This window comes from Burkholderia pyrrocinia, assembly GCF_001028665.1.
GTDB lineage: Bacteria > Pseudomonadota > Gammaproteobacteria > Burkholderiales > Burkholderiaceae > Burkholderia > Burkholderia pyrrocinia.
In genome coordinates this window covers 1494983-1551607 of record NZ_CP011504.1, presented here as the reverse complement: position 1 = coordinate 1551607, position 56625 = coordinate 1494983, and the positions used below count along the sequence as shown (strand labels likewise).

General features: G+C 65.4%; 46 protein-coding genes, 2 tRNA genes, 3 rRNA genes, 1 pseudogene and 1 riboswitch (2 of these 53 only partly in view). Of the genes and pseudogenes, 18 read left to right on the top strand and 34 right to left on the bottom strand.

What is annotated here, in order from left to right; all coding sequences use genetic code 11:
* The 3 genes from ABD05_RS23195 to ABD05_RS23185 form a co-directional block, all read right to left on the bottom strand.
* Positions 1 to 1060: the 5' portion of a S10 family peptidase gene (locus ABD05_RS23195; RefSeq protein WP_047902395.1), read on the bottom strand. The gene continues 617 nt to the left of window position 1, outside the view; only the first 1060 of its 1677 coding nucleotides appear in the window; the start codon lies at positions 1058 to 1060; its stop codon lies beyond the left edge, outside the window.
* Between the two features lie 74 nt (positions 1061 to 1134).
* Entirely contained in the window at positions 1135 to 2727 is a 1593-nt protein-coding gene (locus ABD05_RS23190) for a S53 family peptidase (RefSeq protein WP_047902394.1), read from the bottom strand.
* 259 nt (positions 2728 to 2986) lie between these two features.
* The gene (locus ABD05_RS23185) at positions 2987 to 3613 is read right to left on the bottom strand and encodes a LysE family translocator (RefSeq protein ID WP_047902393.1); all 627 of its coding nucleotides are present in this window, start codon (positions 3611 to 3613) and stop codon (positions 2987 to 2989) included.
* A gap of 134 nt (positions 3614 to 3747) precedes the next feature.
* On the opposite strand from ABD05_RS23185, the gene ABD05_RS23180 reads away from it, so the two are divergent.
* Positions 3748 to 4212, top strand: coding sequence for an Lrp/AsnC family transcriptional regulator (locus tag ABD05_RS23180; protein WP_047902392.1), 465 nt, complete (start codon positions 3748 to 3750; stop codon positions 4210 to 4212).
* Positions 4213 to 4269: 57 nt separating this feature from the next.
* Here ABD05_RS23180 and ABD05_RS23175 read toward each other — a convergent pair whose 3' ends face one another.
* Positions 4270 to 5181, bottom strand: a complete 912-nt coding sequence (locus ABD05_RS23175; RefSeq protein ID WP_047902391.1) for a LysR family transcriptional regulator — start codon at positions 5179 to 5181, stop codon at positions 4270 to 4272.
* Between the two features lie 139 nt (positions 5182 to 5320).
* On the opposite strand from ABD05_RS23175, the gene speB reads away from it, so the two are divergent.
* Together speB and ABD05_RS23165 are read left to right on the top strand one after the other, a co-directional pair.
* Positions 5321 to 6277 carry an agmatinase gene (gene speB, locus ABD05_RS23170; protein WP_034180920.1) on the top strand — a complete coding sequence of 319 codons (957 nt, stop codon included), beginning with the start codon at positions 5321 to 5323 and terminating at the stop codon, positions 6275 to 6277.
* Between the two features lie 54 nt (positions 6278 to 6331).
* The gene (locus ABD05_RS23165; RefSeq protein ID WP_047902390.1) at positions 6332 to 7657 is read left to right on the top strand and encodes an MFS transporter; all 1326 of its coding nucleotides are present in this window, start codon (positions 6332 to 6334) and stop codon (positions 7655 to 7657) included.
* Between the two features lie 281 nt (positions 7658 to 7938).
* On the opposite strand, the gene metE is transcribed toward ABD05_RS23165, so the two are convergent.
* Positions 7939 to 10233 (bottom strand): 5-methyltetrahydropteroyltriglutamate--homocysteine S-methyltransferase, encoded by a 2295-nt coding sequence (gene metE, locus ABD05_RS23160; RefSeq protein ID WP_047902389.1) that lies wholly within the window; start codon positions 10231 to 10233, stop codon positions 7939 to 7941.
* 126 nt (positions 10234 to 10359) lie between these two features.
* Between metE and ABD05_RS23155 the strand changes: the two genes are divergently transcribed.
* Positions 10360 to 11268, top strand: coding sequence for a LysR family transcriptional regulator (locus ABD05_RS23155; RefSeq protein ID WP_047902388.1), 909 nt, complete (start codon positions 10360 to 10362; stop codon positions 11266 to 11268).
* Positions 11269 to 11317: 49 nt separating this feature from the next.
* On the opposite strand, the gene ABD05_RS23150 is transcribed toward ABD05_RS23155, so the two are convergent.
* Together ABD05_RS23150 and ABD05_RS23145 are read right to left on the bottom strand one after the other, a co-directional pair.
* The gene (locus ABD05_RS23150) at positions 11318 to 12040 is read right to left on the bottom strand and encodes a CbtA family protein (RefSeq protein ID WP_047902387.1); all 723 of its coding nucleotides are present in this window, start codon (positions 12038 to 12040) and stop codon (positions 11318 to 11320) included.
* 13 nt (positions 12041 to 12053) lie between these two features.
* On the bottom strand, positions 12054 to 12263 hold the full coding sequence (locus tag ABD05_RS23145; RefSeq protein WP_047902386.1) for a CbtB domain-containing protein: 210 nt from the start codon (positions 12261 to 12263) through the stop codon (positions 12054 to 12056).
* Between the two features lie 33 nt (positions 12264 to 12296).
* Positions 12297 to 12434, bottom strand: a riboswitch (cobalamin riboswitch).
* 51 nt (positions 12435 to 12485) lie between these two features.
* Here ABD05_RS23145 and ABD05_RS23140 point away from each other — a divergent pair.
* The 3 genes from ABD05_RS23140 (at position 12486) to ABD05_RS23130 (ending at position 16125) form a co-directional block, all read left to right on the top strand.
* Positions 12486 to 13073: a histidine phosphatase family protein gene (locus tag ABD05_RS23140; RefSeq protein WP_047902385.1), complete on the top strand. Its 588-nt coding sequence runs from the start codon at positions 12486 to 12488 to the stop codon at positions 13071 to 13073.
* A 180-nt stretch (positions 13074 to 13253) separates the two neighbouring features.
* Positions 13254 to 14846, top strand: a complete 1593-nt coding sequence (locus ABD05_RS23135) for an inorganic phosphate transporter (protein WP_047902384.1) — start codon at positions 13254 to 13256, stop codon at positions 14844 to 14846.
* Between the two features lie 535 nt (positions 14847 to 15381).
* The gene (locus ABD05_RS23130; protein ID WP_047902383.1) at positions 15382 to 16125 is read left to right on the top strand and encodes a 2OG-Fe(II) oxygenase; all 744 of its coding nucleotides are present in this window, start codon (positions 15382 to 15384) and stop codon (positions 16123 to 16125) included.
* 278 nt (positions 16126 to 16403) lie between these two features.
* On the opposite strand, the gene ABD05_RS23125 is transcribed toward ABD05_RS23130, so the two are convergent.
* The 14 genes from ABD05_RS23125 to phnS form a co-directional block, all read right to left on the bottom strand.
* Positions 16404 to 17828, bottom strand: coding sequence for a DHA2 family efflux MFS transporter permease subunit (locus ABD05_RS23125; RefSeq protein WP_047902382.1), 1425 nt, complete (start codon positions 17826 to 17828; stop codon positions 16404 to 16406).
* Positions 17829 to 18086: 258 nt separating this feature from the next.
* Positions 18087 to 18305, bottom strand: a complete 219-nt coding sequence (locus ABD05_RS37855) for a hypothetical protein (RefSeq protein ID WP_148669130.1) — start codon at positions 18303 to 18305, stop codon at positions 18087 to 18089.
* 209 nt (positions 18306 to 18514) lie between these two features.
* Positions 18515 to 18627, bottom strand: a 5S ribosomal RNA gene (rrf, locus tag ABD05_RS23120).
* Positions 18628 to 18854: 227 nt separating this feature from the next.
* A 23S ribosomal RNA gene (locus tag ABD05_RS23115) occupies positions 18855 to 21736 on the bottom strand.
* Positions 21737 to 22026: 290 nt separating this feature from the next.
* Positions 22027 to 22102, bottom strand: a tRNA-Ala gene (locus ABD05_RS23110).
* A 42-nt stretch (positions 22103 to 22144) separates the two neighbouring features.
* Positions 22145 to 22221: transfer RNA gene (locus tag ABD05_RS23105), tRNA-Ile, on the bottom strand.
* Positions 22222 to 22283: 62 nt separating this feature from the next.
* Positions 22284 to 23816, bottom strand: a 16S ribosomal RNA gene (locus tag ABD05_RS23100).
* Together the 16S, 23S and 5S rRNA genes with 2 tRNA genes alongside form the textbook arrangement of a ribosomal RNA operon.
* Positions 23817 to 24323: 507 nt before the next feature.
* Entirely contained in the window at positions 24324 to 24875 is a 552-nt protein-coding gene (locus tag ABD05_RS23095) for a phosphonate degradation HD-domain oxygenase (protein ID WP_047902381.1), read from the bottom strand.
* A gap of 4 nt (positions 24876 to 24879) precedes the next feature.
* Positions 24880 to 26334: a phosphonoacetaldehyde dehydrogenase gene (gene phnY / locus ABD05_RS23090; RefSeq protein WP_047902380.1), complete on the bottom strand. Its 1455-nt coding sequence runs from the start codon at positions 26332 to 26334 to the stop codon at positions 24880 to 24882.
* Complete coding sequence (gene phnA / locus ABD05_RS23085; protein WP_047902379.1) at positions 26331 to 27638, bottom strand: phosphonoacetate hydrolase; 1308 nt, start codon at positions 27636 to 27638, stop codon at positions 26331 to 26333. Before phnA ends, phnY begins: the two co-directional genes overlap by 4 nt.
* Positions 27635 to 28495 (bottom strand): 2-aminoethylphosphonate ABC transport system, membrane component PhnV, encoded by an 861-nt coding sequence (gene phnV, locus ABD05_RS23080; RefSeq protein ID WP_047902378.1) that lies wholly within the window; start codon positions 28493 to 28495, stop codon positions 27635 to 27637. Before phnV ends, phnA begins: the two co-directional genes overlap by 4 nt.
* Positions 28485 to 29405: a 2-aminoethylphosphonate ABC transporter permease subunit gene (gene phnU / locus ABD05_RS23075; protein ID WP_047902377.1), complete on the bottom strand. Its 921-nt coding sequence runs from the start codon at positions 29403 to 29405 to the stop codon at positions 28485 to 28487. The genes phnV and phnU overlap by 11 nt, the downstream gene beginning before the upstream one ends.
* Positions 29383 to 30486: a 2-aminoethylphosphonate ABC transport system ATP-binding subunit PhnT gene (gene phnT / locus ABD05_RS23070; RefSeq protein ID WP_047902376.1), complete on the bottom strand. Its 1104-nt coding sequence runs from the start codon at positions 30484 to 30486 to the stop codon at positions 29383 to 29385. The genes phnU and phnT overlap by 23 nt, the downstream gene beginning before the upstream one ends.
* Before the next feature lie 34 nt (positions 30487 to 30520).
* Complete coding sequence (gene phnS, locus ABD05_RS23065) at positions 30521 to 31612, bottom strand: 2-aminoethylphosphonate ABC transporter substrate-binding protein (RefSeq protein ID WP_047902375.1); 1092 nt, start codon at positions 31610 to 31612, stop codon at positions 30521 to 30523.
* A 360-nt stretch (positions 31613 to 31972) separates the two neighbouring features.
* Here phnS and ABD05_RS23060 point away from each other — a divergent pair, with 360 nt between their 5' ends.
* On the top strand, positions 31973 to 33082 hold the full coding sequence (locus tag ABD05_RS23060) for a 2-aminoethylphosphonate--pyruvate transaminase (protein ID WP_047902374.1): 1110 nt from the start codon (positions 31973 to 31975) through the stop codon (positions 33080 to 33082).
* 112 nt (positions 33083 to 33194) lie between these two features.
* Here ABD05_RS23060 and ABD05_RS23055 read toward each other — a convergent pair whose 3' ends face one another.
* The 3 genes from ABD05_RS23055 to aroQ are packed head-to-tail and all read right to left on the bottom strand — an operon-like array spanning position 33195 to position 35889.
* The gene (locus ABD05_RS23055) at positions 33195 to 34535 is read right to left on the bottom strand and encodes an MFS transporter (RefSeq protein ID WP_047902373.1); all 1341 of its coding nucleotides are present in this window, start codon (positions 34533 to 34535) and stop codon (positions 33195 to 33197) included.
* A gap of 32 nt (positions 34536 to 34567) precedes the next feature.
* Positions 34568 to 35437: a shikimate dehydrogenase gene (locus ABD05_RS23050; protein WP_047902372.1), complete on the bottom strand. Its 870-nt coding sequence runs from the start codon at positions 35435 to 35437 to the stop codon at positions 34568 to 34570.
* Positions 35434 to 35889 carry a type II 3-dehydroquinate dehydratase gene (aroQ, locus tag ABD05_RS23045; RefSeq protein WP_047902371.1) on the bottom strand — a complete coding sequence of 152 codons (456 nt, stop codon included), beginning with the start codon at positions 35887 to 35889 and terminating at the stop codon, positions 35434 to 35436. The genes ABD05_RS23050 and aroQ overlap by 4 nt, the downstream gene beginning before the upstream one ends.
* Positions 35890 to 36146: 257 nt before the next feature.
* Between aroQ and ABD05_RS23040 the strand changes: the two genes are divergently transcribed.
* Positions 36147 to 38039 carry a bifunctional sugar phosphate isomerase/epimerase/4-hydroxyphenylpyruvate dioxygenase family protein gene (locus ABD05_RS23040; protein ID WP_047902370.1) on the top strand — a complete coding sequence of 631 codons (1893 nt, stop codon included), beginning with the start codon at positions 36147 to 36149 and terminating at the stop codon, positions 38037 to 38039.
* Between the two features lie 289 nt (positions 38040 to 38328).
* Positions 38329 to 38592, top strand: a complete 264-nt coding sequence (locus ABD05_RS23035; RefSeq protein ID WP_034181781.1) for a hypothetical protein — start codon at positions 38329 to 38331, stop codon at positions 38590 to 38592.
* Positions 38593 to 38662: 70 nt separating this feature from the next.
* Here the strand turns inward: ABD05_RS23035 and ABD05_RS23030 are convergent, their stop codons facing one another.
* Complete coding sequence (locus ABD05_RS23030) at positions 38663 to 39457, bottom strand: AraC family transcriptional regulator (RefSeq protein ID WP_047902369.1); 795 nt, start codon at positions 39455 to 39457, stop codon at positions 38663 to 38665.
* A 646-nt stretch (positions 39458 to 40103) separates the two neighbouring features.
* Between ABD05_RS23030 and ABD05_RS23020 the strand changes: the two genes are divergently transcribed.
* Together ABD05_RS23020 and ABD05_RS23015 are read left to right on the top strand one after the other, a co-directional pair.
* Positions 40104 to 41240, top strand: a complete 1137-nt coding sequence (locus ABD05_RS23020) for a branched-chain amino acid ABC transporter substrate-binding protein (RefSeq protein WP_082146199.1) — start codon at positions 40104 to 40106, stop codon at positions 41238 to 41240.
* A 315-nt stretch (positions 41241 to 41555) separates the two neighbouring features.
* Entirely contained in the window at positions 41556 to 42866 is a 1311-nt protein-coding gene (locus tag ABD05_RS23015; RefSeq protein ID WP_047902368.1) for an MFS transporter, read from the top strand.
* A 93-nt stretch (positions 42867 to 42959) separates the two neighbouring features.
* Here the strand turns inward: ABD05_RS23015 and ABD05_RS23010 are convergent, their stop codons facing one another.
* The 4 genes from ABD05_RS23010 to garD all read right to left on the bottom strand — a co-directional run bounded on the left by ABD05_RS23010 (position 42960) and on the right by garD (position 46290).
* On the bottom strand, positions 42960 to 43397 hold the full coding sequence (locus ABD05_RS23010; RefSeq protein ID WP_047902367.1) for a DoxX family protein: 438 nt from the start codon (positions 43395 to 43397) through the stop codon (positions 42960 to 42962).
* Positions 43398 to 43591: 194 nt separating this feature from the next.
* Entirely contained in the window at positions 43592 to 44047 is a 456-nt protein-coding gene (locus ABD05_RS23005; RefSeq protein ID WP_047902366.1) for an RbsD/FucU family protein, read from the bottom strand.
* Between the two features lie 78 nt (positions 44048 to 44125).
* Positions 44126 to 44518, bottom strand: a complete 393-nt coding sequence (locus ABD05_RS23000; RefSeq protein ID WP_047902365.1) for a nuclear transport factor 2 family protein — start codon at positions 44516 to 44518, stop codon at positions 44126 to 44128.
* Positions 44519 to 44736: 218 nt separating this feature from the next.
* Positions 44737 to 46290: a galactarate dehydratase gene (gene garD / locus ABD05_RS22995; RefSeq protein WP_047902364.1), complete on the bottom strand. Its 1554-nt coding sequence runs from the start codon at positions 46288 to 46290 to the stop codon at positions 44737 to 44739.
* A gap of 230 nt (positions 46291 to 46520) precedes the next feature.
* Here garD and kdgD point away from each other — a divergent pair, with 230 nt between their 5' ends.
* On the top strand, positions 46521 to 47435 hold the full coding sequence (gene kdgD / locus ABD05_RS22990) for a 5-dehydro-4-deoxyglucarate dehydratase (RefSeq protein ID WP_047902363.1): 915 nt from the start codon (positions 46521 to 46523) through the stop codon (positions 47433 to 47435).
* A 194-nt stretch (positions 47436 to 47629) separates the two neighbouring features.
* Here the strand turns inward: kdgD and ABD05_RS22985 are convergent, their stop codons facing one another.
* Positions 47630 to 48181, bottom strand: a complete 552-nt coding sequence (locus ABD05_RS22985; protein ID WP_047902362.1) for a hypothetical protein — start codon at positions 48179 to 48181, stop codon at positions 47630 to 47632.
* Between the two features lie 293 nt (positions 48182 to 48474).
* Complete coding sequence (locus ABD05_RS22980) at positions 48475 to 50052, bottom strand: aldehyde dehydrogenase (NADP(+)) (RefSeq protein ID WP_047902361.1); 1578 nt, start codon at positions 50050 to 50052, stop codon at positions 48475 to 48477.
* A 247-nt stretch (positions 50053 to 50299) separates the two neighbouring features.
* Here ABD05_RS22980 and ABD05_RS22975 point away from each other — a divergent pair, with 247 nt between their 5' ends.
* Positions 50300 to 51676 carry an MFS transporter gene (locus tag ABD05_RS22975; RefSeq protein WP_047902360.1) on the top strand — a complete coding sequence of 459 codons (1377 nt, stop codon included), beginning with the start codon at positions 50300 to 50302 and terminating at the stop codon, positions 51674 to 51676.
* 61 nt (positions 51677 to 51737) lie between these two features.
* On the opposite strand, the gene ABD05_RS22970 is transcribed toward ABD05_RS22975, so the two are convergent.
* Together ABD05_RS22970 and ABD05_RS22965 are read right to left on the bottom strand one after the other, a co-directional pair.
* On the bottom strand, positions 51738 to 52463 hold the full coding sequence (locus tag ABD05_RS22970; RefSeq protein WP_047902359.1) for a site-2 protease family protein: 726 nt from the start codon (positions 52461 to 52463) through the stop codon (positions 51738 to 51740).
* Positions 52460 to 53413, bottom strand: coding sequence for a DUF2167 domain-containing protein (locus ABD05_RS22965; RefSeq protein ID WP_047903743.1), 954 nt, complete (start codon positions 53411 to 53413; stop codon positions 52460 to 52462). The genes ABD05_RS22970 and ABD05_RS22965 overlap by 4 nt, the downstream gene beginning before the upstream one ends.
* A gap of 200 nt (positions 53414 to 53613) precedes the next feature.
* Between ABD05_RS22965 and ABD05_RS22960 the strand changes: the two genes are divergently transcribed.
* A complete protein-coding gene (locus ABD05_RS22960; RefSeq protein WP_047902358.1) occupies positions 53614 to 54462 on the top strand; it encodes a helix-turn-helix domain-containing protein in 849 nt (282 codons plus the stop codon).
* Positions 54463 to 54468: 6 nt separating this feature from the next.
* On the opposite strand, the gene ABD05_RS22955 is transcribed toward ABD05_RS22960, so the two are convergent.
* Positions 54469 to 55095: a LysE family translocator gene (locus ABD05_RS22955; protein WP_047902357.1), complete on the bottom strand. Its 627-nt coding sequence runs from the start codon at positions 55093 to 55095 to the stop codon at positions 54469 to 54471.
* Between the two features lie 190 nt (positions 55096 to 55285).
* On the opposite strand from ABD05_RS22955, the gene ABD05_RS22950 reads away from it, so the two are divergent.
* The 3 genes and pseudogenes from ABD05_RS22950 to ABD05_RS22945 form a co-directional block, all read left to right on the top strand.
* Positions 55286 to 55750 (top strand): Lrp/AsnC family transcriptional regulator, encoded by a 465-nt coding sequence (locus ABD05_RS22950; protein ID WP_047902356.1) that lies wholly within the window; start codon positions 55286 to 55288, stop codon positions 55748 to 55750.
* Between the two features lie 58 nt (positions 55751 to 55808).
* Positions 55809 to 55913: pseudogene (locus ABD05_RS39020) on the top strand (transcriptional regulator); the annotation flags it as partial.
* A 421-nt stretch (positions 55914 to 56334) separates the two neighbouring features.
* A protein-coding gene (locus ABD05_RS22945) for a YadA family autotransporter adhesin (protein WP_047902355.1) crosses the window boundary here: on the top strand, positions 56335 to 56625 show its 5' end (the start). Its footprint extends 1437 nt past the window's final position; 291 of the gene's 1728 nt are visible here — the first part of the coding sequence; it begins with the start codon at positions 56335 to 56337; the stop codon falls past the right edge of the window.

The following is a 56625-nucleotide window of genomic DNA, read 5'->3' as shown; positions in this document are numbered from 1 at the left end:
TCGTCAGGAACAGCGAATTGCCGCGCGCGTCGTAGCCCGCGATATCGAGGCTCCACGATTGCAGCGTCGCCGTGTCGATGCCCGTGTATTGCGACAGTTTCTGCACGGCGGCCGGGTCCGCATGCGGGACCGTGCGCAACGCGTTCAGGTAGTCGGTGCGCGAGAACTGCGCGACTTCCTCGACGAACGCGCCGAGATCGGTCGGCGCCGGCGTGACGCCGAGTTTCTTGTGATACCACGCGTCGGCCGCGGCGGTCGGCAGCGCGCCGACCGGGTTGCCGGCCTGCCGGTAGTCGAGGATCGACGACTGCAGCGTGACGCCGTTCAGGTCGATGCCGTCCTCGTGCAGCTTGTACGCGAGCACGCAGCTGCGCGCGGTGCCGTACGATTCGCCGAACAGGTATTTCGGCGAATTCCAGCGGTTGTTCTTCGTCAGGTAGCGCTTGATGAACTGCTTCAGCGAATCCGCATCCTGGTCGACGCCCCAGAAGTTGCGGTTCTTGTTCGGCGCGACGGCCGCCGAATAGCCGGTGCCGACCGGGTTGATGAACACCAGGTCGCTGTGGTCGATCATGCTGTCCGGGTTGTCTTCCATCTGGTACGGCGCGGGCGGCGTGAAACCCGGCATCGACGTCTTGATGCGCTTCGGCGCGAACGAGCCGAGCAGCACGAACACCGACGACGAACCGGGCCCGCCGTTATAGAAGAACGTCACGGGCCGCGTTTCCTCCGTCGCGCCGTCGGCCGTGAATGCAACGTAGAAGATCTTCGCGGCAGGCTGCGAACTGCTCGGGTCGACCGTCACGAGGTGGCCGGCCGTCGCCGTGTACGCGATGCGCTTCCCGCCGATCAGGATCGTGTGATGCGTGATCGCGGCCGCTTCGGTCGTGTCGGTCACCGAATCGTCGGGGCCGTTGCCGTACGCAACCGGATCGAAGAACGGCTGGTCGCGGCCGTGGCTCAGCGCGACCGGATTGACGGTCGGCGGCATGCTCTGCGAATTGTGGTCGCCGTGATGCAGCGGATAAACGCCGCCGGAAGATGCGGAATCGATGCCCATCGTGCTGCTCCTGGAGGTGAAAAAAGACGCGGGCAGGAAACCCGCGTCGAACGAAAAAGGCGTGTGGCGATGCGTCAGCTCGACGGCTTGCGCGCGAGGATCGCGGCGAGCTGCGCGCCGTCCGGGCTGCCGAGGCCCGTGCAGGCGTCCCAGCCCGACGCGGCCGCGTACGTGCCGTTCGATCCTTTCGTGATATCGCGCAGCGCGCCCGGATTCTTGTACAGCACCGGATTGACCCAGCCGGCCGATGCGCCGGCCGCCGCATTGATCCGCGCGATCAGCGCGGCCCACAGCGGCGCGACCGCGCTCGTGCCGCCCATCACGGCGGCCGTGCCGGCGACCGACACCTCGTAGCCCGTCTGCGGCGATGCATCACCGGCGACGTCCGGCACGCCGCGCTTCGCGAGCGGCGTGCTGCTGCCGTCGGCACGCGTGACGGCGAGCCCCTGCTGCCACGCCGGCAGGTCGAACAGCGTACTGACGCCGCCGCCGCCCGCGCCGCCGCCCGACGCCTCGTCGTTCCACGTGACCTCGCTGCGGATGCCCTGCCCCGGCAGCGCGTCGAGCTGCGTGCCGCCGCAGCCGAGCACGTACGGGCTCGATGCGGGGAAGTCGACGTGATCGGCGCCGTCCTGCAACCCGTCGCCCGAGCCGCTGTCGCCCGACGCCGCACACACGGTGATGCCCTGCGCGGCCGCCGCCTGCAGCACGCGGTTGAATGCCTGCGCCGACTGCGCCTGCCAGACCGCTTCCGGGCCGCCCCAGCTGATCGAGATCACCGAAGGTTTGTTGGTCGTGTCGTTGACGGCCGCGTTGACGGCCTGGATGAAGCCCGCGTCGCTGTTCGGTGCGAAGTAGACCGCGATCTTCGCGGCCGGCGCGATCGCGCCGGCGATCTCGATGTCGAGCGCGACTTCGCCGTCCGGGCCGTTCGGGTCGCCGGACGGCGCGTTGCGTCCGGTGCCGACGTTCACGTCGACGAGCGTCGGCGGCGTCTTGATGCCGAGCCCGCTGAAATACTGCCGGATGTCGGCCGCACGATAGCCGCCGCCGAGTTCGACGATCGCGATGCACTGCCCGGCGCCGTCGCCGGCCGGAAAGCCGTACAGCGACGCAAGCTGGATCGGCGTGAACGTGACGCCCGCCGTACCGCCGCGCGCGGGCTTGAACGGTGGACGCAGTCGGAAGTGCGGCCGCGCCTGCGGGCGGCTGTCGAGGCCGAGCACGGCCGTGACCGCGTCGCCAAGATCGTCGGGTAGCGCGATCGGGCCCGAGCGGCCGCGATACTGGCCGATCGAACGATGCTCGAAACGCTCGAGCTTCACGCCGAACGCCGCTTCGAACTGCTGGATCATGCCGGACAGCACGACGACGCTTTCAACGGGATCGACGCGATCGACCGTCAACTGGTGACGACGCGCGAAGTCCTCGGTCTTGCGGATGTCGTCGGGATTGGCGGAGAAACGCTGCGCGAACGCGTCGCGCGTCAGCGGTTTCGCCTGTGCGTCGCCGGTGGCGAGCTGGTGGACCAACGAATCGAGTTGCCCTTCTTCCTGCCGCCGCAACATGATCGTGACGTGGATGCGTTCTGCCGGATCGCACGGGCCGAGACACTTGGACTCGGCGACGATTCGGGGTTCACGGTCGGCGTGAAGATGCCTTGCCATGTTCAGACCCTCCTTGGTACCGCGTTGCACGGAACAGCCAGGAAATCGGACATAGCCGGCGGAAGTCGGTTCCGTTCGGTCAGTCGGTTCGCAGCAGCGCGAAGTTAAAGGGAGTTTAGAACAGTCAGATGATTTGCGCGCACGCCCTTCTGCGGCGGGGCATGCGCGCGAAGGCCGGCATTGCGCGCGGCCTGCATCGATCGGCGCATCGTCGCCACGCGGCCTGTCGACCTGCGTGGCGGCGATGCAGCGGCGCCGCTCAGTCCATCGACAGGCGCAGCGCGAAACCGATCAGCGCCGCGGAAAACGTCCAGCGCTGCACGGTCTGCGCGAGCGGATGCGCGCGCATCCACGCCGCGATGCGCGACGCGCCGAACACGCACGCGAGGTCGAAGCACACGCCGGTCACAACCAGCAGCGCGCCGAGTTCGAACATCTGCACGACGACCGGCCCGGCCTCGGGCCGCACGAACTGCGGCAGCAGCACCGAGCAGAACAGCAGCGCCTTCGGGTTCAGCAGGTTCGTCAGCAGCCCCTTCACGAACGACTGCCGCAGCTCGTCGGCGGTCGCCGCCGCATCGCTGTCGCCGAGCGCGAACACGGGCGAGCGGAACACCTGGATCGCGACATACGCGAGATAGAGCGCGCCGCCGTAGCGGATCACCTCGTACAGCCACGGCGCGCTGCGGATCAGTGCCGCGACGCCGCATGCGGACAGCGTCACGTGCGCGGTGCGCGCGAGCGACAGGCCGGCCGCCGCCGCCATCCCCGGCCGCACGCCGCGACCGATGCTGGTCTGCAGCACGAGCGCCATGTCGGGCCCCGGCACCGCATAAATGGCCGCCAGCGCGGCGAGATAGATCAACAGCAAATGCGTGGAAATCATGTTCTGCCCCCGTCCTTCAATGACGATATGTTGCCGCTGAAGGTAGAGGGATTATTGGCCATCTTCGACTCAGGATTGGCGATCCATAGCGGAATCCGCCACAATCTAGAAACCAGAACAAGGATTCCACCAATATGACCGAACTCGACAAAACCGATCGCGCGATCCTCGCTGCGGTGCAGCGCGACGGCCGCCTGCCGATCGCGCGTCTCGCCGAATCCGTCGGCCTGTCCGAGACGCCTTGCGCGCGGCGCCTCAAACGTCTCGAAACCGACGGCTACATCGAGCGCTACCGCGCGCAACTGTCGCGCCAGGCGCTCGGCTTCGGCGTCGTCGCGTTCGTGCTCGTGCGGTTCGCGACGCACGACCGCAGGGTCGCCGACCGGTTCGAGCGGGAAGTGCTGGGCATCGAGCGGATCCTGGCGTGCCACAACGTCGCGGGCACGGCCGACTACCTGCTGCAGGTGGTCGCGCGCGACCTCGACGACTACGGCACGTTCGTGCGCGACTCGCTGCGGATGCTGCCGGGCGTGACGTCGATCGAATCGGCGCTGTCGCTGCGCGAGGTGAAGCACGACGCGGGGTTGCCGGTGCCGTGATGTGCGCGGCGGGACGCGCCGATGTAACGCTCGTTCACATTGTCGGCAGCGCCGGCGTCACGCGATGTCCGGTGCCTGGTGCGCGCGCTCGAGATCCTCGAGAAACGCCTCCACGAGCGGATTACCGCGCCCGTTGCGCGCGACGACCATGTGAAACGTCACGTCGTAGCGCAGTTGCTCCGGATTGAGCGGCGCGAGCAGCCCCTGCGCGACGTACGGCGCCGCGAAGTGCTGCGGCAGGTAGCCGAGGTGGTGGCCGGACAGGATCAGCAGCGCGACGGCCTCCATGTTGTCGGCGGTCGCGGTCACGCGGTCGGGCGTCGTCGACATCTGCGCTTCCGGCAGCGGATACGAGCGCCACGCCCATTCGAAGCCCGCGACGTCGGCCGGCGTCAGCGTACCGGCGCCGTCGAACAGCGGATGGCCGCGGCCGCAGTACGCGATCTGGCGCTCGATGAACAACGGCGTGTAGTCCAGCGTCGGCACGCGGTGCCAGAAATAGCCGACCGCGATCTGGATCTCGTCGCTCAGCAGCTTCTCCTCGAGATCGCCCGGCGCGCGCACGGAGATCGAGAAGCGCACGGCCTCGTCGCGCGTGCGGAACGCGGCGATCGCCTCGGCGATCCGCGCGTTCTGGCTGACCGGCGTATGGCCGATCAGGCCGATGTTCAGCGTGCCGACCAGCTGGCGGTCCATGTGCCGCGCGGCCATCCCGAATTCGTCGAGCGCCGCGAGCAGCTTGCGGCTCATCGCATGAAACCGTTCGCCCTTCGGCGTGAGCCGGAAACCGCTGCGGCCGCGCTCGCAGAGCCGGTAGCCGAGCCGCGTCTCGAGCGACGACAACTGCGCGCTGATCGTCGACTGACCGACGTTCAGCACGGCCTGCGCGGCCGATACGCCGCCCGCGTCCGTGACCGCGAGAAACACGCGGATCAACCGCAGATCGAGGGTCGACAGATTCCCCAGCACGCTCTTCCCCTTCCATACATCGATGAAAATCGATGTTAACGTCGATATCTTCGCATTCTTCTTTCCCGGCGGAGCGCGTAAAACTGTGCGCCAAGCCGCGTCGAATGATACGGCAACCCCACATCGGAAGAGGCGCCCCATGAACGACCACACCCATTTCCAGCCGCTCGGCGGCAATGAAATGCCGCGCTGCGGCGGCATCGCGACGATGATGCGCCTGCCGCACGTGGCGAGCGCCGAAGGACTCGACGCATGCTTCGTCGGCGTGCCGTTCGATCTCGGCACGTCCAACCGCACGGGCGCGCGCTTCGGCCCGCGCCAGATCCGCACCGAATCCGTGCTGCTGCGCCCGTACAACATGGCCACGCGCGCCGCGCCGTTCGATTCATTGCAGGTCGCCGACATCGGCGACGTCGCGATCAATCCGTACAACCTGCACGATTCCATCGCGCGCATCGAAGCCGCATACGACGCGATCCTCGAGCACGACTGCAAGCCGATCACGCTCGGCGGCGACCATACGATCGCGCTGCCGATCCTGCGCGCGATCCACCGCAAGCACGGCAAGGTTGCATTGATCCACGTCGATGCACACGCCGACGTGAACGACACGATGATGGGCGAAAAGATCGCGCACGGCACGCCGTTCCGCCGCGCGGTCGAGGAAGGCCTGCTGCACGGCGACAAGGTCACGCAGATCGGCCTGCGCGGCACGGGCTACGCGGCCGAGGATTTCGACTGGTGCCGCGAGCAGGGCTTCCGCGTCGTCCAGGCCGAGGAATGCTGGAACAAGTCGCTTGCGCCGCTGATGGAAGAAGTGCGCGCGCGCGTCGGCGACACGCCCGTCTACATCAGCTTCGACATCGACGGAATCGATCCGGCCTACGCACCGGGCACGGGCACGCCGGAAATCGCCGGCCTCACGGTGCCGCAGGCGCTCGAGATCATCCGCGGCGCGAAGGGGCTGAACATCGTCGGCTGCGATCTCGTCGAAGTCGCGCCGCCGTACGACCCGTTCGGCACCACGGCGCTGCTCGGCGCGAACCTCGCGTACGAGCTGCTGTGCGTGCTGCCCGGCGTCAAGTACCGCGACTGATCCCGCGCCGCCACCTATTCCAAATCAGAAGATTCCAGAGGAGCACACACAAAGATGGGGACTTCCGTCAAGCAACCGAAGCGGGCGGCGCTCGCTTCGTTCGTCGGCACCACGATCGAGTGGTACGACTTCTATAGCTACGCGACCGCCGCCGCCATCGTGTTCGGGCCGCTGTTCTTTCCCGGCGAAAACCGTTTCATCAGCCTGCTCGCATCGTTCGGCTCGTTCGCGGTCGGCTTCTTCGCGCGGCCGCTCGGCGGCGTGATGTTCGGCTATCTCGGCGACCGCTTCGGCCGCAAGCGTTCGCTGCTCGCGACGCTGATGCTGATGGCCGTGTCGACGGTCGCGATCGGCCTGCTGCCGACCCACGCACAAGCCGGTGTGATCGCGCCGATCCTGCTCGTGCTGATGCGCGTGCTGCAAGGCATCGCGGTCGGCGGCGAATGGGGCGGCGCGGTGCTGCTCGCCGGCGAGCATGCGCCGGAAGGCAAGCGCACGTTCTTCGCATCGTTCGCGCAGCTCGGCAGCGCGAGCGGCCTGATCCTGTCGATGCTCGCGTTCGGCGCGATCAGCACGCTGTCGAAGGACGACATGATGAGCTGGGGCTGGCGCGTGCCGTTCCTCGCGAGTTCCGTACTGCTGGTGGTCGGCTTCGTGATCCGCGCAAGCGTGTCCGAGTCGCCCGAGTTCGAGGAAGTCAGGAAGAGCGGCAACACCGCGCAGAACCCGGTGCGCGAAGCGCTCAAGTACTGGCCGCTGCTGCTGCTCGCGATCGGTGCGAACGTGTACGGCATCGCCGGCGTGTATTTCAGCAACATCTTCATGATCAGCTACGCGACGCAATTCCTGTCGCTCGACCGGTCGATGGTGCTGCATTGCATGACGATCGTCGCGGTGCTGCAGTTCGTCGTGCAGCTTGCGGCCGCGTTCCTCGCGCAGCGCCTCGGCACCACGCGCGTGCTGCTGATCACCGGCGCATGGGCCGCGATCGTCCCGTTCGTGATGCTGCCGCTCGTGCACATGGGCACGCCGCTGTCGATCACGGTCGGCGTCGGCCTCGCGACGCTTGCTGAATCGGGCTACTACTCGGTGGTCGCGGGTTTCGTCAGCGGCATCTTCGTCGCGCGGATCCGCTATACGGCAATCTCGATCGCATACCAGGTGTGCGGCGCGCTCGCCGGCGGCCTCACGCCGCTCGTCGCGACCGTCATCGCGCAGAACGTCGCGCCGCAATGGTGGCCGCTCGCGATTCAGTACACGAGTGCCGCGATCCTCTCGTCGCTGTGCGTGTGGCTGATCTCGCGCCGCGTCAGCATCGACGATGCCGGTGCGCCCGGCAAGGTGAACGAGTCGCTGCCGCGCGGGGCGCGCACCGCATAATTTACGCACGACGGGCAGGCGGCTTCCCCTGCCCGGTTCTCGCGCATACGGGGCGGCCGACAGGTCGCCCGCTCTTCTTCCGGGAATCCACTCCCCGCCTGTTTCGCGACGACGTCGCCGTCCGTCTTCCCGGCTGCCTTCGTCAGGCGTTTTCACACGGTAGTACTTCACGCCGATCCGGATAACGACGCGTCCCGGGGCCTGCCCGGGACGGTCTGAACCGGTGCGGCGCCTGTCGCCGGATCGTCGATCGCGGCGAGCAGGCGCACAGCGTTCGCGCGTTATTGCATCGGGTTGCGCAGCGTCTTCGCGGCGGCGACCATGTTCGTCAGCGCCGGAATCACTTCCGCCCACTGGCGCGTCTTCAGGCCGCAGTCCGGGTTCACCCACAGGCGCTCCGCCGGAATCCGCTCGGCCGCCTTCTTCATCAGGCCGACGATGTGCTCCTGCGTCGGGATGTTCGGCGAATGGATGTCGTACACGCCCGGCCCGATCTCGTTCGGATACCTGAAGTTGTCGAATGCATCGAGCAGCTCCATGTCCGAGCGCGACGTCTCGATCGTGATCACGTCCGCATCCATGTCGGCGATCGACGCGATGATGTCGTTGAACTCCGAATAGCACATGTGCGTGTGGATCTGCGTATCGTCCTGCACGCCGTTCGCGGTGATGCGGAACGATTCGACCGCCCACTTCAGGTACTCGCTCCATTGCGCGCGGCGCAGCGGCAGCCCTTCGCGCAGCGCGGCCTCGTCGATCTGGATCACGCGCACGCCGGCCTTCTCGAGATCGAGCACTTCCTCGCGGATCGCGAGCGCGAGCTGGTAGCACGACACCGAGCGCGGCTGGTCGTCGCGCACGAACGACCAGTTCAGGATCGTCACGGGGCCGGTCAGCATGCCCTTCATCGGCTTGTTCGTCAGCGACTGCGCGTACGTGATCCACTCGACCGTCATCGCCTTCGGGCGGCCGATGTCGCCGAACAGGATCGGCGGCTTCACGCAGCGCGAACCGTACGACTGCACCCAGCCGAACTGGCTGAACGCGTAGCCGTCGAGCTGCTCGCCGAAGTATTCGACCATGTCGTTGCGCTCGGCTTCGCCATGTACGAGCACGTCGAGTTCGAGCGACTCCTGTTCGCGGACGCTGCGTTCGATCTCGGCCTTCATCGCCGTGCGGTAGCCGGCTTCATCCAGCGCGCCGGCCTTGAACTGGCTGCGCGCCTGGCGGATTTCGGTGGTCTGCGGGAACGAGCCGATCGTCGTCGTCGGGAAGGCCGGCAGGTTCAATCGCGCCGACTGCTTCGGCGCACGCTGCGTATACGGGCTCACGCGGTTGCCGAGCTGCGCGTCGATACGCGCGATCGCGGCCTTCACCGCCGGGTTGTTCACGCGCGGCGAGCGGCGGCGCGAGTCGATCGCGGCGGCGTTCGCGGCAAGCACGTCGGCTACCTTGTCGCGGCCTTCGTTCAGCGCGGTCGCGAGCACCTTCAGCTCGTCGAGCTTCTGCAGCGCGAACGCGAGCCACGAACGGATCTCCGCGTCGAGCTTCTCCTCGCTCGCGAGATCGACCGGCACGTGCAGCAGCGAGCACGACGGCGCAAGCCACAGGCGATCGCCGAGCTGCTTCGCGAGCGGTTCGAGCCAGTCGAGCGTCGCGTTCAGGTCCGTCTTCCAGATGTTGCGGCCGTTGATCGCGCCAACCGACAGCACGCGCTCGGCCGGCAGCTCGCGCACCAGTGCATCAACCTCGTCGCGTGCATTGATCGCGTCGACATGCAGGCCGTCGACGGGCAGCGAATTCGCGAGCGTCAGGTTGTCCTGGAGCTGGCCGAAGTAGGTGGCCAGCAGCAGCTGAATGCGGCGCGTTTCCAGTGCCGCATAGGCAGTACGGAATGCCTGCCGCCATTCGGCGTCGAGCTCGGTGACGAGAATCGGTTCGTCGACCTGCACCCATTCGACACCCTGCGCGGTCAGCGTGTCGAGCAGCGCGCCGTACACGGGCAGCAGCTTCGGCAGCAGCGCGAGGCGATCGGAATCGTCCTTCGCCTTGCCGAGCCACAGGTACGTAACGGGGCCGACGATCACCGGCTTGGCATTCACGCCCTGCGCCTTCGCCTCGGCCAGTTGCTGGAGCAGGCGCGACGGGTCGAGCGAGAAGTTCGTGTCCGCGTGGAATTCCGGCACGATGTAGTGATAGTTCGTGTCGAACCACTTCGTCATTTCGCCGGCCGAGACACCACCGCAGCACGCTGCGTGCTCTTCCGCCGACTGCGCCGAACGGCCGCGCGCGACGCGGAAATAGTTGTCGAGCACGTCGCCGTGGAAACCCTGCACGCGCTTCGGCAGGTTGCCGAGCGTGAAGCTCATGTCGAGCACCTGGTCGTAGAACGCGAAATCGCCGATCGGCGCGAGATCGAGATCGCGCTGGTCGTTCCAGTGACGCTGGCGCAGTTCGGCGCCGAGCGCCTTCAGCTCGTCGCGCGACGATTCGCCCTTCCAGTAGCGTTCGAGACCGAACTTGAGTTCGCGCTTCGCGCCGATGCGCGGAAAACCGAGGTTGTGTGTCCTGACCATGATGCTGCCGTCCAGATGTAGTGAATGTCCGGCAGCCATGATAGGGATTTCAATACATGAAATAAAATGGCATTATTTCATTCATCCATTAAATCTGTTCATGTATCTGCCAGGTGAGCGATATCCATGCTGGAACGATTCCATCTCGTCGTCATTCGTGAAGTCGAGCGCCAGGGCTCGCTGACCGCGGCCGCCAATGCGCTGCATCTCACGCAATCGGCGCTCAGCCATACCGTCCGGAAAATCGAGCAGCAGCTCGGCACGCCGATCTGGGATCGGGAAGGCCGCGGCCTGCGGCTCACACAGGGCGGGCAATATCTGCTGAAGCTGGCGAACCGGCTGCTGCCGCAGTTCGAACTCGCCGAGGAGCGGATGAAGCAGTATGCGAAGGGCGAGCGCGGCACGCTGCGCATCGGGATGGAATGCCACCCGTGCTACCAGTGGCTGCTGAAGGTCGTGTCGCCATACCTGTCGCGCTGGCCCGACGTCGACGTGGACGTGAAGCAGCGCTTCCAGTTCGGCGGCATCGGCGCGCTGTTCGGCTATGACATCGACGTGCTCGTCACGCCCGATCCGCTGAACAAGCCGGGCCTGCGCTTCGATCCCGTGTTCGACTACGAGCAGGTGCTGGTGGTCGCCGACTCGCACCGGTTCGCGAACACCGACTACGTGACGCCCGAGCAACTGACCGACGAGATCCTGATCACCTACCCGGTCGAAACCGACCGGCTCGACATCTACAACCAGTTCCTGACGCCGGCCGGCATCATACCGAGGCGGCACAAGTCGATCGAGACGACCGACATCATGCTGCAAATGGTCGCAAGCGGGCGCGGCGTGGCCGCGCTGCCGAGATGGCTCGCCGACGAATATGCGGACCGGATGCCGGTCGTACCGGTCAAGCTCGGCAAGAAGGGCATCGCGAAGCAGATCTTCCTAGGCATCCGTGAAGCGGACGCATCGATCGACTATCTGGCCGCGTTCGTCGCGCTTGCGCGCGAATCGACATGGAGCGCGCCACGCATGCTGCGCTAGGCGCGCTAGGTGCGCTAGGTGCGCTAGGTGCGCTCGCTTGCGATACGCGTCAGGCGGCGCGCATGCCGCTGCGTTCGCTGCGCTCGACCCACGCGCCGAACAGCAAGCCGATCGTCGTCCACATGATCGCCTGCATGCCGATGGCCGCGACGCGGAACTTCCACAGCACGGCGGCCGGGAAGGCGGCCGGCACTTCGTTGATCGACGGCAGCCCGAACTGCACGGCCGCGATAATCGCAATGAACACGAGCCCCGCGACGATCGACGCGTTCCATTGGCCGAGCTTCGCCAGCAGATGGCGGCGCACGCTGACCGAGAACACCATCGTCGCGATCGAGATCGCGATCATCAGGAAGAACAGGCCCGTGCGATAGCCGATCGTGTCGGGATCGCCGACCGACGGCGGATTGGCCGGGTACTTGAGGTTCGGCACGATCACGAGCGCGACGAACGCCGCGAGCGCGAGCCACGCGGCCAGCGGCCGTGCCGGGAGGCGGCCGCCTCGCCCGTATACATACGCAAAGACCAGCGCAAACAGCCCGCCGAATGCCGCGCCGTAGGTCACGACGCCCGTCAGCAGGCCGAGGCCGGCCTGTGTATGGCGGCTGACCAGTTCGGGCTCCGGTGCCTCGCTTTTGGCGCCATCGAGCTTTTCTTCAAAGGATATCGCCTGATCGACTTGCGGTTCGCCGACAATTTTCGCGAAACCGAACGTGAGGAGGCCCGCGGCGATGCCTGCGAGCATCCCGCGCATGAGCAGCTTTCCGACCATCGTATGCTCCGCGTCAGTGGCAGGGAAAGCCGAGCAGATGGCGGCCGTCGTGGACGAATTCGTGCACATACATGCCCGGCACGAGCGACGTCGCGCCTTGTTCCGCGCCGACGAAATAGAGTGCGAGCAGCAGGATCAGGCCGACGAACACGGCCCACGGCAACAGTTCACGGACGGGGATGGGTGCCGGCACGACAACCGGCTTCAGCACTGCTTCGCTCATGGATGCACCTCAGGGGAATCGCGCCCCGACGAAAGTTGAATGGGTACGAAGGCAGGTCTGGCTTCCGGGATCGGAATTCCCCGGTTACAGTGGCGCGACCGCGCCGGGATTGCACCGGCTTCCGCGTTTCGTATCGGGCGAATTGTACGTGCGAACGTCCGCGTATTGAAGTGATGGCCCGCGAGCGACCGCGCACCCGCCCCGCCCCCGCCAAAAACCGACATGAACATGCATGCCTCGCTGCGCCTGATCGCACACGGATCGACCCGGGCGATGCGCACCGGCACGTTTCCCGACAACGATCCGCTCGATGCACGCGGGCTCGCCGACGCCGCCGCGCTGCGCAACCGTTGGGCGGGTGTCGCCGGCGCGCTCGTGCTGTGCAGCCCCGCATGCTGCGCGCGGCAAACCGCCGATGCGCTCGGGCTGCGTGCCGACATTGATGACGCGCTGCGCGACATCGACTACGGAAACTGGCGCGGCAAGCGGCTGCACGACCTCGCACGCGACCTGCCGGACGAACTGGACGCATGGATCGGCGATCCGTCCGCGTCGCCGCACGGCGGCGAATCGTTCGATGCAGCCATGCACCGCGTCGCCGCATGGTTGAACGCGCTGCGGCACGGCCGCGACATCGTCGCGATCACGCACGCGGCGATCGTTCGCGCGGCCGTCGCGCATGTGCTGCGGATGGATTCCAACGCTGCGCCCCGCATCGACGTCGCGCCGCTGTCATGCACGACGTTCGTTGCATCGCCGCACGGCTGGACGTTGATCGCAGACGACGATCGGCACGACACCGACACGTAAGCCCCTGCCTTATCGCGTTCACTATGTGGGCCGCGATGCGAGCCGACGTGTCTCGTCGCGATCGCATATCGATGCGTGTCTTACATCACTGTAAGACATACCGTTCGTCATCCCGACTGTCATCAAACTGACTGCTGGCCGAAGCTAGGATCGGACACGGTTCCCTTACGAGATACCGTCATGAATCAACCTGCTTCGTCCGCCTCGAACAATCCGGGCTCCGTCGAGCGCACCCGGCAAGTCGGTTATGCCGTCTTCCTGCTGGTGCTCGCGATCGGCGCCGTCTATATCGCCACGCACCTGATCGACGATCTGTCGCCGTTCCGCGAAGGGTCGCTGTTCCCGTACCTGATGCTCGGCGCGGCACTGCTGATCGCGCTCGGCTTCGAATTCGTCAACGGTTTCCACGACACGGCCAACGCGGTCGCCACGGTGATCTATACGCACTCGCTGACGCCGAACGTCGCAGTGATCTGGTCCGGCATGTGGAACTTCCTCGGCGTGATGGTCTCGAGCGGCGCTGTCGCGTTCGGCATCCTGCAGCTGCTGCCGGTCGAGCTGATCCTGCAGGTCGGCAGCGGCGCGGGCTTCGCGATGGTGTTCGCGCTGCTGATCGCCGCGATCGTGTGGAACCTCGCGACCTGGTATTTCGGGTTGCCGTCGTCGAGCTCGCATACGCTGATCGGATCGATCATCGGCGTCGGGCTGATGAACCAGTTGATGCACGGGCCATCGGGCACGAGCGGCGTCGACTGGGGCCAGGCGCTCGGCGTCGGCAAGTCGCTGCTGTTGTCGCCGATCGTCGGCTTCCTGTGCGCGTCGCTGCTGCTGCTCGTGCTGAAGGCCGTCGTGCGGATTCCCGAGCTGTACAAGGAGCCGCCGAAGGATCAGCCGCCGCCGTTCTGGATTCGCTGCCTGCTGATCCTGACCTGCACGGGCGTGTCGTTCGCGCACGGTTCGAACGACGGGCAGAAGGGGATGGGCCTCATCATGCTGATCCTGATCGGCACGGTGCCGACCGCGTATGCGCTGAACAAGGCCGTCACGCCGGCCGAATCGCAGACCTTCGTTGCGGTCGCGAACCAGGCGGCCGCGACGTTCGGGAAATACACGAACGGCGTTGCGCCGTCCGCGAACCCGCGCGCCGACGTCGAACACTACGTGCAGCGCCGCGAACTGACGCCCGCCGTGCTGCCGGCCGTGCAGCAGCTGTCGACGTCGCTCGCAACCGCGGTCGGCGCGTCGGGCTCGATGGCAGCGGTGCCGCAACGCGACGTCGACAACGTGCGCAACACGATGTATCTGGTGTCCGAAGCAATTCGCCTGATCGAGAAGTCGGGTCAGCCCGCGTTTGCCGCCGACGACAAGCTCGCGATCGACAACTATCGCAAGCAGCTCGATCACGCGACCAAGTTCATTCCGACGTGGGTGAAGGTTGCCGTTGCGATCGCGCTGGGCTTGGGCACGATGGTCGGCTGGAAGCGGATCGTCGTGACCGTCGGCGAGAAAATCGGCAAGCAGCATTTGACGTACGGACAGGGCGCATCGGCCGAACTCGTCGCGATGCTGACGATCGGCGCCGCCGACGTGTACGGGCTGCCCGTATCGACGACACACGTGCTGTCGTCGGGCGTCGCGGGCACGATGGCGGCGAACGGGTCCGGGTTGCAATGGAGCACGGTGCGCAGCCTCGTACTCGCATGGGTGCTGACGTTGCCGGCGTCGATCGCGCTTGCGGGCGGGCTCTACTGGCTGTTCCGGTCGCTGGCCTGATCGGGGGCACGGCGGGCGGCCGGCGGAAGCCGGCCGCCTGCCGTAGCAGATTCGGCCCTCGCTTCTCCGCTTCTCCGCTTCTCCGCCTCTCCGCCTCTCCGCCTCTCCGCCTCTCCGCCTCTCCGCCTCTCCGCCTCTCCGCCTCTCCGCCTCTCCGCCTCTCCGCCTCTCCGCCTCTCCGCCTCTCCGCCTCTCCGCTTCTCCGCTTCTCCGCTTCGCCGCTTCTCCGCTTCTCCGCTTCTCCGCTTCTCCGCTTCTCCGCTTCTCCGCTTCTCCGCTTCTCCGCTTCTCCGCTTCTCCGCTTCTCCGCCCCGACACTTCGACACTTCGACGCATTCGCGTGTGTCCATGCCACGTCGCGAGCTTTCTCCTCTTCCTTTCCGAATTGAAGCGCAAGATCTGGAGCGCGCCGGCGCACGGACGTCGCTAGACTGGGTTCATCAACTCTCATCGTGGATTCACCCGTGCGCGCGACGTTTCCCGAGCATTCCGCGCGACCGCACGGCGCCACACTGCTGACGAACGAGGTACGCCCGTGAACATCGCCGATCTGCAACCTGCCGTCGAATCGCTGGACATCGCGCAACGCGTCGACACGGTCGACTGGACAACCGTCGACGCCGAACTCGATCGCTACGGATGCGCACGCGTGCCGGGCCTGATCTCCGCAAACGAGTGCGATGCACTCGCATCGCTCTATCCGCGGGATGCGCTCTATCGTTCACGCGTCGTGATGGCGCGGCACGGATTCGGGCGCGGCGAATACAAGTATTTCGCGTACCCGCTGCCCGCGATCGTCGCGGAGCTGCGTACGACGATCTACCCGCATCTCGCACCGATCGCGAATCGCTGGAACCAGGCACTCGGTATCGACGTTCGCTATCCGAAAGACCACGCGATCTTCCTCGACCGCTGCCACGCCGCAGGACAGACACGACCCACACCGCTGATCCTTCAATACGGTCCCGACGACTACAACTGCCTCCATCAGGATCTGTATGGCGAGCACGTGTTTCCGCTGCAGGTCGCGATCCTGCTGTCGGCGCCGGGCCGCGATTTCACGGGAGGAGAGTTCGTGTTGACGGAACAGCGACCACGCATGCAGTCACGTGCGGAAGTGGTGTCGCTGACGCAAGGCGACGCGGTGATCTTCGCCGTGCACGGCAGGCCCGTGCAGGGAACGCGCGGCGTCTATCGCGTCAACCTGCGCCACGGCGTAAGCCGGATCCGAGGCGGACACCGCCACACGGTCGGCATCATCTTTCATGACGCGCAGTGACAGGTGACGGTCACCGGGACGAACACGATACGGTCGTGCAGTTTGTCACGTCGATGGATTCGCACAGGAAATGACGTGCGTCTGCCGCGCCAATCGCGCGTCATCACTCACGGTTCGTTACGACCGGACATCGCCGCCTGGTCACCCGTCCACCGTGATGGATGACAGATTTCGCTACCCGTCAGGTCATCACAGCCAGGACAAATCGACGTTGCAAGTGAGCGACAGGAAATAAAAATACTCACCTGTCGCGACACCAACGCGATTAGCGGCCCGGTCTACCCCCGCGCCATATTCGCCCGCAGCCGGTCGCCCGCATCGGCGGCCAATCGCGCGTAGCCCGGCAACGTCAACAGTGCGAGCACGCCCGCCGCGACGAACGCCCAGCGGAAATCGTCGAGCACGTAATGCATGCCGGCCGCATCGCCACGCACCAATGCCGCGAGCCGCAGCGACAACGCGCCGAACGCGATCCCCATCCCGATCGTCATCTGCTGCGCAGCACTCCAAAGCGTGCTGGCGGCGCTCGTCTGCTGAGCCGGGATATCCGCATAGGCCAGCGTCGCGAGCGTCGTGAACTGCATCGACCGCGTCAGCCCGTAGACGAATACGACGAACAGCGTGATCGTCAGCGGCGTCGATGCGGTCAGCCATCCGCACGCGATCGTGAAGATGCCGACGATCGTCACGTCGACGAGCGCAACGCGCCGGAAACCGTAACGGTCGAGGATCCACGACGTTCCCGCCTTCATACCGAGATTGCCGAGCGCGCTCGCGAGCAGCAGCAGGCCGGACTGGAACGGCGACAGCCCGAAACCGATCTGGAACAGCAACGGCAGCAGGTACGGCACGGCGTTGATCGCCATCCGCGTGATCGAGCCGGTGATCACCGTCACCGAGAACGTCGGCACCTTCAGCGTCGTGAAATCGAGCAGCGGATGCGCGCAACGCCGCGCATGCAACCACGCTGCCATGCCGAACAGCACGCTCGTGCCCACCAGGAGGGCCGCTCGCGTGAAGTTGACATCCTGCTGGCCGGCCGCCTCGGTGCCGATCAACAGACAGGTCAGTGCTCCGCCGGCCAGCACGAAGCCGACCCAGTCGAGCGGCCGTTGCTCGTCGGCCCGCGTGTTCCGGACGATCAGCAAGGTACAGACGAGCGCGGCGATGCCGAACGGGACGTTCAACAGGAAGATCCATCGCCAGGACGCATAGGTCGTGATGAAACCACCGATCGGCGGCCCGACGACAGGCGCGACGATGCCCGGCCATGTGATCGTCGCGATCGCGCGCATCAGCCTTGCCTTCTCGGTGCTGCGCACGACGATCATCCGTCCGACCGGCACCATCATCGCCCCGCCGACGCCCTGCAGCAACCGCGCAGCCGTGAACGTCACCACGCCATTGGACAACCCGCACAGCACCGACGCGCCGGTAAAGACGACGATCGCGCTGGCGAACACCGTGCGCGATCCATACCGGTCCGCGATCCAGCCGCTGATCGGGATGAACACCGCAAGCGCAAGCATGTAGGCCGTCATCCCGAGGCTCAGCGCGTTCGGCCCAACGCCGAACGAGTGCGCCATTTGCGGCAGCGCGGTCGCAATCACGGTCGTGTCGAGGTACTCCATGAAGAACGTTGCGGCGACGAGATACGGCAAGAAGTCGGTCGTCCGACCACCTTGGGCTGGGCTGTCAGTCATGAACGGTGCAGGAGACGGAATCCGAAAGACACCGACCGCCAGCAGGTGCAGACAAGCGCCGGGGATCGGAACGAATGGCGATATTACCCTGAAGGGCTTGGTCTTCGCTTTGTCGACTCAGGTCGCACGAATGCACTTTATGCGCATAGATTTCGGGGACGGTTTCGTGCTGCGTCCGCCGAGTAACGTGCCCGATCGGGTCGACGCGAAGCGCGGAAGGCTGGGTAGGTAAAGCTGGCGGGTTTTCGCAGGAAGGCGTCATTTATCGAGCATTGTCGATGAACGTCGCCCATCAGCAGTCATCGCAGCAGCATCTTTGGATGCACCGACATCAGCCAGGCGCTGGGTGGAGGTGCATCGATGCGATGCGTAGAGGAAGAGGCCTGAAGATTTCAGCAGCGCAGAACTGCGGATCACTTGAATGCCTTGGCCAATCGTGTGGGCGGACTGCAATGCTCGGATCAACGCCTTCGGCACCCCAGCTCCGAGCGCGCTGCCCGTTGCCTGGCCGGCCTGCATTTACGATGTGTGTGCCCGCGAGTGCTCATCGTCGCCGTGTCTGATTGCTTCGCAGGTCTCGTCGTTCATCGAAATCTAGACCCGAACGTTGGATTCTCTACGGCGAAGATCCAGCGCCACAAATGCAAAAACCCCCGCCTTTCGGGCGGGGGTTCTTGGCTTAGGGAGCCTGACGATTACCTACTTTCACACGGGAATCCGCACTATCATCGGCGTAGAGTCGTTTCACGGTCCTGTTCGGGATGGGAAGGGGTGGGACCGACTCGCTATGGTCATCAGGCAAAGAGGGTTGTCGCGTTGCTTCGCAGCACGACCAATCGGGAAGAAGCAGTAATTTTGAGTTGTGTGTATCACACACGAGAATCCAACTTGTCTCGTCTTGCTACGCAGGTCACCGGTACTTCAACCGGCGCGCCGCATCGATCAGCTTCGCTGCTCGACGCTCTGCGTGGGATGCTCGTAAGTGCTGAAGCACTAACGATCATCGACACAAGGCAGACTTGTTATAGGATCAAGCCTTACGGGCAATTAGTATCAGTTAGCTGAACGCATTACTGCGCTTACACACCTGACCTATCAACGTCCTGGTCTCGAACGACCCTTCAAGGGGATCTAGTCCCCAGGGATATCTCATCTTAAGGCGAGTTTCCCGCTTAGATGCTTTCAGCGGTTATCTCTTCCGAACATAGCTACCCGGCGATGCCACTGGCGTGACAACCGGTACACCAGAGGTTCGTCCACTCCGGTCCTCTCGTACTAGGAGCAGCCCCCTTCAAATATCCAACGCCCACGGCAGATAGGGACCAAACTGTCTCACGACGTTTTAAACCCAGCTCACGTACCTCTTTAAATGGCGAACAGCCATACCCTTGGGACCGGCTACAGCCCCAGGATGAGATGAGCCGACATCGAGGTGCCAAACACCGCCGTCGATATGAACTCTTGGGCGGTATCAGCCTGTTATCCCCAGAGTACCTTTTATCCGTTGAGCGATGGCCCTTCCATACAGAACCACCGGATCACTATGACCTGCTTTCGCACCTGCTCGACTTGTCGGTCTCGCAGTTAAGCACGCTTATGCCATTGCACTATCAGCACGATTTCCGACCGTACCTAGCGTACCTTCGTACTCCTCCGTTACGCTTTGGGAGGAGACCGCCCCAGTCAAACTGACTACCATGCACTGTCCCCGACCCGGATCACGGGCCAAGGTTAGAACCTCAAACAAACCAGGGTGGTATTTCAAGGACGGCTCCACCGAAACTAGCGTTCCGGTTTCATAGCCTCCCACCTATCCTACACAGATCGGTTCAAAGTCCAATGCAAAGCTACAGTAAAGGTTCATGGGGTCTTTCCGTCTAGCCGCGGGTAGATTGCATCATCACAAACACTTCAACTTCGCTGAGTCTCGGGAGGAGACAGTGTGGCCATCGTTACGCCATTCGTGCAGGTCGGAACTTACCCGACAAGGAATTTCGCTACCTTAGGACCGTTATAGTTACGGCCGCCGTTTACCGGGACTTCAATCAAGAGCTTGCACCCCATCATTTAATCTTCCGGCACCGGGCAGGCGTCACACCCTATACGTCCACTTTCGTGTTTGCAGAGTGCTGTGTTTTTATTAAACAGTCGCAGCCACCAGTTTATTGCAACCCCTTCACCCTTTGCGCGCAGGCGCATCAAGCTACAAGGGCGTACCTTATCCCGAAGTTACGGTACCAATTTGCCGAGTTCCTTCTCCCGAGTTCTCTCAAGCGCCTTAGAATACTCATCTCGCCCACCTGTGTCGGTTTGCGGTACGGTCATCGTTAGACTGAAGCTTAGAGGCTTTTCTTGGAACCACTTCCAATTGCTTCGCTCCCTAAGGAGCTCGCGCCACACCCTTGAATTCCGCGCCCGGATTTGCCTAAGCGCCTTCTCCAATGCAGCGACCGGGACTTCCAACACCCGGACAACCTTCCGCGATCCGTCCCCCCATCGCATCTAACAATGGTGCAGGAATATTGACCTGCTTCCCATCAGCTACGCATTTCTGCCTCGCCTTAGGGGCCGACTCACCCTACGCCGATGAACGTTGCGTAGGAAACCTTGGGCTTACGGCGAGGGGGCCTTTCACCCCCTTTATCGCTACTCATGTCAGCATTCGCACTTCCGATACCTCCAGCACGCTTTTCAACGCACCTTCGCAGGCTTACGGAACGCTCTCCTACCATGCGTGCAAAGCACGCATCCGCAGCTTCGGTATATAGCTTAGCCCCGTTACATCTTCCGCGCAGGACGACTCGATCAGTGAGCTATTACGCTTTCTTTAAAGGGTGGCTGCTTCTAAGCCAACCTCCTGACTGTTTTAGCCTTCCCACTTCGTTTCCCACTTAGCTATATTTGGGGACCTTAGCTGGCGGTCTGGGTTGTTTCCCTCTTGACACCGGACGTTAGCACCCGATGTCTGTCTCCCGTGATTGCACTCTTCGGTATTCGGAGTTTGCTATGGCGGGGTAATCTGCAATAGACCCCCCAACCATGACAGTGCTCTACCCCCGAAGGTGAGACACGAGGCACTACCTAAATAGTTTTCGGAGAGAACCAGCTATTTCCAAGTTTGTTTAGCCTTTCACCCCTATCCACAGCTCATCCCCTAACTTTTCAACGTTAGTGGGTTCGGACCTCCAGTACGTGTTACCGCACCTTCATCCTGGCCATGGATAGATCACTTGGTTTCGGGTCTACGCCCAGCAACTGAACGCCCTATTCGGACTCGCTTTCGCTACGCCTGCCCTATACGGTTAAGCTTGCTACTGAACGTAAGTCGCTGACCCATTATACAAAAGGTACGCCGTCACCCCTTACGAGGCTCCGACTGTTTGTATGCATGCGGTTTCAGGATCTATTTCACTCCCCTCCCGGGGTTCTTTTCGCCTTTCCCTCACGGTACTGGTTCACTATCGGTCGATCACGAGTATTTAGCCTTGGAGGATGGTCCCCCCATCTTCAGACAGGATTTCACGTGTCCCGCCCTACTTGTCGTACACTTAGTTCTTTCATACTGTTTTCGCCTACAGGGCTATCACCTGCTATGGCCGCACTTTCCAGAGCGTTCGGCTAACAATACAAATAAAGAGTACAAGGCTCATCCCATTTCGCTCGCCACTACTTTGGGAATCTCGGTTGATTTCTTTTCCTGCGGTTACTTAGATGTTTCAGTTCACCGCGTTCGCTTCACTAGACCTATGTATTCAGTCTAGGATGACCCAAAAGGGCCGGGTTTCCCCATTCGGACATCTACGGATCAAAGCTCGTTTGCCAGCTCCCCGTAGCTTTTCGCAGGCTACCGCGTCCTTCATCGCCTGTGATCGCCAAGGCATCCACCACATGCACTTGTTCGCTTGACCCTATAACGAGTCTGTCTCGTTACAGGTTGAGTTCTCGCGTTGTGCCGTATTCCAATTGAGTCAAACATAGAGTTCGAATCATCTTGAGATACATCGATACAATCACAACCCGGATAGTTTTCACGTCCATCTCAAGACGCTTCCGCTATCCAAATTACTTACTTCTTCCAGATTGTTAAAGAACGACAGCCGATACATACTACGTATCACTCTGACTGGCTCAATCGCCAATGGCAAATGCTCGTCTCACACGTCACTTTCGTGTGATCCAAACGCTTCCCATTGAAGATTGGTGGAGGCAGACGGGATCGAACCGACGACCCCCTGCTTGCAAAGCAGGTGCTCTCCCAGCTGAGCTATGCCCCCATGAGTACAGATATCCTCAGGTACTACCGCCAGACAAGACATTGGTGGGTCTGGTTGGATTCGAACCAACGACCCCCGCCTTATCAAGACGGTGCTCTAACCGACTGAGCTACAGACCCCTGAGTCTGTCTTTAATTTACAGCCGATAAGCGTGAGCGCTCAACTTTGCGAGAAGCTCTGGAAAGGAGGTGATCCAGCCGCACCTTCCGATACGGCTACCTTGTTACGACTTCACCCCAGTCATGAATCCTACCGTGGTGACCGTCCTCCTTGCGGTTAGACTAGCCACTTCTGGTAAAACCCACTCCCATGGTGTGACGGGCGGTGTGTACAAGACCCGGGAACGTATTCACCGCGGCATGCTGATCCGCGATTACTAGCGATTCCAGCTTCATGCACTCGAGTTGCAGAGTGCAATCCGGACTACGATCGGTTTTCTGGGATTAGCTCCCCCTCGCGGGTTGGCAACCCTCTGTTCCGACCATTGTATGACGTGTGAAGCCCTACCCATAAGGGCCATGAGGACTTGACGTCATCCCCACCTTCCTCCGGTTTGTCACCGGCAGTCTCCTTAGAGTGCTCTTGCGTAGCAACTAAGGACAAGGGTTGCGCTCGTTGCGGGACTTAACCCAACATCTCACGACACGAGCTGACGACAGCCATGCAGCACCTGTGTATCGGTTCTCTTTCGAGCACTCCCACCTCTCAGCAGGATTCCGACCATGTCAAGGGTAGGTAAGGTTTTTCGCGTTGCATCGAATTAATCCACATCATCCACCGCTTGTGCGGGTCCCCGTCAATTCCTTTGAGTTTTAATCTTGCGACCGTACTCCCCAGGCGGTCAACTTCACGCGTTAGCTACGTTACTAAGGAAATGAATCCCCAACAACTAGTTGACATCGTTTAGGGCGTGGACTACCAGGGTATCTAATCCTGTTTGCTCCCCACGCTTTCGTGCATGAGCGTCAGTATTGGCCCAGGGGGCTGCCTTCGCCATCGGTATTCCTCCACATCTCTACGCATTTCACTGCTACACGTGGAATTCTACCCCCCTCTGCCATACTCTAGCCTGCCAGTCACCAATGCAGTTCCCAGGTTGAGCCCGGGGATTTCACATCGGTCTTAGCAAACCGCCTGCGCACGCTTTACGCCCAGTAATTCCGATTAACGCTCGCACCCTACGTATTACCGCGGCTGCTGGCACGTAGTTAGCCGGTGCTTATTCTTCCGGTACCGTCATCCCCCGGCTATATTAGAACCAAGGATTTCTTTCCGGACAAAAGTGCTTTACAACCCGAAGGCCTTCTTCACACACGCGGCATTGCTGGATCAGGCTTTCGCCCATTGTCCAAAATTCCCCACTGCTGCCTCCCGTAGGAGTCTGGGCCGTGTCTCAGTCCCAGTGTGGCTGGTCGTCCTCTCAGACCAGCTACTGATCGTCGCCTTGGTAGGCCTTTACCCCACCAACTAGCTAATCAGCCATCGGCCAACCCTATAGCGCGAGGCCCGAAGGTCCCCCGCTTTCATCCGTAGATCGTATGCGGTATTAATCCGGCTTTCGCCGGGCTATCCCCCACTACAGGACATGTTCCGATGTATTACTCACCCGTTCGCCACTCGCCACCAGGTGCAAGCACCCGTGCTGCCGTTCGACTTGCATGTGTAAGGCATGCCGCCAGCGTTCAATCTGAGCCAGGATCAAACTCTTCAGTTTAAACCTGTTACTGTTTTCGGTTCTTTCGAACCGGTCGCTCACTCAAAGCTGACAGGAATATGAATTGCTTCATAAACCTGACTTACTTTAGTGTGAGACTCTTGATACTTTCGCTATCTGATCCGAGGATCAGCTCGCCTCCATCAAGCGCCCACACTTATCGGCTGTTAATTTTTAAAGAGCATTTCTGCGAGAAACATCGTGTTTCTCAGCAGCGCTGCGTTTTCAGCAGCAGAGAAGTGAGATTATGAACCGTGTTTCGCAGATCGTCAACAACTTTTTGAACTACTTCGTTGCGACTGCGGGGTCCATCTTCCTTCGCCAGCCGTGCGCGGCAACCTGCTGCACACCTCCGACTTCGCTTCCCCTCTCCCGCGCCGCGTTTCCGTTAGCGCGAAAGAGGCGTGATTCTAAGCACCCCACGCCGTTCGCGCAAGGGGTTTCTCAAAAAATATAAGGCCCCGCACGCTGCTGCGTGCGGGGCCTTATGTAGAAGCAGCGGAACCGTCAGGCCGCGCGTACCTGACGCCCGACGATCTCCATATAACGATCGAGATCCGGCGTCACCTTGCCTTCTTCCTTCGCCGTATCGTCCCAGCGGCGCAGACGCAGCGCGTCCTCCGCGAACGGGCGCTGCAGGAATGCCGCGGTTTCCTCTTCACTGAAGATGCCACCCTGCAGCGCAAGGCTGCGCACCGAGTCCGGCGACAGGCTCTCGAAGTAGCCGGCGTCCGTGCGGCACAGGCAGCGCTTCGCGTCGACGTGTAGCCGGATCGGCTCCAGCACCGCGTCGGAAAACAGCGGCCGCAGGAACGGCAGCACGTAATACTGATGCAGATCGTCGATCCCGCGCGCACTCGGCGTCTCGCCCTGGCGATTCAGCAGATGCCCGAGATCGTGCAGGAACGCCGCCGCGACCAACGCTTCGTCAGCGCCCGCCTCTTCCGCCAGCAATCCGCTTTGCAACGCATGCTCGAGCTGCGTGACAGGTTCGCCGCTATAGGCCACATGGCCATGCTCGCGATACAGCCCGTGGATCTCTTCCACCGTCAATGCCATTCGTTTACTCCCAGGGCAGCGAAAACGTCTTCAGGTTCGTGAAGCTCTTCATCGCCTCCTGAACGCCTTCCTTGTAACCGAGCCCCGAATCCTTGATCCCGCCGAACGGCGACAGCTCGATCCGGTATCCGGGCACTTCCCATACATTAACGGTGCCGACGTTCAGCTCGTTCACGAGCCGCACGACGGCCGCCGTGCTGTCCGTACAGACACCCGACGACAGCCCGAACGCCGTTCCGTTGCTGATCCGGATCGCGTCGTCGATCGTGTCGAACGTGATGACGGGCGATACGGGACCGAACGTCTCCTCGCGCACGATCGTCATCGACGGATCGACGTTGTCGAGCACGGTCGGCGCATACAGCGCGCCGCGCCGCACGTTGCCGGTCAGCAAGCGCGCGCCCTGCGCGACCGCTTCTTCGACCCGCGCCTCGAACAGCCGCGCCGCCGCCTCGTCGATCACCGTGCCCATTTCGTTCGCGGGATCGAACGGATCACCGTACTTCCATGCGCGCGTCTTCTCGACGAGCAATTCGGTGAACGCGGGCGCGATCGAGCGCTGCACCAGCATCCGCTTGACGGCCGTGCAGCGCTGGCCCGAATTCCGGTACGAGCCGAGCACCGCCAGCGATGCCGCGCGTTCGAGATCGGCGTCTTCGAGGACGATCAGCGGATCGTTGCCCCCCAGTTCCAGCACGATGCGCCGGTAGCCGGCCCGCGCGGCAATCGCCTTGCCGATCGCGACGCCGCCGGTAAACGTGATCAGCGATGCATGCGGATGCGTGACGAGCTCGTCCGCGATTTCGCGCGGATCGCCGGTCAGCACCTGCAGCATCGGCTCCGGCAGCCCGGCCTCGACCAGCAGGTCGGCCAGATAGAACGCCGACAGCGGCACCTTCTCCGACGGCTTCACGATCACGCGATTGTTGGTCGCGATCGCCGGCGCGATCTTGTGCGCAACCTGGTTCATCGGATGATTGAACGGCGTGATCGCGACGATCACGCCGTCGAGCGGCTGCCGCTGCGAGAACACGCGCCGCGCCTTGCCGTGGGGCGTCAGGTCGCACGAGAAACTCTGCGCGTCGTCGCGCAGCGCCTCGACCGCCGCGAACTTCAGCACGTCGGCAACGCGGCCGATCTCGTAGCGGGAATCCTGTTTCGACAACCCCGATTCGAGCGTGATCAGGTCGGACGCTTCCTCGGTGCGCTCGCGCAGCAGCGCGGCCGCACGTTCGAGGATCTGCGAACGCTCGTAGCGCGTGAGCTTCGGCCGGTAGGCCATCGCGTAGTCGAACGCGGCGCGTACGTCGTCGACACTTGCGAGCGGCGCGGTACCGACCCGGGCGCCCGTATAAGGATCGACGATGTCGAAAGTGCGCTCGCGCGTCGCGCGCGTGCCGCACCAGCGCAGCGCCTCGGCGCGAAACTCGGGATGGTCTTGCCGGGGATGAACCATCATGTCGCGATCCGGTTCAGCACGAAATCGAACACGTCGAAGTTGCGCGGGCGACGCTCAGGATCGTCCGGCTCGATACGGCGGTTGAACAGCAGCGGCACTTCCTGCTCCGACACGCCGCCATGCGAACGCAGCGGCACCGTGAGGCCCGACAGATCGTGTTCGCGCTCGCGCGTACCGAGTGTCATGTCGCGGCGGCCGATCACGACGAGATCGCCGATCCGGTCGGCCGGCAGTTCGAAACGTGCGGCGGCTTCCGCGTTGTCGAGCACGAGTTCGACACCGTCGAGGCCGCCGACGCGCCACATCGCCTCGGCCCGGTCGACGTCCGGCGCGAGATAGACGGTTGCAAACGAGCCCAGCGCGCCGTGGTGCACGACATACGGATCGGTAATCGGCAGGATCACGCGCGCAGCCTGCGCGCCGTACCAGCCGTCGAACGCATCCTGCAGATAGATCACGTTCGGCCGACCGGTCGCGGGATCGTGCTTCGCGTTCATCCCGTGGTCGGCCGTGAGCCCGATCGCCCAGCCGAGCGCGTCGAGTTGCGCGAGATAACCATCCATCATCGCGTAGAACGCGTTCGCGCCAGCGCTGCCCGGCTCGCACTTGTGCTGCACGTAGTCGGTGGTCGACAGGTACATCAGGTCGACCTGCCGCGTCTGCGCAAGCCGCACGCCGGCCGCGAATACGAATTCGGACAACGCCGCGCTATAGACATCCGGCGACGGCAGGCCGACCCAGTCGAGTACATCGACGATGCCGTTTTCCGCGAGATTCGCCTGCGCGGCCTTCTCCGCGGAAAAGCAGATGCCGTTCATCTGCCAGCCGAGCAGCCGGCGCAGCTTGTCCTTCGCCGTCACGACGGCCACCCGCGCGCCGGCGTCGGACGCCGCCGCGAGCAGCGTGCCGGCCCGCAGATAGGCCGGGTCGTTCATCATCACTTCGGCGCCGCGCCCGCCGTCGGCGGTCGCGTCCCAGAAATAGTTGCCGCAGATCCCGTGGACCGACGGCGGCACGCCGCAGACGATCGACAGGTTGTTCGGGTTGGTGAAGGTCGGCACGACGCAATCCGCGCGCCACGCCGTGCCTTCCGAGATCATCCGGCCGATGAACGGCGCGACGCCCGCTTCCACCGCACGTTCGAGATAGTCGTACTCGCAGCCGTCGACGCAGACGACGACGGTCGGCTCGACCGGCAGCCGGTAGCGCCGGCCATTGACGTCGACGGATCGTCCCGCGAGATCCGGCGCTGCGCCGGGCGCTGACGCGTCACCGGGATGGCGCAATGCGAACGCGGCGTTCATGATGCCGCCCGCTTGCCGCGCGGCACGCGCGCGGCGATCAGCAGCAGCGCCGCGAGCGACGCGCCGAGCATCAGCAGCGACAGCGCCGACGCCGGCAGGTAGTAGCCACGCTCCACCTGGCCGATCACGACGATCGGCACGGTCGCGAATCCGGGTGGATAAACCGTCAGCGTCGCACCGAGCTCGCCGAGCGACAGCGCGAAGCCGAGCGCGAGGCTCGCGCGCAGCGCCGGCACGAGTTGCGGCAGCAGCACGCGGCGCAGCACCATCGCGGGCGGCGCGCCGAGGCTCGCCGCGGCTTCGCGCAGCACGGTCAGCTCCGGACGCAGCGCCGCGGCCGCGCAGCGATAGCAGAACGGCAGGATCAGCGCGAGCTGCACGAGCACGACGATCGCCGCCGAGCTCGACAGGTCGACCGGCTTCTGGTGATACGCGATCAGCACCGCGAGCCCGAGCACAACGCTCGGCACGCCGTTCGGCACCATCACGAGCGCGTCGACGACCGCGCCGAGGCCGCGCCGATCGCGCCCTTCGAGCGCAAGCGCGAGCCACAGCCCGAGGATCGTGCCGATCGCCGACACGCCGAAGCCGATTTCGAGGCTCGTCAGCAGCGCGTCGTATTCCGGCGACCCGAGCCGCTCGAACCAGCGCAGGCTGTAGCCGGCCGGCAAGATCGTGCCCGACCATTGCGTCGACACGCTCGACAGCGCGACGACGATGACGGGCAGCACGAACAGCCAGAAGCACGCGAATGCGGCCAGCGCGAGCGCGACGCGTGGCGCATGCTTGAGCAGCGCGTCGCTCCAGCCGATCTGGTGGCGCGGCACGCCCTGCCCGATACGGAATTCAGCGGACATCGTTCCCTCCCGTCGCACGCCGGTTCACCCGGCGATAAACCGTATACAGCGCCAGCGACAGCGCGAGCATCACGACCGCGCCGGCCGACGCGGTCGGCAGGTCGAGATCGACGGTCGCGCTGCTGTAGATCGCGACCGGCAGCGTCACGAGCCGCGCGCTGCCGAGCACGAGCAGAATCCCGAATTCGTTCAACGTCAGCAGGAAACACAGCACGGTGCCGGCGGCGATGCCCGGCCACGCGATCGGCAGCACGACGCGGCGCGCGAGCATCCAGCCGGGCGCGCCGAGGCTGCGCGCGGCTTCGATCAGCCGCAGGTCGAGCGTCGCGAACGACGCGAGCGTCGGCCGCACGACGAACGGCGTATAGAACACGGTCTGCGCGAGAATCACGCCGCCGATGCCGAACAGGAAATCGAGCGGCGGATTCTCGAGATGGAACAGGTGCTGCAGCGCGATGCTGATCGACCCTTGCGAGCCGTACAGGAAGATCAGCGTGAACGCGACGAGGAACGACGGAAACGCGACGTACAGCTCCAGGAAGCGCGTGACGAGCGATGCGCCCGGAAACGGCTTGAAGAACAGCAGCGCGGCCAGCAGCACGCCGAGCACCGACGCGGTGCCGGCGCTCGCGAACAGCACGCCGAGCGTCGTCAGCAGCACGGCGCGCGTGTCGGGGTTGCCGAAGAAGGTCCGGTATGCGACCAGGCTCAGCCCGTGATCGCCCGACACGCTCAGCAGCACGAGCCGCACCAGCGGATAGACGACGAGCGGGCCCAGCACGACGACCGCGAGCCCGGCCAGGTGCAGGTCGCCCATGCGCTTGCGGCGTCGCGCGACGGCGGCGTGCGCGGCGGCGGACGCGAGCACGTGCGGCGGCAGGCCGGCTTCAGGGCTCGATAAGGACGACATCGTCTGCCTCGCAATGCAGGGACACGCGCGCACCGCGCTCGGGGGCCGCACCGCGGCCGCGTTGCATCGTCACGCGCACGGGTTCGTCGGGCGCCGCGTCGATCACGACCGCGATCGACAGGTCCGCGCCCTGCCATTCGACGGACGACACCGTGCCGTGCAGGCCGCCCGCCGCGGGCGGCATCACGGTCAGGCGCTCGGGGCGCACGCAGGCGACCTTGCCGCGCACTTCGTGGCGCGGATCGCCGAGCGGGAAAATCACGTGCGGCGGCAGCAGGTTCGCCGGGCCGAGATAGCGTGCGACGTAACCGTCCCGCGGCTCGTCGTACAGTTGCTGCGGGGTGCCGAGCTGCGCGATGTGGCCGTCGCGCATCAGCAGCGCGCGGTCGGACAGCACGAGCGCGTCGTCGCGGTCGTGCGTCACGCAGACGACGGTCAGGTTCGGCAGGCGCTCGTGCAGCGCCTTCAGTTCGCTGCGCACCGACGCGCGCAGGTTGGCGTCGAGCGCCGACAGCGGCTCGTCGAGCAGCAGCACGTCCGGCTCGATCACGAGCGCGCGGGCCAGCGCGACGCGCTGCTGCATCCCGCCCGACAGTTGCGCGGGCAGGTGGTGGCCCGCGTCGCCGAGTTGCACGAGCTTCAGCGCGTCGGCGACGCGTCGCGTCACTTCCGACGACGCCATCCCGCGCGCGCGCAGCCCGAATGCGACGTTCTCGAACACCGACAGGTGCGGGAACAGCGCGTAATTCTGGAACAGCAGACCGAGATTGCGCTTGTGCGGCGGCGCATAGGTCAGGTCACGCCCGGCAACGGTCAGCGTGCCGGTCAGGCCGTCGGCCTTCACGAACCCGGCGATGAAGCGCAGCAGCGTGGTCTTGCCGCAGCCGCTCTTGCCGAGCACGGTCAGAAATTCGCCGGCGCCGATCGACAGCGACAGATCTTCCAGCACCGTGCGTGCGCCGTAGCGCACGCTCAGGTGCTCGATCTGCACGCCGCCCGGCGCGCCGGACCGCAGCGTCGCGTGCGGTTCGGCGGCGCCGAATGCGCCGGGATGGGTCAGGGTGGTTTCCACCGGGTTCATCCTCTTGCTCGCTAATACAGGCGGCGTGCGCCGATCACTTCGGCTTGACGACGTCGAGCTGCTTGCCCGAGCTGCCGATCACGTCCTTCTTCCAGCGCTCGATCCACACCGGCTTCTTCGCCATCACCTGGCTCCAGTCGACCGGGATCAGCTTCACGCCCGCGATCGCCTTCTTGACCGCCTCGCCGTTCTTGCCGGCCAGCGGCACGTCCGTGCGGCCCGGGATGCCGTACATGTCCGGCACCTTCGACTGCACTTCCGTCGACATCAAGTAGTCGATCAGCTTCTTGCCGACGTCCTGGTTCGGGCCGCTCTTGATCAGGCCGATGCCGTACGGGAGCTGGAACGTGGTCGGCTGATCGCCTTCCTTCGCGGCCAGGAAGATCGGCTTGACGGACAGCGCGCCGTGTTCGGCATCGTCGAGGTCCATCTGCAGGTCGCCGTTCGCGACGCTGATCTCGTTACGCGACAGCAGCACGTTCAGGTAGCCCGTGCCCTTCGTGTGGAACTTCACGCTCTGCGACAGCTTCGCGAGGTAGTCGAACGCCTTGTCCTCGCCCATCAGCGAGGTCGTCAGGATCAGCACGGCCATCCCGTCGCCGGCCGTGGCCGGGTTCGAGTACGCGACCTTGCCGGCATAGCTCGGCGACAGCAGGTCGGCGAACGTCTTCGGCTGGTTCTTCACGACGTCCGGGTTGATCGCGAACGAGAAGTAGTTGTTCACGAACGTCGCCCACGTACCGTCCTCGGCCTTTGCGATGGCCGGCACGTTCTTGTAGTTCACGCTCTGGTACGGCTGCAGCAGGCCCATCTGGCCGGCCTGCTGAATGAACGGCGGCAGCGTGACGATCACGTCGGCCTTCGGGGAATTCTTCTCGATGTTCGCGCGGTTGACGACCTCGCCGCTGCCCGCCGTCACGATGTTGACCTTGACGCCCTCCTTCTTCTCGAAGGCCGGCAGCACATCGCGATAGAGGTTCTCGAGACCGTCCGCCGTATACAGCACGACCGCGTTTGCCGCATGCGCCGGCATCGCGGCACCTTGCAGCAGACCGGCGGCGCAGGCGGCCAGCGCGAGCTTGCGGAACGCGCCGGCAGCGGCGCGCGAGGAATTCTGCAGTGTCATCTCACTTCTCCGTAGGCGGAACACCAAACGGCCGGGGGCACGATCCCGGCGCTGTCGGCCAGAGTTGGCGCTTCAGCGCTTACTCTGGCCCCATGCTTCGCGGTCGGCTGGAGTTAGCGCATCAGCGCTTGCTCCAGCCCCATGCAAAGCCTGTTATCGATCCGGGCGAACCGATTGGCCGGCCCGCCTCGTTGCCGCGCTGAAGGCGGTTTCGCGCGGCAACCGAAGGATCACAGCGTTCGATGACAAACCCATGACGAGTGCCACAATTTCCAAAAAATGACACATTTTGCCACTATCATGCAAGTCATTCGGAAATGCCGCCCGGCGTTTCGCCCGACCTTTGCTGGAGAAAAAGCCATGCCCGATCCGATCCTGCTCACGCCCGGCCCGCTTACCACGTCCGCCACAACCCGCCACGCAATGCAACATGACTGGGGGTCGTGGGACGCCGCTTTCAACCAACTGACGGCCCGCGTCTGCGCGGATCTCGTCGCCATCGCGCGCGGCGGCGACGACTACGTGTGCGTGCCGATGCAGGGCAGCGGCACGTTCTCGGTCGAGGCGGCGCTCGGCACGCTGGTGCCGCGCGACGGCGTCGTGCTCGTGCCCGACAACGGCGCGTACTGCGCACGCATCCTGAAGATCCTCGGCCGTCTCGGCATCGACGCGATCGCATTGCCGTTCGGCGAGGACGCGGCCGTCGACGCGGCAGCGGTCGAGGCTGCGTTCGCACGCGAGCCGCGCATCACGCATGTCGCCCTCGTGCACCTGGAGACGAGCGCCGGCATCCTGAATCCGCTGGACGCGATCGCGGCCGTGTGCCGGCGCCACGGCAAGCGGCTGATCGTCGATGCGATGAGTTCGTTCGGCGCGCTGCCGATCGCGCTGGCGGACAGCGGCATCGATGCGCTGATCTCGGCGAGCGGCAAATGCCTCGAAGGCGTGCCGGGGATGGGTTTTGCGATCGTGCGGCGCGATGCGCTCGACGCGAGCGAGGGCAACTCGCCGTCGCTCGCGCTCGACCTCCACGATCAATATGCGTACCTGCGCAAGACTGGCCAGTGGCGCTTCACGCCGCCGACGCACGTGATCGCCGCGCTACGCGCCGCGCTCGACCAGTACCTTGCCGAAGGCGGCCAGCCGGCGCGCGGCGCGCGCTATGCGGAGAACTGCCGGACGCTGGTCGAATCGATGCGCGCGCTCGGCTTCGTGCCTTTTCCCGACGCGAGCGTGCAGGCGCCCGTGATCGTCACGTTCCACGCGCCCGACCATCCGGCGTACGATTTCCGCCGCTTCTACGACGCGGTGCGCGACGCGGGCTTCATCCTGTATCCGGGCAAGCTCACGCAGCTCGAGACGTTCCGCGTCGGCTGCATCGGCGCGATCGACGCCGACGATATCCGGCGCGCGGTGGCGGCGATCGCGCAGGCGATCGAATCGCTCGGCATCGCCGTGCAGCGCGCATAACGCGGCACGCGGGCCGGAACACAAGCCGGCACATCAGCCGGCGCGCATACAAGAAAGCCCGGCGGCCAACCGGCCGCCGGGCGAACGCACGAGATGTGCGTGGAGTCTATGCTTACAGCTCGATCCGCTTGATGTCGCCGACGACGAAGATGTACGACAGCGCACCGACCAGCGCGATCACGCCGATGAACACGAGCGCGCCGACGAACGAGCCGGTCGACGCGACGATGAAGCCGACGACCAGCGGCGTGATGATCCCCGCGAGGTTCGCCGCGAAGTTGAAGATGCCGCCCGTCACGCCGAGCAGGCCGTCCGGCGCGATGTCCGACACGAGCGTCCAGCCGAGCGCTGCCATCCCCTGCGCGAAGAATGCGACCGACATGATCGCGATCACGGCTTCGTTGCTCTGCACGTAGTTCGCGAGAATGATCGTCGACGCGAGCAGCAGACCGGCGATGATCGGCAGCTTGCGCGCGAGGTTCGCGGATTTGCCGCGGCGCAGCAGCCAGTCGGAGAAGATCCCGCCGAACATCACGCCGACCGACGCGGCGATGAACGGCATGATCGCGAAGAAGCCGATCTTCAGCCAGCCCATGTGGCGCTCGGTCGCGAGGTAGGTCGGGAACCAGGTCAGGAAGAACACGAGCGTCGAGTTGCCGGCGAACTGGCCGAGGCAGATGCCCGCGAGCTGGCGCTTCTTCAGCAGTTGGCCGGCCATCGCCCAGCTGAATTTCTTCTGCTCGCTCTTGCCGCCATTGTCGCCCTTGCGCGCGCCGTGCACGAGGCCGCCGCCCGCCTCGATGTACGCGAGTTCCTCCGAGTTCGCGCCCGGATGATCACGCGGCTCGTGATAGAACTTCCACCAGACCAGGCCGAACGCGATGCCGACCGCGCCGACGACCCAGAACAGCGAGCGCCAGCCGAACGCGCCCATCAGCGCGAACAGCACGGGGCTGAAGAACGCGAGGCCGATGTACTCGCCGACGGTATAGGTGCCCGTCGCCATCGCGCGTTCGTTCTGCGGGAACCACGTCGCGACGACGCGGCTGTTGGTCGGGAAGCACGGCGCCTCCGTCACGCCGAGGCCGAGCCGGCATGCGAGCAGCGTCGCGATGCCCGGCACGAAGCCCTGCAGGAGCGTGCAAAGCGACCACAGCGTCATCGACCAGTAATAGGTGATCTTGCTGCCGAAGCGGTCGAGGAACAGGCCGCCGGGCACCTGCATCGCGACGTACGTCCACGAGAACGCGGAGAACATGATGCCCATCACGGCCGCGTTGATGCCGAGCTCCTTGGTGAGCTGCGGCGCAGCCACCCCCAGCACGGTGCGGTCGAGGTAGTTGATCATCGTGCCGATCGCGAGCAGCGCGAGAATCTTGTAGCGCGCCGAAGTGCGCCGGACCGTGCCGGCCGCCTGCGCCGGCGCGGCACTCGTGTGGGTGGTGTGCTGCATGGTCGTCTCCTGGTCTCTCTTTCTGTAAAGGGTCAGCGCGCGACGAGCGACTGAAAGTGATCGAACATCCGCTCGGCGTCGGGCGTACGTCCGGTGAAGATCTCGAACGCATCGACGGCCTGGTAGACGGCCATCCCGCCGCCCGGCAACGTGGCGCAGCCGGCCGCACGCGCGGCACGGATCAGTTCGGTTTCGAGCGGGAAATACACGATGTCGGCCACCCACATGCCCGCGTGGAGCAGTTCGGCCGGCAGCGGCAGGCCCGGGTGCTTGGTCATGCCGGTCGGCGTCGCGTGGATCAGGCCCGTCGCGGCGCGCATCGCAGCCGCGAGATCGTCGCCGGACGGAGCGCCGCCCGACGCAACACGCGCGGCCGGGAAGCGCTGCTGCAGTTCGGCCGCGAGCGCGGTGGCACGCGTGCCGTCGACATCGAAAATCGTCAGTTCGGCTGCGCCCATCTGCAGCGCTGCATGGGCCACAGCCGCACCCGCGCCGCCGGCGCCGAGCTGGACGACGCGTTCGAGCGACGCGCCGGGCAGCCCGCGGCGAAACGATTTCGCGAAGCCCGACCAGTCGGTGTTGTGGCCGATCCGCTTGCCGTCCTTGAACAGCACGGTGTTCACCGCGCCGAGTGCGCGGGCATCGTCCGACAGCGCGTCGAGGTGTTCGATCACGCGCTGCTTGCACGGGTGCGTGATGTTGAGCCCGTTGTAGCCCATCCGCTGCGCGGCATCGAGCAGTTGCGGCAACGCGTCGACGGTGACGCCGAGCACGTCGAGGTCGATGCGCCGGTAGACGTAGCCGAAGCCCTGCTGGAATCCTTCTTCCTCGTGCATCGCGGGCGACAGCGAACCGCCGATGCCCTGGCCGATCAGGCCGATCAGAAACGACGGGCGGCTCATCGCGCGGCTCCCTGCGCAAACAGCGTCGACAGACGCTGCAGCGCGAACACGTAGCCTTCGGTGCCGCAGCCGCAGATCACGGCTTCGGCGACCGCCGACACATAGGAATGGTGGCGGAACGCCTCGCGGCGATGCACGTTCGAGATATGCACTTCGATCACCGGCTTCGCGATCGCGGAAAGCGCATCGGCCAATGCCACCGACGTGTGCGTATAGGCGGCCGGGTTGATCACGATGCCGTGCGTGTCGTGACGCGCGGCATGCAGCCAGTCGATCAGTTCGTGCTCGGCGTTCGACTGGCGGAAGTCGATTTCCAGCCCGAGCCCGTCAGCCGCCGCGCGGCAGCGCTGCTCGACGTCCGCGAGCGTTTCCGCGCCGTAGATTTGGGGCTCGCGTGTCCCCAGCAGATTCAGGTTCGGGCCGTTCAGCACCAGCACCTTGTGCTTGCTCATGGTGATTCTGCTCCTAAAACGGGGGCGAATCGCTAACGGATTTCGCCCCCTGACGTCAAGATTTGGCGCTAGTGTGCGCTTGCGCAAGCGCAAAGTCTTTTCGGGTTTTCGCTAATTTGTACCACCTAGTTAGTTTGTATAATCCATGTCACTTACCCAGTAAATTCGGGATATGGCGCGCGCCCGGAACTCAACGACTGGTTCATTCAGGGCCGGGTCGACCGACGCCATGCCCCGCTCATCCGCAGGAATCGCCCATGCAGCGCTCGATCGCCACCGTGTCACTGTCCGGCACGCTCGCCGAGAAGCTCGCCGCCATCCAGGCCGCAGGCTTCGACGGCGTCGAAATCTTCGAAAACGACCTCGTCTACTTCGACGGATCGCCGGCCGACGTCCGGCGCATGGCCGACGATCTCGGCCTCGACATCGTGCTGTTCCAGCCGTTTCGCGATTTCGAAGGCGTGAGCGCGGCACAGCTCGCGCGCAACCTCGATCGCATCAAGCGCAAGTTCGACGTGATGCATGCGCTCGGCACCGACCGCATCCTCGTCTGCAGCAACGTGTCGGCCGACACGATCGCGGACGACGGGCTGCTCGTCGACCAGCTCGGCGCGCTCGCCGAAGCCGCCCGGGAGGCCGGCGTGGTCGCCGCGTACGAAGCGCTTGCGTGGGGCCGCGTCGTGAACCGGTACGGCCATGCGTGGAAACTCGTGAATGCCGTGAACAGCCCGCATCTCGGCCTCGCGCTCGACAGCTTCCACACGCTGTCGCTCGACGATTCGCCGGATGCGATCGCCGAGATTCCCGGCGACCGGATCGCGTTCGTGCAGATTGCCGATGCGCCGAAGCTCGCGATGGACGTGCTCGAATGGAGCCGCCACTACCGGTCGTTCCCGGGCCAGGGCGACTTCGACCTCGCGCGCTTCACCGCGCGCGTGATCGAGTCGGGCTACACGGGGCCGCTGTCGCTCGAAATTTTCAACGACGGCTTCCGCGCGGCGCCGACCGCGGTCACGGCCGCCGACGGCCATCGCTCGCTGCTTTATCTGGAAGAGCTGACGCGCACGCGGCTCGCGCAGGACGGCCGTGCGCCGGCCGCCAGCCAGCCGCTGTTCGCGCCCCCGGCGCCGCCCGCGCACGTCGGGTTCCAGTTCATCGAATTCGCTGTCGACGCGCAGGCAGCGGCAACCGTCGGCGAATGGCTCGGCAGGATGCGCTTCCGGCTCGCCGGCCGGCACCGCTCGAAAGACGTGACGCTGTTCCAGCACGGCGCCGCGTCGATCGTGCTGAACGCGGAGCGCGACTCGTTCGCCGATGTGTTCTTCCAGCAGCACGGGCTGTCGCTGTGCGCGTCGGCGTTCCGCGTCGACGACGCGAAAGTGGCGTTCGAGCGCGCGGCCGGCTTCGGCTACGCGCCGTTCTCCGGCCGCGTCGGGCCGAACGAGCGCGTGCTGCCGGGCGTGCAGGCGCCGGACGGCAGCCTCGAGTATTTCGTCGACGAAGCGCCGAACGCGCCGACGCTGTATGAATCGGACTTCGTGCTGACCGACATCGACGGCCCGAGCGAAGTCGGCCCGCTGACGGGCATCGACCATGTGTGCCTGGCCCTGCCGGCCGACGCGCTCGACACGTGGATCCTGTTCTTCAAGACGGCGTTCGGCTTCGAGGCCGAGCGCAGCTGGCTCGTGCCCGACCCGTACGGGCTGATGCGCAGCCGCGCGGTGCGCAGCGCCGACGGCTCGGTGCGGATCGCGCTGAACGCGTCGGTCGACCGTCACACGGCCGTCGCCGAATCGCTCGACCGCTACCACGGCACGGGGCTGAACCACGTCGCGTTCCGCACGGACGACATCGTGAAGACGATCGCCGCGTTCGCGGCCGACGGCGTGCCGTTCCTGCGCATTCCGCCGAACTACTACGACGATCTCGCCGCGCGCTACGCGCTGCCGGACGAACTGATCGACACGCTGAGCGCGCACCACCTGCTGTACGACCGCGACGAGCACGGCGGCGAATTCCTGCACGCGTATACGGAACTGGTCGACAACCGCTTCTCGCTCGAAATCGTCGAACGGCGCGGCGGATACGACGGCTACGGCGCGGCGAACGCAGCCGTGCGGCTCGCCGCGCAAGCGCAGCGCAGGAAATAAGGGAAGGGCGCGAATCGCGTTTTTTGGGGGCGGAATCGGATCGTGCCCAGCGGCCGACGCAAAGAGCCGCATCCGACGCGCACCATCGTGGTGAATCGCGCGGCCGCGCACCAGCCCGCGCGGCTGCCCGCGACCGGGCCGGGCGCCGCGCACCGTATGACGTTACATCCGGTAACCCGTACCGCAGCGCAGCATCCCGTCGCCCGCCCCGGTTTTAAGAATCGCTTAAGTCTTCGACGGCACCATCCGCAACCAGTACCCGATGGTTATCTCGAAAAGGAGGAAAGCGATGAGCGCCGTAGAAGCACCCGCGGGCCGCCAGGCCGCGCCCCCTGCAAAGAAGACGATGCTGCGCCGCCTGCTCAGTCATCACGAAATCGCGACGCTGCTGGTGCTGCTGCACGCACCGATCGGCGCGAACGCCAAAGCCGAATTGCCTGCGCTGCAGGAAGCCGGTCTCGTCGAGATGGTCAAGCTCGACCCCGATACGGCCCCGAGCTTCCGGCTGACCGAAGACGGCACGGCCGTCCTGAAAGGGCTCGGCTACCGCTGAGCCACGGTTTTCCCCGTTTCCCCGCATTGCCCCGATCCCTGCGACGCGCCGGCCCGTCCGGCGTCTCGCGTCACCCCGCCCGCTCCTGCAGCATCAACCGGTATTCCGTCGGCGTCACGCCGACCGTCGCCTTGAACTGGCGCGTGAACGCGCTGTGATCCGTGTAGCCGCATAGCGCCGCGACGTCGGTCACCTTGTCGTGCGTGATGAGCAGCGCGGTAGCCGCATCGAGCCGCGTCTTCAGCAGCACCTGGCGCGGCGTCAGGTGGAACACCTTGTGGAAGTAGCGTTCGAGCTGCGCGACCGACATCCCGGCCATCTGCGCGAGATGCTTCAGGTTCAGCGGCTGCACGTAGTGATCCTGGATGTGCTGGACCACATCGGCGAGCTTGCTGTAGGCCGGATGCGACCCCTCGTGTGCCTTCAGGTCGCGCGAGATGCCCGCGAGGCCGACCACCTTGCCCGCGGCGTCGCGCAGCGGCTCCTTGCAGGTCAGGCACCAGCCCGGCTGGCGGCCCGGATACAGGTGCAGCTCGAGCTGGTCCGTCAGTTGCTGGCCGGCGTTGATCGTCGCCATGTCCTGCTCGAAATAGCTGCGGCCGAAGCGGCGCGGGAACACTTCGTCGGTCGTCTTGCCGAGCAGGTCGCGCTTCTCCTTGTAGCCGCAGCGCATCGCCAGCGTGCGGTTGACGAGCGCGTAGCGGCCGTTCGCATCCTTCACGAAGAACGCGACGTCCGGCAGCGCATCGAACACCGGTTCGAGCAGGCGAAAGTGCGCGAGCATCGCGCCGAGATCGGCGTTGTCGGGCTGGTAGCGCAACGTGTCGGACAGGCTCATGGGCGGTACGGCAAGCAAGGTCGTCATCCCGGCAACCGCGAAGCGAGTGGCAGATGGCGTCGATTATAGGAGCGCCACTTCAATCGCGGCGTGACGATTGCAGCGGCGGGCAAGCTGGCGGCAGCCGCCGCATCGCGACGCCGATCGGCCGGCATCGGCAAGCGACAAACCGTTGCGCGCGCAACGACTGCGCTGCGGGTGCGGCGGCCGGCCGCGAATCCGCTTGCGCCGCCGCATGCAGTCACGCATGCGCCGATGCCGACGTGCCGCATCGGCGCGCCGGCACGGCACGCCCGAATCCCCCATCCTAAAAATGCGGACGTGCAACGTCTTGGCGCGATTGCGCATCCAGCGTGACGATTTCGGCATATATCAGGGTTATCGACGATATGCCGATATCGTCGCCGGCCGCGCACCGAACGCGCAAGACGCGCGCATTTTCGCTATCTAGACTTCGCTTCACGGTCACGAGACGTCATCGCACCGCTGCAGCAATCGGCACGCGCGGCCCGCTCAGGCAACCGTCGCGCACGCCGATTCCTGCACAAGCCGGGCAACGCGCGGCGAGTCGGTACGGCCCTCGCATCGGCCTGCCGACCGAAACGTCTCGCCCGGTTTACCGGCGCCGGCACACTAGCCGGCGGCCCAACCACGCCATCAAGGGGAAGTGAAAGTGAAGCTGAAGGTATCGCACGTCGCGCTGGCCGCTGCCTGCGCACTGTCGGGCGCGCACGCCATCGCCGCCGACGTCGTCAAGATCGGTTTCGCCGCACCGCTGACCGGCCCGCAGTCGAACTACGGCTCGGACATGCAGAAGGGCGTGCAGCTCGCGATCGCCGACTTCAACGCGACGCGTCCGACGATCGGCGGCAAGCCCGTCACGTTCCAGCTCGACTCGCAGGACGACCAGGCCGACCCGCGCACGGGCACGACCGTCGCGCAGCGGCTGATCGACGACAACGTCCGCGGGATCATCGGCCACTTCAACTCGGGCACCAGCATTCCGGCGTCCGACCTGTACGATCGCGCGGGGCTGCCGCAGATCTCGATGGCAACGTCGCCGCAATACACGGCGCGCGGCTACAAGACGACCTACCGGCTGCTGACGAGCGACGCGCAAGCGGGCCGCATCGTCGGCACGTACGCGGTGAAGACGCTGCGCTTCAAGCGCATCGCGATCATCGACGACCGCACGGCGTACGGCCAGGGCATCGCCGACGAATTCGCGAAGGCCGTGGAGGCGGCGGGCGGCACGATCGTCAAGCGCGACTTCACGAACGACAAGGCGCTCGATTTCTCGGCGATCCTGACCAACCTGAAGGGCGTCAATCCGGACGCGGTCTTCTACGGCGGCGGCGACGCGCAATCGTCGCCGATGATCCGCAAGATGCGCCAGCTCGGGATGAAGTCGGCGTTCGTGACGGGTGAGATGTCGCGCTCGCCGACGTTCCTGAAGGTCGGCGGCGACGCGACCGAAGGCGCGATCGTGTACATGGGCGGACTGCCGAAGGAAAAGATGCCGGGCTTCGCCGGCTACGCGGCACGCTACAAGGCGCGCTTCAACGAAGACGTGATCACGTATTCGCCGTACTCGTATGACGGCACGATCGCGCTGCTCACCGCGATGAAGGACGCGAACTCGACCGACCCGAAGGTGTACACGCCGTATCTCGGCAAGGTGTCGGTCAAGGGCGTGTCGGCCCCCAGCATCGCGTACGACACGAAGGGCGACCTGAAGGATGCGCCGGTCACGATCTACAAGGTCGAGCACGGCACGTTCAAGCCGGTCGATACGATCGCCGGCAACTGATACGCGAGACCTGCCCCGCGCGGCGCGCAAGCGGCTCACCGGCCGCCCGCGCCGCGCGCGCTTCGGCTGCACGGTCCGAAGCGTTCGTCGGCGCGCACCCGCGCGCGCGCATTTCGCGCTCCTGTAGAATCCCCCCACCCGCTTTGACGCTTCGTCTGCGCCGCGCCCCATCCCGGTGCGGCGGTACGTGTTTCGTGCCCTATCCGGCACCCGGCACGCTTCGACGACGCAAGCCGCGCCTTGTCAGTCCATGCCGATAGCGGGCCCTGGAGACGCAGCACCGACAACAACATTCGAAAACCGATCGTCCTGACCATGCAAGCTTCCGAATTGAGCGGCGTGCCTCGCGCCGCCGAACGCGCGCTCACGCGCGGCGACTATAAAACCCTTGGCCTTGCCGCACTCGGCGGTGCCCTCGAGTTCTACGACTTCATCATCTTCGTGTTCTTCGCACCGGCGATAGGGCAGTTGTTCTTCCCGCACGACATTCCCGACTGGCTGCGCCAGTTGCAGACGTTCGGCATCTTCGCGGCCGGCTATCTCGCGCGCCCGCTCGGCGGCGTGATCATGGCGCACTTCGGCGACCTGTTCGGCCGCAAGCGGATGTTCACGCTGAGCGTGCTGATGATGTCCGTGCCGACGCTGCTGATGGGCCTGCTGCCGACCTACGACTCGATCGGCATCCTCGCGCCGGTATTGCTGCTGCTGTTCCGCGTGCTGCAGGGCGCGGCGGTCGGCGGCGAAGTGCCGGGCGCGTGGGTGTTCGTGTCCGAGCATGTGCCGTCGCGTCATATCGGCTATGCCTGCGGCACGCTGACCGCAGGCCTCACGGCCGGCATCCTGCTCGGCTCGCTCGTCGCCGCCGGCATCAACAGCCGTTACTCGACCGCCGAAGTCGGTGCGTTCGCATGGCGCATCCCGTTCCTGCTCGGCGGCGTGTTCGGGCTGTTCTCCGTGTACCTGCGCCGCTGGCTGCATGAAACGCCGGTGTTCGCCGAGATGAAGGCGAAGAAGGCGCTCGCGGCCGAGATTCCGCTGAAGGCCGTGCTGCGCGACCACGGCCGTGCGGTGATCGTGTCGATGCTGCTCACGTGGATGCTGTCTGCAGCGATCGTCGTCGTGATCCTGATGACGCCCGCGCTGCTGCAGAAGCAGTTCCACCTGACGCCCGCGACGACGCTGTTCGCGAACAGCGTCGCGACGCTGTGCCTGACGGCCGGCTGCATCACCGCGGGTTCGCTCGCGGGCTGGATCGGCGCGAAGCGCGTGCTCGGCATCGGCGGCCTCGGGCTCGCCGCGTGCTACTACCTGCTGTTCGTGCAGGTCGCGGCCGACGCGTCGACGCTGCCGCTCTACTACGGGATCGCGGGCTTCATGGTCGGCACGATCGGCGCGGTGCCGTTCGTGATGGTCAAGAGCTTCCCGGCCGTCGTGCGCTTCTCGGGCATCTCGTTCTCATACAACGTCGCATACGCGATCTTCGGCGGCCTCACGCCGGTGATCGTGTCGCTGATGATGAAGTCGAATCCGCTCGCGCCGGTCGTGTACGTCGCGGCGATCTGCGTGCTCGGCGCGATCGCCGTGCAGTTCTCGAAAGATGCGAAGGACGTGAAGGGCACGCACTGAACGCTGGCGCACGCGCCCGTTCCATGAACAAAGGGCCGAATCCCGCGGGATTCGGCCCTTTTGTTTTGCTTCAGCGCAACGGCGCGCGTGCGATCAGCGCAGGCCGCCGTACGACGAACTCGGACGACGCAGGCCGTCGATGCTCGCGCCGCCGGCACCGGTGACGAACAGCAGCAGGAAACCGCCGGCGATCGAGATGTTCTTCCAGAAGTGGATCACCATCTCGTGCTGGACCGCGGCGTCCGTCGCGTCCCAGAAATTGTGCCCGACCATCGCGGTCGCAACCGTATAGAACGCCATCAGCAGCGCGAGCGGCTTCACCTTGTAGCCGACGATCAGCAGCAGGCCGCCAAGCCCCTCGATCGCGACGACGATCGGCCCGATGACCTGCGGATACGGCACGTTCAGCCCATGCAGGTAACCGACGAAATCGCTGTAGCCGAGCAGCTTCATCACGCCGCCCCACAAGAACAACGCCGCCAGTGCCAGGCGCGCGAAAAAAATGACGCCGGAATCGACGGAACGCGTCATGCCTCTCTCCTCGTATGCAATTCGGCCGGCCGCACGGGGCGTGCCCGTGAAGCTCAGGGGCCGCGCGGCCCTGCTGGGCCTGCGGCAAATGGGCCAGCATAGAGGGTCTTTCGGCCGGGTCCAAGAAAAAGGTTGTAGCAAATCTTTACACGGCGGCGGCCGCGCAGCCGGCGGTGCCGGCACGAAAAAGGCGTTTAGCCCGCGTCGCTCAACAGCACGCCTTTCTTGAAGATGAAGCAGCCGTAGCCGCGCAGCTCGCCGGTGACGATCACCGCGTACACCTGCTGCGCGCGCTCGTAGAACGCGAAACGCTCGATGCCCGTGAGCGGCACCGCACGCCCTTCCGCGCGGTCGATCTCGGCCTGCACCTCGCGCTGCACCGGCGGCACCGCGGCCGCGTCGCCGACGACTTCCATCCGCCACGCCGGCGTGTCGACGTAGGTGTCGAGCGGCAGCACCGACAGCACCGCACGCGCGACGCGCGCCGAATCGGCCCCGTCGATCCGCAGCGCGCGGCCGACCACCGTGTGCTCCGCGACGGATTCCGCCGGGAAATTCGCGTCGCAGATCGCGACTTCGTCACCGTGGCCCATCGCGCGCAGCGCGTGCAGGATATCGGCGTGCAGCAGCGGGTCGAGATTCTTCAGCATGTGGGATTGTCTCCGGGATCAGGAACGAATGCGTAACGTTACCCGATCCCGGTGGCAGCTGCGCATGCGTCGCTCGCTTTACGACGCCGCGGCCGGCATTTCGTCGATGAAACCCGTGACCGACGCGAGACGGCCCGACGCGTCGACCGTGCCGAAGTCCGAGCCCTTCACGATCGCCGCGCCGTCGGGCGACACGAGCGCCCACGAGAACCGCAGGTGCTGACCGAACGCGTCGACGTCGGTCGTGCGGCGGAAGCGGTATGCAGGGAAGCGCGCCTGCACGGCCGCGATCATCGTGTCGATACCCGCGTGGCCGTCGCCGGCCATCAGCGGATCGCGATAGGCCGCGTCGCTCGCGTAGGTCGCATCGATCAGCGCGCGGCGACGCGCGACGTCGGCTTCGTTCCATGCGTCGAAGTAGCGGTCGATCAGGTCGGCGTGGGCGGACTGTGCGGATTGGGCAGTATTCATGGCGAGGCTCCTTGTATCGATGAGGGGACGATGCCGCGAACGTTTCGTGTCCGCGTGCCGCTATCGTCGCCGGCCTCGCGCGGGCGGTCGATTACGTGCGAGGTAAGGAATTCGTGCCGGCCGCGTACGGCACGCATGCGCCGAATCGCGAGCCCGCCGCCGCAATGAAAACGGGCGCCCGAAGGCGCCCGCATCGTCTGCCGTCACCACCGCGCGCGTCAGGTCACCGGCGCCGGATTGAACAGCGTCAGCGCATTCGCGAGCTTCCATTGCTCGGCCCACGTGCGGCGCTTGCCGCTCGCGACGTCGAGCATCAGCCGGAACAGCTCCCAGCCCACGTCCTCGATCGTGGCCGCGCCGGTCGCGATCTGCCCCGCGTCGAGATCCATCAAATCATGCCAGCGGCGCGCGAGATCGCTGCGCGTCGCGACCTTGATCACCGGCACCTGCGCGAGACCGTACGGCGTGCCGCGACCGGTCGTGAACACGTGCAGGTTCATTCCCGCCGCGAGTTGCAGCGTGCCGCAGATGAAGTCGCTCGCGGGCGTCGCCGCATACAGCAGCCCCTTCTGCCGCGCGCGATCGCCGGGTCGCACGACGCCGGCGATCGGCGCGCTGCCCGACTTCACGATCGAGCCCATCGCCTTCTCGACGATGTTCGACAGGCCGCCCTTCTTGTTGCCGGGCGTCGTGTTCGCGCTGCGGTCGACGCGGCCGCGCTGCAGGTAGCGGTCGTACCAGTCCATCTCGCGAATGATGTCGCGTGCAATATCCTCGTTCGCCGCGCGCGACGTGAGCTGCGCGACGCCGTCGCGCACTTCCGTCACCTCGGAGAACATGATCGTCGCACCCGCGCGCACGAGCAGGTCGGCCGCGAAGCCGACAGCCGGGTTCGCGGTGAGCCCCGAAAACGCGTCGCTGCCACCGCACTGCACGCCGACGACGAGGTCCGCCGCGGGGCACGTCTCGCGGCGGCGGCGGTTCAGCCGCTCGAGATGCGCTTCGGCCATCTTCATGATCGAGTCGATCATCGAGTTGAAGCCGACGTGCGCGGCGTCCTGCAGACACACGACGCCGCCGTTGTCGGTCGCGCCGTCGGCGGCCACCGGAATCGTGCCGGGCGGCAGCAAGCGCTCGGGCTGCAGCTTCTCGCAGCCGAGGCTCACGGTCATCACCTCGCCGCCGAAGTTCGGGTTCAGGCTGATGTTGCGCAGCGTGCGGATCGGGATGTCGGCGTCGGGCGCATCGATCGCGACGCCGCAGCCGTACGTATGCTCGAGCCCGACCACGTCGTCGACGTTCGGGTAGCGCGGCAGCAGCTCGGCCTTGATCCGCTTCACCGCATGTTCGACGACGCCCGACACGCACTGCACGGTCGTCGTGATCGCGAGGATGTTGCGCGTGCCGACCGAGCCGTCGGCATTGCGGAAGCCCTCGAACGTATAGCCTTCGAGCGGCGCCAGCGGCGGTGCGGCACGCGTCGCGAGCGGCAGGTCGTCGAGCCCCGGCGGCTCGGGCATGCGCATCGTGCGTTCGTTGACCCAGCTGCCGCGCCGCAGGTCGGTCAGCGCATAGCCGATCACCACGTTGTAGCGGACGATCGGGTCGCCGGCCGCAAGGTCGGCCAACGCGACCTTGTGCCCCTGCGGCACGCCTTCGCGCAGCGTCAGCCCGTCGGCGAACGTCGCGCCTTCGCGCAGGCCGCCGTCGTTGACGACGATCGCGACGTTGTCGTCCGGGTGCACACGGATGTAGAGAGGGGAAGCAGTCATTGGAATTCCTGGAAGCGACCGGTCATATCGTTAGTCATCATACGACACTCACCCCCAACCGGCGATGCTGCGTAAACCCTTATCCGGAAAGACCCTACTATCGAACCGCCAGCAAACCGCTTGCGCCACCTTTGCCCTCGTTGTACGATGACATACAACGACATCGCCAAAGTGGCACGTATGCCGTTCCCGACGAACCCAGCACTCGCGCTAGACGGACGACCCCAACCATGACTTCACCGCAAGAACTCAAACAGATCATCTCCCACGGCCTGCTGTCGTTTCCGCTGACCGACTTCGACGCCGACGGCAACTTCCGCCCGACCACCTATGCCGAGCGCCTCGAATGGCTGGCGCCGTATGGCGCGAGCGCGCTGTTCGCGGCCGGCGGCACCGGTGAATTCTTCTCGCTCACGCAGCGCGAGTATTCGGACGTGATCCGCGTCGCGACGGAAACCTGCAAGGGCAAGGTGCCGATCCTCGCCGGCGCGGGCGGTGCGACGCGCGTCGCGATCGAATATGCGCAGGAAGCCGAGCGCCTCGGCGCGAGCGGCGTGCTGCTGATGCCGCACTACCTGACCGAAGCGAGCCAGGAAGGGATCGCCGACCACGTCGAGCAGGTGTGCCGCGCGCTGAAGATCGGCGTCGTGGTGTACAACCGCGCGAATTCGAAGCTGAACGCCGACATGCTCGAGCGCCTCGCCGACCGTTGCCCGAACCTGATCGGCTTCAAGGACGGCGTCGGCGAGATCGAGAGCATGGTCACGATCCGCCGCCGCCTCGGCGACCGGTTCGCCTACCTCGGCGGCCTGCCGACGGCCGAAGTCTATGCGGCCGCATACAAGGCGCTCGGCGTGCCGGTGTACTCGTCGGCCGTGTTCAACTTCATCCCGAAGACGGCGATGGATTTCTACGAAGCGATCGCGAAGGACGACCACGCGACGGTCGGCCGCCTGATCGACGATTTCTTCCTGCCGTACCTGAAGATCCGCAATCGCCGCGCGGGTTATGCGGTCAGCATCGTGAAGGCGGGTGCGAAGCTCGTCGGCCACGACGCGGGCCCCGTGCGCGCGCCGCTCGTCGACCTCACCGAGGCCGAAGCCGCGGAGCTCGATGTGCTGATCAAGAAGATGGGCCCGCAGTAAGAGCGGGTATGACCGGCGTGGCGCCGTTATCGGCGCCGCGGCCGGCTGTTGTTGCGCCGCGCGCCGGTTTGACCCTGTCGCGGCCCCGTTTGTATCGGCCACTGCGCACGCATCCGCCGCGATGCGTGCCGCCTCCGCCGCAGCGCTCCGCCGCTCCGCCCGACGCCGCCCACTTCGCGGGCCGGCCCTCCCCGTCACATCTGCGCGATGATCCCGACGATCCGGTAGCGCACGTTCCCCAGCTTGACCCGCGTTGTCTCGATCTGGTCCTGCGCGCCCGTACGCGCACGCGCCTTCGATTCGCCGTCGAGAATCTGTCCGAGCACGTCGCGGTCGACGACCGCATCGAAGAACCGGCCGACCGTGATCGTCGCCGACTGCTTCGCGGTCGCGAGCTGGCTGTTCGCCTGCGTCAGCGCTTCGGCGCGCAGGCCCTGGTCGCGTTCGTCGATGCTGCGCCGGTATTGGAGCGCGAACACCAGCGCTTCCATGTCCTGCCGGAAACGGCGAACGGCCTGCCCGAACACGAGCGAATGCGCGTCGGCGCCCGTGACGAGCCGCCCCTGGTTGATCGTCACGTCGAACTCGCTGCCGCCCAGGTCGCGCTGGAATTCCAGCAGCGCATTCGCGAGCACGCGCCCTTCGCTGTATTGGCCGATCTGGGTGCGCACGGATTTCGCGACGTCGCCGATCGCTTTCCACAATCCGGCCGCGAACAGGTGATCGCCACGCTTGTTGATGTTCATTGGAGGGTTCCCTCGTTGTCTTTTGTCGGTCTCTCAGGCTCGCCCGCGGACCGCATGGTCCGGGGCTCCGCTACTGTAGGAGAAATTCCGGCGACGCGGAAGGCGGCAAGATCGACGGCAGCCTGGCGCACCCGGTGCTGCCGCTCACCCCGCCCACTGACCCGACGAGATCGGCGGCACGAACGCCCGCCATGCAAAAAGGCGGAAGCGGCCCACCGGCCACTTCCGCCTTTCTGTTTTTCCGCCCCGGCGCACCGGCCGCCGGGGATCGCGCCCTCAGTCGATCCGGCCCGTCACTCCGCCTTCCCGTCCCGCAGGCGCGGAATCGCGAGCGGATTGCGCTCCTGCAGCCCTTCGGGCAGCAGGTCGTCCGGGAAGTCCTGGTAGCACACGGGCCGCAGGAAGCGCTCGATCGCCGTCGCGCCGACCGACGTGACGGCCGGGTTCGACGTCGCGGGGAACGGCCCGCCGTGCACCATCGCATCGCACACCTCGACGCCGGTCGGATAACCGTTGACGAGCAGGCGCCCGGCCTTGCGTTCGAGGATCGGCAGCAGCCGGCGCGCGAGCGGCTTGTCGTCGGCGTCCATTTGCAGCGTGGCCGTCAACTGGCCTTCGAGCGCGTCGAGCACGCGCGCGACTTCGTCGAGATCGCGGCAGCGCACGACCAGCGACGCCGGCCCGAACACCTCGTGGCTGAACGCCGGCTCGGCCAGGAACGCCTGCGCGCCGACTTCGTACAGCGCGCCGCCCGCCTGGCATTCGGTCTGCGCGGCCTCGCCCGCACCGATTTCGCGCACGCCCGGCAGTTCGGCCAGCTTGCCGCGGCCGTTGCGATACGCATCGGCGATGCCGCGCGTGAGCATCACGCCGGCCGGCTTCTTCGCGAGCGCCTGCGCGGCGACGGCTTCGAAGCGGTCGAGGTCGGGGCCGTCGATCGCGAGCACGAGGCCGGGATTCGTACAGAACTGGCCGACGCCGAGCGTCAGCGAATCGACGAAGCCCGTCGCGATCGCGTCGCCGCGCGCGGCGAGCGCGGCCGGGAACAGCACGACCGGGTTGATGCTGCTCATTTCCGCGTAGACGGGAATCGGCTGCGGACGCGCGTTCGCAAGCTGCACGAGCGCCATGCCGCCCTGCCGCGAACCCGTGAAGCCGACGGCCTGGATCGCCGGATGGCTGACGAGCGCGGCACCCGTCACGCGGCCGGGGCCGATCAGCAGCGAGAACACGCCGGCCGGCATCCCGCATTTCGCGACAGCGGCGCGGATTGCGCGACCGACCAGCTCGGACGTGCCGAGGTGGGCCTCGTGCCCCTTCACGATGACCGGGCAGCCGGCCGCGAGCGCCGACGCCGTATCGCCGCCGGCCACCGAGAACGCGAGCGGGAAGTTGCTCGCGCCGAACACGGCGACGGGCCCGAGCCCGACCTTCTGCAGACGCAGGTCCGAGCGCGGCAGCGGCGTGCGCGCGGGCTGCGCGGGATCGATCGACGCGGCGAGGAAGCGCCCGTCGCGCACGACGCGCGCGAACAACCGGAGCTGGCCGACGGTGCGGCCGCGCTCGCCCTGCAGCCGCGCGACGGGCAGGCCCGTTTCGGCGTGCGCACGCTCGATCAGCGCATCGCCGAGCGCGACGATTTCATCCGCGATCGCGTCGAGAAACGCCGCGCGGGCCGCGAGCGGCTGCGCGCGGTACGCATCGAACGCGTCGCGCGCGAGCTCGCACGCGCGGTCGACGTCGGCCTGCGTCGCGACGCCGAACGCCGGCGCATCGATCGGCGCGCCCTTCGTCGGGTCGAACGCGAGCAAGGGTCCGGCCGAGCCGGTCACCGCTTCGGCGCCGATCAGCATCTCTCCTGTCAGTTGCATGGGGTGTGCTCCGTGGTTCGGGAATGATGGGTTCATTGTAGCTCAACAGATACGATGTCTGCCGACACGATTTCGCGATTCATGCTGATCGTCGATCTTGCCACACTATGCGTGAATCCCTTACTCATTCAGTCTATGCCCAAATTTTGACCACTTTTCGCTGCACTTCAAAGGGAAAACCCGAGGTTTCTGAGCTCGACCAACCCTCATAAACTTCCGCTCATGTCATACGACGACGTACATTAACATGCCCAATCAGACCACCCCTCGGGATCTTCCGATCGACCTCGCGCGCACCGCGCGCCGGACCGCCGTGCGCTACTGGATCCTGGCGATGCTGTTCGTCGTCACGACGCTCAACTACGCGGACCGCGCGACGCTGTCGATCACCGGCACGCCGATCCGCAAGGCGTTCGGCATCGATCCGGTGACAATGGGCTACATCTTCTCGGCGTTCAGCTGGGCGTACGTGCTCGCGCAACTGCCGAGCGGCTGGCTGCTCGACCGCTTCGGCGCGCGGCGCGTGTATGCGGCGAGCATCTTCCTGTGGTCGGCGTTCACATTGCTGCAGAGCACGATCGGCCTCGGCGGCAGCGCCGCGTTCGCGGTCGCCGCGCTGTTCGCGATGCGCTTTGCGGTCGGCATCGCCGAAGCGCCAGCGTTCCCCGCCAATGCGAAGGTCGTCGCGAGCTGGTTCCCGACCGCCGAGCGCGGCACCGCGTCGGCAATCTTCAACGCCGCGCAGTATTTCGCGGCCGTCGTGTTCTCGCCGCTGATGGCGTGGCTCACGCATGCGTATGGCTGGCACCAGGTGTACCTGTGGCTCGGCCTCGCGGGCATCGCGCTCGCGTTCCTGTGGCTGCGCGTCATGAAGGATCCGGCCGACCATCCCGCCGTGAACCGCGCGGAACTCGACCATATCGAGCAGGGCGGCGGCCTCGTTCGGTCGAAGTCACGCGGCACCGGTACGGCGTCCGAAGGCAGCCGCGTCGCCGGCTGGTACTACGTGCGCCAGCTTCTGTCGAACCGGATGCTGATCGGCGTCTATCTCGGCCAGTACTGCGTGAACGTGCTCACGTACTTCTTCCTCACGTGGTTCCCGATCTACCTCGTGCAGGCGCGCGGGATGTCGCTGCTGAAGGCCGGCTTCATGACGTCGCTGCCGGCAATCTGCGGGTTCCTCGGCGGTGTGCTCGGCGGGATGCTGTCGGACGCGCTGATCCGCCGCGGCGTGTCGCTGACGCTCGCGCGCAAGATTCCGATCGTCGGCGGGATGGCGCTGTCGATGGTCATCATCGGCTGCAATTACGTCGACAGCGAAGCGCTCGTGATCGTACTGATGGCCGTGTCGTTCTTCGGCAAGGGGATCGGCTCGCTCGGCTGGGCCGTGGTCGCGGACACCGCGCCGAAGGAAGCGATCGGCCTGTCGGGCAGCCTGTTCAACATGTTCGGCAACACGGCCGGCATCGTCGCGCCGATCGCGATCGGCTACCTCGTCGGCGCGAGCGGCTCGTTCAACGGCGCGCTCGTGTTCGTCGGGCTGAACGCGCTCGTCACCGTATTCAGCTATCTCGTGATCGTGAAGGACATCAGGCGCGTCGAGCTGCGTCATCGCGACGCTTGAGCTTCAGCGGAAAAGGAAGGAAGACGACGGCGGCCGCGTAAAAGCGGCCGCCGTTTTTGCGTCAGGTCGCGGAATGCGCGACGCGCAGCATGTCGTGCACGCCGGACGTCATCAGCGCGAGGAACGCGAGCAGGCCGACATAGCAAAGCGCGTACGTCGTCTTCGTCTCGATCGACGTCGCGTAGTACACGCGGTTCTCCGGCGCGTCGGGATCGTAGCGCCACGCGCGCTTCAACTGCGGCAGCGCGAGGATCGCCATCACGATCAGCAGCGGGCTCGGGCGATACACGAACAGCGCGATCAGCACCGGCACGCCAGCAAACCAGACGCGCGGCGACAGCACCGCGGTGATCCGCCCGCCGTCGAACGGCGACAGCGGAATCATGTTGAACAGGTTCAGGAAGAAGCCCGTATACGACAGCGCGAGCAGCAGGTTGCTGTCGTAGTGGCGCGCGGCCGCGTAGCAGGCCAGCGCGCCGAGCGTGCCGACGAACGGCCCGGCGAGCCCGACATACGCTTCGGTTTCCGCGTCGTGCGGCATCTCCTTCAGCTGGATCCATGCGCCGACGAACGGGATGAACGTCGGCAGCCCGACGTCGAGCCCGCGCCGCTGCGCGGCCAGGTAGTGGCCGGCCTCGTGCACCAGCAGCAGCGCGACGAAACCGGCCGCGAACCGCCAGCCGTAGAACAGCGCGTAGACCGCGATCGACGCCAGCATGGTGCCCGCCGAAACGAGCACCTTGCCGAGCTTGAGGCCGCCGAAAATCAGCAGCAGCAGCTTCGTCATTCCTTGCGCTCCGCGCCGGAGACGTCGGACGCATCGGCGACGGCCGGCACCGCGGCCGCCTTCGGCTTGCGCCCGAAGAAGCGCTTCAGCGCCGCGCCGCCGGCCAGCAGCGCGACCGCGCCGATCTTGAAGAACTTCACCGCGAACGCGCCGATCAGCGCGAGCAGGCCGAGCTTCTTCGCGCCGACGCCGACGATCAGCGCCGCGAGGCCGTACTCGGCGACGTGGTCGGTCGACTTGTTGAAATCGGCGTAGCGCTTGCCGTCGTTGAAGCTGATGTTCGACAGCAGGTCGTCGGCCGACGCCTTGTACTTCGGCAGATCGGCCAGCGTCGACGCCATCGTCAGCGACAGGTAGCCGTCGCGGCCGAGCACGAGCGTCCGGTAGTTCACGCCGTCGTTCTGGGCGTTCGGCGCCGCGCCCTTGTCGCGGATGATCGCGGACCACACGAGCCGGTGCGTGGCCGCGTCGTACGCGGGCGCCTTCGCCCAGCCGACCACCTCGGTTTCGGGCAGGCCGCGCTCCTTGCGCGCCGGGTTGTTTTCCTCGGTGCCGGCCTGCAGGCTCTTCAGCAGGTCGTCGGGCTTCCAGTCCTTCGCGTCGTCGTCGCGGATGTAGCCGCTCGGCTCGAACGACACGACCGAGATCCAGTCGGCGTCCGGATCGTCGGGCAGCACGAGGCCGACCAGCTTCGATTCGTCGACCGAGTTGCCCATCGAGCGCAGGTAGCGGCCGGCTTCGGCGGCCGGCACGAACGACTCGCCGGCCTTCAGCTTCAGTACGGCTTCATGCTTCACGTCGATGTCGGTCGGCCCCTTCACGACGGCCTCGTTGGCGGCCGCGGCGGCGGCCCTCATTTCCACCTGCGCAGCTTCGGTCTGCGCATGGCCGCTGGTCGCGGCGAGTGCAAGCGTCGCCACGCAGGCGAGCCGGACGGCAAGTTTTTTCATTTTCATTGTCGGATTCCCCTGGAATGCCTTGTTTTGAACGTGCACGACCCGGCCCATGCGTTGTCGTCGCGGGTCCGGCGTCGCCTCTCAGTTGGCACGGGGGCTATGGTAACGCAGCGCCGGGACGCACCCGGGGAGCGGCGCGATGCTTACGTCGCAGGTAATGCCCAACGCGCGCGGGATTGCCTATCATCTGCTGCATGAACCCGACCGCCGCCCTCCATTCGCCCGCCCCGTCCGCCGGCCCCGCCGCCGGCATCGGCCCGCTGCTGCGCACGTGGCGCCAGCGCCGGCGCCTGAGCCAGATGGCGCTCGCGCTCGACGCGGAAGTGTCCGCGCGCCACCTGAGTTTCGTCGAATCGGGACGGGCTCAGCCGAGCCGCGAGATGGTGCTGCATCTCGCGGAGCGGCTCGACGTGCCGCTGCGCGAACGCAATGCGCTGCTGGTGGCGGCCGGCTTTGCGCCGCTCTTTCGCGAGCGGCCGTTCTCGGATCCGCAGCTGGATGCCGCACGCCATGCGGTCGAAGCCGTGCTGCGTGGCCACGAGCCTTACCCGGCGCTCGCGGTCGACCGCCACTGGACGCTGCTCGCCGCGAACCGGATGCTCGGCGCGCTGGTCGCGCAGGCCGATCCGTCGCTACTGCAGCCGCCCGTCAACGTGCTGCGGCTGAGCCTGCATCCGGACGGCCTCGCGTCGCAGATCGTCAATTGGCACGAATGGCGCGCGCACATCCTGCATCGGCTGCAGCGGCAGATCGATGCGAGCGGCGACCGCACGCTGCATGCGCTGCGCGACGAACTCGCCGCATATCCGGCGCCGGCCGGCCAGCCCGACGACACGCACGCGCGCACCGATTTCGCGGATATCGCCGTGCCGCTTCGGCTGCGCACCGCGGCCGGCGAGCTGACGTTCTTCAGTACGACGACGGTGTTCGGCACGCCGGTCGACGTGACGCTGTCGGAACTTGCAATCGAGGCGTTCTTTCCGGCGAATCCGGAGACGGTGGACGCGATGCGAGCGCTGGCGGATGCGTTGGCGGCGCAATGACCGTCATCAGCGGCGCTCGAACGCCAGCTTGACGCCCAGCGCCAGCAGAACCACACCGCTGACGCGGTGCATGCGGGTCAGGATGCGCGGGTTGCGGCGGATCGATGCCGACAGCAGGCCGGCGAACAGCGCGACCGGCCCCTTGACGAGAAACGTCAGGCCGGCGAACGTCGCGCCCAGCACGAACAGCGACAGCATCGGATGCGCGGCGCCCGCGGCCACGAACTGCGGCAGGAACGCCAGGTAGAAGAGCGCGACCTTCGGATTCGACACGTTGGACAGCGCGCCTTGCGCGAACGTGCGCAGCCGCGATTCCGGCGCACCGCGGCTGCTTGCGAGCGTCAGCTCGCTCGACGAACGCAGCAACGTGATACCGAGGTACAGCAGGTACAGCGCGCCGACCACCTTCAGCGCGGTGAACAACCATTCGGATGCCTGAAGCAGCGCACCCAGCCCGAGCGTCGCGAGCATCGTGTGCACGAGCAGCCCGACGCTGACACCCGCCGCGGTCACGAGGCCCGCGCGCGTGCCGCCGGACAGCGTGCGCGACATCACGAGCACCATGTCCTGGCCCGGCGTGACGATGATCAGAAGGGACGTGGCGATGAACGGCAGCCAGGATACGTGCAGCATGGGAGATCTCCTGAAGGGGATTGCCGGGGGGACGGGAATCGCGCGCGCCGTGGGCGTTCATCGCGCGTTGCACCGGCCGGCCGGTCCTCGGATTATCGGCGCGTTGCCGTGGAGATTGGATGCGTATTTGGCTAACTGAAATACTGAAATTGGCGCTATTCTCTACCAATCCCATTCACAGTAGCCAAAAATGCCAATCAAGCTGGACGCGATCGACCGGCGCATTCTGCGTGCGCTGCAACAGAATTCGAACCAGACGAACGCCGAACTCGCGCAACAGGCCGGGCTCTCGGCCACGCCCTGCCTGCGCCGCGTTCACCTGCTCGAAGAGCAGGGCGTGATCGACGCCTATGTCGCGCTGCTGAACCCCGCCGCCGTCGACCTGAGGTTCACGGCGTTCGTGCGCGTCACGCTGGAGCGCCAGGACAAGAAGACGGTCGAGCGCTTCGCACGCGAAATGGAGCAAGCGCCCGAAGTCCTCGAATGCCACCTGATGGCCGGCAGCTACGATTACCTGCTGCGCGTCATCGCGCGGGATCTCGACGACTATCAGCGCTTCCAGATGGAAACGCTCACGCAGATCGAAGGCGTACGCAACGTCGAAACGGAGATTCCGCTGAAGCGCATCAAGCAGACGGTGCGCCTGCCGATCTAGGCACCCCGAAACGTGACAGGCTGCCCTGCCGGCTGTCCGCTCAGCGCGCCGTCGCGGTGTTCACGGCACACCGGTCGACGTGACGCTTTCAGAACTCGCGATCGAGGCGTTCTTTCCGCCGAATCCGGAGACGGTGGACGCGATGCGGGCGCTGGCGGCGTAGTAACAAGCGCGCAACGAAGATTGACGGAAGCCGAAGCCTGAACGCCGGCTGCCGCTCCGAAGACCGGTATGCCGGCGGTCAGCGCATACATCGACACGACGAACTTTCCCCAAGACATAGAGATCGGCCGCCATGGCAAACATGGGCGCCGGTGAGTCCGATCAGAATGCGTCGTCGCATCTCAAGGTGCAGATCCGGGAAGCGCCGGTGTTCCGGCATCTTCAAATCCAGCAGCCGCACCTGTGTACCGCTTCCCCATCTGATTCACGCCGCTGAGTGTCGAATTTGCTTAGCACATCTTTTTAATTTGATTGTGATCAAGCAAAGGTTTCACACAAATGACATGAATGAGATGCGACCGGGAAATCGCCAGACGAATATGCAAAGCATAACTAATTTCTATATCGAGCCAAGAAATAACATGAACAAGAATCATCGAGGGTTGGGGAATCCGGCACGGCGCGTGCCGGCAAAGTCGAAGGCGGTACTTGCTGCCGCCGTTGGCGCGGCAGTTGTTGCCTTCACGGCCTCTGCGCCGGCGCGGGCCGACTATGTGCAGAACGGGACGTCCACCGAAACGGCGGCCGGCTGTGTCGGCAACATCGCCATCTCGGGAAGCGGCACGTATCCGGCCACTGCAACGGGCTGCGACAACGTGGCGATCGGCACTGCGGCAGCCGCGAATTCGGGCTCGTCGACCGGAGCCTATAGC

What these genes read in the sequence shown, in the direction of transcription:
- ABD05_RS22975 (WP_047902360.1), top strand. Translation starts at nt 50,300, where the DNA reads ATGCCCAATCAGACCACCCCTCGGGATCTTCCGATCGACCTCGCGCGC.
- ABD05_RS23150 (WP_047902387.1), bottom strand. Translation starts at nt 12,040, where the DNA reads ATGGTCGGAAAGCTGCTCATGCGCGGGATGCTCGCAGGCATCGCCGCG.
- ABD05_RS23095 (WP_047902381.1), bottom strand. Translation starts at nt 24,875, where the DNA reads ATGGCATTGACGGTGGAAGAGATCCACGGGCTGTATCGCGAGCATGGC.
- ABD05_RS22960 (WP_047902358.1), top strand. Translation starts at nt 53,614, where the DNA reads ATGAACCCGACCGCCGCCCTCCATTCGCCCGCCCCGTCCGCCGGCCCC.
- ABD05_RS23010 (WP_047902367.1), bottom strand. Translation starts at nt 43,397, where the DNA reads ATGACGCGTTCCGTCGATTCCGGCGTCATTTTTTTCGCGCGCCTGGCA.
- speB (WP_034180920.1), top strand. Translation starts at nt 5,321, where the DNA reads ATGAACGACCACACCCATTTCCAGCCGCTCGGCGGCAATGAAATGCCG.
- phnY (WP_047902380.1), bottom strand. Translation starts at nt 26,334, where the DNA reads ATGATGGTTCATCCCCGGCAAGACCATCCCGAGTTTCGCGCCGAGGCG.
- ABD05_RS22980 (WP_047902361.1), bottom strand. Translation starts at nt 50,052, where the DNA reads ATGCAACTGACAGGAGAGATGCTGATCGGCGCCGAAGCGGTGACCGGC.
- ABD05_RS23145 (WP_047902386.1), bottom strand. Translation starts at nt 12,263, where the DNA reads ATGAGCGAAGCAGTGCTGAAGCCGGTTGTCGTGCCGGCACCCATCCCC.
- ABD05_RS23005 (WP_047902366.1), bottom strand. Translation starts at nt 44,047, where the DNA reads ATGCTGAAGAATCTCGACCCGCTGCTGCACGCCGATATCCTGCACGCG.
- ABD05_RS23155 (WP_047902388.1), top strand. Translation starts at nt 10,360, where the DNA reads ATGCTGGAACGATTCCATCTCGTCGTCATTCGTGAAGTCGAGCGCCAG.
- ABD05_RS23050 (WP_047902372.1), bottom strand. Translation starts at nt 35,437, where the DNA reads ATGAGCCGCCCGTCGTTTCTGATCGGCCTGATCGGCCAGGGCATCGGC.
- phnV (WP_047902378.1), bottom strand. Translation starts at nt 28,495, where the DNA reads ATGTCCGCTGAATTCCGTATCGGGCAGGGCGTGCCGCGCCACCAGATC.
- metE (WP_047902389.1), bottom strand. Translation starts at nt 10,233, where the DNA reads ATGGTCAGGACACACAACCTCGGTTTTCCGCGCATCGGCGCGAAGCGC.
- ABD05_RS23165 (WP_047902390.1), top strand. Translation starts at nt 6,332, where the DNA reads ATGGGGACTTCCGTCAAGCAACCGAAGCGGGCGGCGCTCGCTTCGTTC.
- ABD05_RS23140 (WP_047902385.1), top strand. Translation starts at nt 12,486, where the DNA reads ATGAACATGCATGCCTCGCTGCGCCTGATCGCACACGGATCGACCCGG.
- ABD05_RS23000 (WP_047902365.1), bottom strand. Translation starts at nt 44,518, where the DNA reads ATGAATACTGCCCAATCCGCACAGTCCGCCCACGCCGACCTGATCGAC.
- ABD05_RS23040 (WP_047902370.1), top strand. Translation starts at nt 36,147, where the DNA reads ATGCAGCGCTCGATCGCCACCGTGTCACTGTCCGGCACGCTCGCCGAG.
- ABD05_RS23135 (WP_047902384.1), top strand. Translation starts at nt 13,254, where the DNA reads ATGAATCAACCTGCTTCGTCCGCCTCGAACAATCCGGGCTCCGTCGAG.
- ABD05_RS23055 (WP_047902373.1), bottom strand. Translation starts at nt 34,535, where the DNA reads ATGCAGCACACCACCCACACGAGTGCCGCGCCGGCGCAGGCGGCCGGC.
- phnA (WP_047902379.1), bottom strand. Translation starts at nt 27,638, where the DNA reads ATGAACGCCGCGTTCGCATTGCGCCATCCCGGTGACGCGTCAGCGCCC.
- ABD05_RS22955 (WP_047902357.1), bottom strand. Translation starts at nt 55,095, where the DNA reads ATGCTGCACGTATCCTGGCTGCCGTTCATCGCCACGTCCCTTCTGATC.
- garD (WP_047902364.1), bottom strand. Translation starts at nt 46,290, where the DNA reads ATGACTGCTTCCCCTCTCTACATCCGTGTGCACCCGGACGACAACGTC.
- aroQ (WP_047902371.1), bottom strand. Translation starts at nt 35,889, where the DNA reads ATGAGCAAGCACAAGGTGCTGGTGCTGAACGGCCCGAACCTGAATCTG.
- ABD05_RS22965 (WP_047903743.1), bottom strand. Translation starts at nt 53,413, where the DNA reads ATGAAAAAACTTGCCGTCCGGCTCGCCTGCGTGGCGACGCTTGCACTC.
- ABD05_RS23190 (WP_047902394.1), bottom strand. Translation starts at nt 2,727, where the DNA reads ATGGCAAGGCATCTTCACGCCGACCGTGAACCCCGAATCGTCGCCGAG.
- ABD05_RS22950 (WP_047902356.1), top strand. Translation starts at nt 55,286, where the DNA reads ATGCCAATCAAGCTGGACGCGATCGACCGGCGCATTCTGCGTGCGCTG.
- ABD05_RS23125 (WP_047902382.1), bottom strand. Translation starts at nt 17,828, where the DNA reads ATGACTGACAGCCCAGCCCAAGGTGGTCGGACGACCGACTTCTTGCCG.
- phnT (WP_047902376.1), bottom strand. Translation starts at nt 30,486, where the DNA reads ATGAACCCGGTGGAAACCACCCTGACCCATCCCGGCGCATTCGGCGCC.
- phnS (WP_047902375.1), bottom strand. Translation starts at nt 31,612, where the DNA reads ATGACACTGCAGAATTCCTCGCGCGCCGCTGCCGGCGCGTTCCGCAAG.
- ABD05_RS22970 (WP_047902359.1), bottom strand. Translation starts at nt 52,463, where the DNA reads ATGACGAAGCTGCTGCTGCTGATTTTCGGCGGCCTCAAGCTCGGCAAG.
- ABD05_RS23060 (WP_047902374.1), top strand. Translation starts at nt 31,973, where the DNA reads ATGCCCGATCCGATCCTGCTCACGCCCGGCCCGCTTACCACGTCCGCC.
- ABD05_RS23185 (WP_047902393.1), bottom strand. Translation starts at nt 3,613, where the DNA reads ATGATTTCCACGCATTTGCTGTTGATCTATCTCGCCGCGCTGGCGGCC.
- ABD05_RS23035 (WP_034181781.1), top strand. Translation starts at nt 38,329, where the DNA reads ATGAGCGCCGTAGAAGCACCCGCGGGCCGCCAGGCCGCGCCCCCTGCA.
- kdgD (WP_047902363.1), top strand. Translation starts at nt 46,521, where the DNA reads ATGACTTCACCGCAAGAACTCAAACAGATCATCTCCCACGGCCTGCTG.
- ABD05_RS23180 (WP_047902392.1), top strand. Translation starts at nt 3,748, where the DNA reads ATGACCGAACTCGACAAAACCGATCGCGCGATCCTCGCTGCGGTGCAG.
- phnU (WP_047902377.1), bottom strand. Translation starts at nt 29,405, where the DNA reads ATGTCGTCCTTATCGAGCCCTGAAGCCGGCCTGCCGCCGCACGTGCTC.
- ABD05_RS23030 (WP_047902369.1), bottom strand. Translation starts at nt 39,457, where the DNA reads ATGACGACCTTGCTTGCCGTACCGCCCATGAGCCTGTCCGACACGTTG.
- ABD05_RS22985 (WP_047902362.1), bottom strand. Translation starts at nt 48,181, where the DNA reads ATGAACATCAACAAGCGTGGCGATCACCTGTTCGCGGCCGGATTGTGG.
- ABD05_RS23015 (WP_047902368.1), top strand. Translation starts at nt 41,556, where the DNA reads ATGCAAGCTTCCGAATTGAGCGGCGTGCCTCGCGCCGCCGAACGCGCG.